Source organism: Aliivibrio sp. S3MY1 (assembly GCF_028765575.1).
GTDB lineage: Bacteria > Pseudomonadota > Gammaproteobacteria > Enterobacterales > Vibrionaceae > Aliivibrio.
This window is the reverse complement of sequence record NZ_JARACO010000018.1, coordinates 1-57,671: the sequence shown is the minus strand read 5'-3', so window position 1 is coordinate 57,671 and position 57,671 is coordinate 1. Positions and strand designations below refer to the sequence as shown.

General features: G+C 40.6%; 53 protein-coding genes and 3 tRNA genes (1 of these 56 running past the window's edge). 27 read left to right on the top strand and 29 right to left on the bottom strand.

Annotated features, from left to right (window positions below):
- Both PVK62_RS12570 and PVK62_RS12565 read left to right on the top strand, forming a co-directional pair.
- Positions 1 to 187, top strand: the 3' portion of a protein-coding gene (locus tag PVK62_RS12570; protein WP_122033826.1) for an HU family DNA-binding protein. 86 nt of this gene lie to the left of the window's left edge; only the last 187 of its 273 coding nucleotides appear in the window; its start codon lies beyond the left edge, outside the window; it ends in the stop codon at positions 185 to 187.
- Between the two features lie 39 nt (positions 188 to 226).
- Entirely contained in the window at positions 227 to 931 is a 705-nt protein-coding gene (locus tag PVK62_RS12565) for a DUF1481 domain-containing protein (RefSeq protein ID WP_274442302.1), read from the top strand.
- Between the two features lie 76 nt (positions 932 to 1,007).
- On the opposite strand, the gene purD is transcribed toward PVK62_RS12565, so the two are convergent.
- Both purD and purH read right to left on the bottom strand, forming a co-directional pair.
- Positions 1,008 to 2,300 (bottom strand): phosphoribosylamine--glycine ligase, encoded by a 1,293-nt coding sequence (gene purD / locus PVK62_RS12560; RefSeq protein WP_274442303.1) that lies wholly within the window; start codon positions 2,298 to 2,300, stop codon positions 1,008 to 1,010.
- Between the two features lie 177 nt (positions 2,301 to 2,477).
- The gene (gene purH, locus PVK62_RS12555; protein WP_274442305.1) at positions 2,478 to 4,070 is read right to left on the bottom strand and encodes a bifunctional phosphoribosylaminoimidazolecarboxamide formyltransferase/IMP cyclohydrolase; all 1,593 of its coding nucleotides are present in this window, start codon (positions 4,068 to 4,070) and stop codon (positions 2,478 to 2,480) included.
- A gap of 284 nt (positions 4,071 to 4,354) precedes the next feature.
- Here purH and zntR point away from each other — a divergent pair, with 284 nt between their 5' ends.
- Together zntR and PVK62_RS12545 are read left to right on the top strand one after the other, a co-directional pair.
- Positions 4,355 to 4,774 (top strand): Zn(2+)-responsive transcriptional regulator, encoded by a 420-nt coding sequence (gene zntR, locus PVK62_RS12550; RefSeq protein ID WP_274442523.1) that lies wholly within the window; start codon positions 4,355 to 4,357, stop codon positions 4,772 to 4,774.
- Between the two features lie 89 nt (positions 4,775 to 4,863).
- Positions 4,864 to 5,172, top strand: a complete 309-nt coding sequence (locus PVK62_RS12545) for a hypothetical protein (protein WP_274442306.1) — start codon at positions 4,864 to 4,866, stop codon at positions 5,170 to 5,172.
- A 152-nt stretch (positions 5,173 to 5,324) separates the two neighbouring features.
- Here the strand turns inward: PVK62_RS12545 and fis are convergent, their stop codons facing one another.
- The 7 genes from fis to acs all read right to left on the bottom strand — a co-directional run bounded on the left by fis (position 5,325) and on the right by acs (position 12,511).
- Positions 5,325 to 5,621: a DNA-binding transcriptional regulator Fis gene (gene fis / locus PVK62_RS12540; RefSeq protein WP_005421285.1), complete on the bottom strand. Its 297-nt coding sequence runs from the start codon at positions 5,619 to 5,621 to the stop codon at positions 5,325 to 5,327.
- 22 nt (positions 5,622 to 5,643) lie between these two features.
- A complete protein-coding gene (gene dusB / locus PVK62_RS12535) occupies positions 5,644 to 6,612 on the bottom strand; it encodes a tRNA dihydrouridine synthase DusB (RefSeq protein WP_274442524.1) in 969 nt (322 codons plus the stop codon).
- Positions 6,613 to 6,807: 195 nt separating this feature from the next.
- Positions 6,808 to 7,692, bottom strand: coding sequence for a 50S ribosomal protein L11 methyltransferase (prmA, locus tag PVK62_RS12530; RefSeq protein ID WP_274442307.1), 885 nt, complete (start codon positions 7,690 to 7,692; stop codon positions 6,808 to 6,810).
- Between the two features lie 117 nt (positions 7,693 to 7,809).
- Complete coding sequence (accC, locus tag PVK62_RS12525) at positions 7,810 to 9,153, bottom strand: acetyl-CoA carboxylase biotin carboxylase subunit (protein WP_274442309.1); 1,344 nt, start codon at positions 9,151 to 9,153, stop codon at positions 7,810 to 7,812.
- Positions 9,154 to 9,164: 11 nt separating this feature from the next.
- Positions 9,165 to 9,620, bottom strand: coding sequence for an acetyl-CoA carboxylase biotin carboxyl carrier protein (gene accB / locus PVK62_RS12520; protein ID WP_274442310.1), 456 nt, complete (start codon positions 9,618 to 9,620; stop codon positions 9,165 to 9,167).
- A gap of 30 nt (positions 9,621 to 9,650) precedes the next feature.
- Positions 9,651 to 10,100: a type II 3-dehydroquinate dehydratase gene (gene aroQ, locus PVK62_RS12515; protein ID WP_274442312.1), complete on the bottom strand. Its 450-nt coding sequence runs from the start codon at positions 10,098 to 10,100 to the stop codon at positions 9,651 to 9,653.
- A 461-nt stretch (positions 10,101 to 10,561) separates the two neighbouring features.
- Positions 10,562 to 12,511, bottom strand: coding sequence for an acetate--CoA ligase (gene acs, locus PVK62_RS12510; RefSeq protein WP_274442313.1), 1,950 nt, complete (start codon positions 12,509 to 12,511; stop codon positions 10,562 to 10,564).
- A gap of 495 nt (positions 12,512 to 13,006) precedes the next feature.
- Between acs and PVK62_RS12505 the strand changes: the two genes are divergently transcribed.
- Positions 13,007 to 14,152, top strand: coding sequence for a 3-phenylpropionate MFS transporter (locus PVK62_RS12505; RefSeq protein WP_274442315.1), 1,146 nt, complete (start codon positions 13,007 to 13,009; stop codon positions 14,150 to 14,152).
- A 127-nt stretch (positions 14,153 to 14,279) separates the two neighbouring features.
- A complete protein-coding gene (locus PVK62_RS12500) occupies positions 14,280 to 17,711 on the top strand; it encodes a PAS domain-containing hybrid sensor histidine kinase/response regulator (RefSeq protein WP_274442317.1) in 3,432 nt (1,143 codons plus the stop codon).
- 113 nt (positions 17,712 to 17,824) lie between these two features.
- On the opposite strand, the gene PVK62_RS12495 is transcribed toward PVK62_RS12500, so the two are convergent.
- From PVK62_RS12495 to PVK62_RS12485, 3 genes are all read right to left on the bottom strand, one after another.
- Positions 17,825 to 19,528, bottom strand: coding sequence for a sodium:solute symporter family protein (locus tag PVK62_RS12495; protein ID WP_274442319.1), 1,704 nt, complete (start codon positions 19,526 to 19,528; stop codon positions 17,825 to 17,827).
- 11 nt (positions 19,529 to 19,539) lie between these two features.
- A complete protein-coding gene (locus tag PVK62_RS12490; protein ID WP_274442321.1) occupies positions 19,540 to 19,806 on the bottom strand; it encodes a DUF4212 domain-containing protein in 267 nt (88 codons plus the stop codon).
- 251 nt (positions 19,807 to 20,057) lie between these two features.
- Positions 20,058 to 20,687 (bottom strand): response regulator, encoded by a 630-nt coding sequence (locus PVK62_RS12485; protein ID WP_274442323.1) that lies wholly within the window; start codon positions 20,685 to 20,687, stop codon positions 20,058 to 20,060.
- 226 nt (positions 20,688 to 20,913) lie between these two features.
- On the opposite strand from PVK62_RS12485, the gene PVK62_RS12480 reads away from it, so the two are divergent.
- Positions 20,914 to 21,678 (top strand): DeoR/GlpR family DNA-binding transcription regulator, encoded by a 765-nt coding sequence (locus tag PVK62_RS12480; protein WP_274442324.1) that lies wholly within the window; start codon positions 20,914 to 20,916, stop codon positions 21,676 to 21,678.
- 120 nt (positions 21,679 to 21,798) lie between these two features.
- Positions 21,799 to 23,631, top strand: a complete 1,833-nt coding sequence (glmS, locus tag PVK62_RS12475) for a glutamine--fructose-6-phosphate transaminase (isomerizing) (RefSeq protein ID WP_274442326.1) — start codon at positions 21,799 to 21,801, stop codon at positions 23,629 to 23,631.
- Positions 23,632 to 23,725: 94 nt separating this feature from the next.
- Here the strand turns inward: glmS and PVK62_RS12470 are convergent, their stop codons facing one another.
- Entirely contained in the window at positions 23,726 to 24,952 is a 1,227-nt protein-coding gene (locus tag PVK62_RS12470; RefSeq protein WP_274442328.1) for an NAD(P)/FAD-dependent oxidoreductase, read from the bottom strand.
- A 284-nt stretch (positions 24,953 to 25,236) separates the two neighbouring features.
- On the opposite strand from PVK62_RS12470, the gene PVK62_RS12465 reads away from it, so the two are divergent.
- The 4 genes from PVK62_RS12465 to arsJ all read left to right on the top strand — a co-directional run bounded on the left by PVK62_RS12465 (position 25,237) and on the right by arsJ (position 28,392).
- Positions 25,237 to 25,566, top strand: coding sequence for a metalloregulator ArsR/SmtB family transcription factor (locus tag PVK62_RS12465; RefSeq protein WP_274442330.1), 330 nt, complete (start codon positions 25,237 to 25,239; stop codon positions 25,564 to 25,566).
- Positions 25,567 to 25,582: 16 nt separating this feature from the next.
- Positions 25,583 to 26,584 carry an ArsJ-associated glyceraldehyde-3-phosphate dehydrogenase gene (locus PVK62_RS12460; RefSeq protein WP_274442332.1) on the top strand — a complete coding sequence of 334 codons (1,002 nt, stop codon included), beginning with the start codon at positions 25,583 to 25,585 and terminating at the stop codon, positions 26,582 to 26,584.
- 30 nt (positions 26,585 to 26,614) lie between these two features.
- Complete coding sequence (locus PVK62_RS12455; protein ID WP_274442333.1) at positions 26,615 to 27,112, top strand: phosphatase domain-containing putative toxin; 498 nt, start codon at positions 26,615 to 26,617, stop codon at positions 27,110 to 27,112.
- Between the two features lie 68 nt (positions 27,113 to 27,180).
- Entirely contained in the window at positions 27,181 to 28,392 is a 1,212-nt protein-coding gene (arsJ, locus tag PVK62_RS12450) for an organoarsenical effux MFS transporter ArsJ (protein WP_274442336.1), read from the top strand.
- 85 nt (positions 28,393 to 28,477) lie between these two features.
- Here the strand turns inward: arsJ and nagB are convergent, their stop codons facing one another.
- Together nagB and PVK62_RS12440 are read right to left on the bottom strand one after the other, a co-directional pair.
- A complete protein-coding gene (nagB, locus tag PVK62_RS12445; RefSeq protein WP_274442338.1) occupies positions 28,478 to 29,278 on the bottom strand; it encodes a glucosamine-6-phosphate deaminase in 801 nt (266 codons plus the stop codon).
- 104 nt (positions 29,279 to 29,382) lie between these two features.
- Positions 29,383 to 31,236, bottom strand: coding sequence for a protein-disulfide reductase DsbD (locus PVK62_RS12440; RefSeq protein WP_274442340.1), 1,854 nt, complete (start codon positions 31,234 to 31,236; stop codon positions 29,383 to 29,385).
- Between the two features lie 228 nt (positions 31,237 to 31,464).
- Here PVK62_RS12440 and PVK62_RS12435 point away from each other — a divergent pair, with 228 nt between their 5' ends.
- Positions 31,465 to 31,890, top strand: coding sequence for a universal stress protein (locus PVK62_RS12435; RefSeq protein WP_274442341.1), 426 nt, complete (start codon positions 31,465 to 31,467; stop codon positions 31,888 to 31,890).
- 68 nt (positions 31,891 to 31,958) lie between these two features.
- Here the strand turns inward: PVK62_RS12435 and PVK62_RS12430 are convergent, their stop codons facing one another.
- A complete protein-coding gene (locus PVK62_RS12430; protein ID WP_274442342.1) occupies positions 31,959 to 33,260 on the bottom strand; it encodes an anaerobic C4-dicarboxylate transporter in 1,302 nt (433 codons plus the stop codon).
- A 167-nt stretch (positions 33,261 to 33,427) separates the two neighbouring features.
- Positions 33,428 to 34,876, bottom strand: a complete 1,449-nt coding sequence (gene aspA, locus PVK62_RS12425) for an aspartate ammonia-lyase (protein WP_274442343.1) — start codon at positions 34,874 to 34,876, stop codon at positions 33,428 to 33,430.
- Positions 34,877 to 35,310: 434 nt separating this feature from the next.
- Between aspA and PVK62_RS12420 the strand changes: the two genes are divergently transcribed.
- Positions 35,311 to 35,844 (top strand): FxsA family protein, encoded by a 534-nt coding sequence (locus PVK62_RS12420; protein ID WP_274442344.1) that lies wholly within the window; start codon positions 35,311 to 35,313, stop codon positions 35,842 to 35,844.
- Between the two features lie 100 nt (positions 35,845 to 35,944).
- On the opposite strand, the gene PVK62_RS12415 is transcribed toward PVK62_RS12420, so the two are convergent.
- The gene (locus PVK62_RS12415; protein ID WP_274442346.1) at positions 35,945 to 37,075 is read right to left on the bottom strand and encodes a murein hydrolase activator EnvC family protein; all 1,131 of its coding nucleotides are present in this window, start codon (positions 37,073 to 37,075) and stop codon (positions 35,945 to 35,947) included.
- A gap of 237 nt (positions 37,076 to 37,312) precedes the next feature.
- Between PVK62_RS12415 and PVK62_RS12410 the strand changes: the two genes are divergently transcribed.
- The 4 genes from PVK62_RS12410 (at position 37,313) to cysE (ending at position 40,367) form a co-directional block, all read left to right on the top strand.
- Positions 37,313 to 37,750 carry a rhodanese-like domain-containing protein gene (locus PVK62_RS12410; RefSeq protein WP_274442347.1) on the top strand — a complete coding sequence of 146 codons (438 nt, stop codon included), beginning with the start codon at positions 37,313 to 37,315 and terminating at the stop codon, positions 37,748 to 37,750.
- Positions 37,751 to 37,880: 130 nt separating this feature from the next.
- Positions 37,881 to 38,351, top strand: a complete 471-nt coding sequence (gene secB / locus PVK62_RS12405) for a protein-export chaperone SecB (RefSeq protein ID WP_274442348.1) — start codon at positions 37,881 to 37,883, stop codon at positions 38,349 to 38,351.
- A 144-nt stretch (positions 38,352 to 38,495) separates the two neighbouring features.
- The gene (gpsA, locus tag PVK62_RS12400; protein WP_274442349.1) at positions 38,496 to 39,527 is read left to right on the top strand and encodes an NAD(P)H-dependent glycerol-3-phosphate dehydrogenase; all 1,032 of its coding nucleotides are present in this window, start codon (positions 38,496 to 38,498) and stop codon (positions 39,525 to 39,527) included.
- Between the two features lie 18 nt (positions 39,528 to 39,545).
- A complete protein-coding gene (gene cysE, locus PVK62_RS12395; RefSeq protein ID WP_274442525.1) occupies positions 39,546 to 40,367 on the top strand; it encodes a serine O-acetyltransferase in 822 nt (273 codons plus the stop codon).
- Positions 40,368 to 40,466: 99 nt separating this feature from the next.
- Here cysE and PVK62_RS12390 read toward each other — a convergent pair whose 3' ends face one another.
- From PVK62_RS12390 to PVK62_RS12380, 3 genes are all read right to left on the bottom strand, one after another.
- The gene (locus PVK62_RS12390) at positions 40,467 to 40,946 is read right to left on the bottom strand and encodes a tRNA (cytidine(34)-2'-O)-methyltransferase (protein WP_274442350.1); all 480 of its coding nucleotides are present in this window, start codon (positions 40,944 to 40,946) and stop codon (positions 40,467 to 40,469) included.
- Between the two features lie 115 nt (positions 40,947 to 41,061).
- Positions 41,062 to 42,438: an envelope stress sensor histidine kinase CpxA gene (cpxA, locus tag PVK62_RS12385; RefSeq protein WP_274442526.1), complete on the bottom strand. Its 1,377-nt coding sequence runs from the start codon at positions 42,436 to 42,438 to the stop codon at positions 41,062 to 41,064.
- An 18-nt stretch (positions 42,439 to 42,456) separates the two neighbouring features.
- On the bottom strand, positions 42,457 to 43,137 hold the full coding sequence (locus PVK62_RS12380; protein WP_274442351.1) for a response regulator: 681 nt from the start codon (positions 43,135 to 43,137) through the stop codon (positions 42,457 to 42,459).
- Positions 43,138 to 43,333: 196 nt separating this feature from the next.
- Between PVK62_RS12380 and PVK62_RS12375 the strand changes: the two genes are divergently transcribed.
- From PVK62_RS12375 to pfkA, 3 genes are all read left to right on the top strand, one after another.
- Positions 43,334 to 43,825 carry a CpxP family protein gene (locus PVK62_RS12375; RefSeq protein ID WP_274442353.1) on the top strand — a complete coding sequence of 164 codons (492 nt, stop codon included), beginning with the start codon at positions 43,334 to 43,336 and terminating at the stop codon, positions 43,823 to 43,825.
- Between the two features lie 159 nt (positions 43,826 to 43,984).
- The gene (fieF, locus tag PVK62_RS12370) at positions 43,985 to 44,890 is read left to right on the top strand and encodes a CDF family cation-efflux transporter FieF (RefSeq protein ID WP_274442355.1); all 906 of its coding nucleotides are present in this window, start codon (positions 43,985 to 43,987) and stop codon (positions 44,888 to 44,890) included.
- Positions 44,891 to 45,107: 217 nt separating this feature from the next.
- Complete coding sequence (pfkA, locus tag PVK62_RS12365; protein ID WP_274442356.1) at positions 45,108 to 46,070, top strand: 6-phosphofructokinase; 963 nt, start codon at positions 45,108 to 45,110, stop codon at positions 46,068 to 46,070.
- A 107-nt stretch (positions 46,071 to 46,177) separates the two neighbouring features.
- Here the strand turns inward: pfkA and epmB are convergent, their stop codons facing one another.
- The gene (gene epmB, locus PVK62_RS12360; RefSeq protein WP_274442358.1) at positions 46,178 to 47,200 is read right to left on the bottom strand and encodes an EF-P beta-lysylation protein EpmB; all 1,023 of its coding nucleotides are present in this window, start codon (positions 47,198 to 47,200) and stop codon (positions 46,178 to 46,180) included.
- Between the two features lie 32 nt (positions 47,201 to 47,232).
- On the opposite strand from epmB, the gene efp reads away from it, so the two are divergent.
- The gene (gene efp, locus PVK62_RS12355) at positions 47,233 to 47,799 is read left to right on the top strand and encodes an elongation factor P (RefSeq protein ID WP_274442360.1); all 567 of its coding nucleotides are present in this window, start codon (positions 47,233 to 47,235) and stop codon (positions 47,797 to 47,799) included.
- 174 nt (positions 47,800 to 47,973) lie between these two features.
- Here the strand turns inward: efp and frdD are convergent, their stop codons facing one another.
- From frdD to frdA, 4 genes are read right to left on the bottom strand one after another with little or no spacing between them, the layout of a single operon-like run.
- Positions 47,974 to 48,336 (bottom strand): fumarate reductase subunit FrdD, encoded by a 363-nt coding sequence (gene frdD, locus PVK62_RS12350; RefSeq protein ID WP_274442361.1) that lies wholly within the window; start codon positions 48,334 to 48,336, stop codon positions 47,974 to 47,976.
- Between the two features lie 11 nt (positions 48,337 to 48,347).
- Positions 48,348 to 48,731: a fumarate reductase subunit FrdC gene (frdC, locus tag PVK62_RS12345; RefSeq protein ID WP_012551226.1), complete on the bottom strand. Its 384-nt coding sequence runs from the start codon at positions 48,729 to 48,731 to the stop codon at positions 48,348 to 48,350.
- 2 nt (positions 48,732 to 48,733) lie between these two features.
- Positions 48,734 to 49,477, bottom strand: a complete 744-nt coding sequence (locus PVK62_RS12340) for a succinate dehydrogenase/fumarate reductase iron-sulfur subunit (protein ID WP_274442362.1) — start codon at positions 49,475 to 49,477, stop codon at positions 48,734 to 48,736.
- Complete coding sequence (gene frdA, locus PVK62_RS12335; protein WP_130043850.1) at positions 49,477 to 51,288, bottom strand: fumarate reductase (quinol) flavoprotein subunit; 1,812 nt, start codon at positions 51,286 to 51,288, stop codon at positions 49,477 to 49,479. Before frdA ends, PVK62_RS12340 begins: the two co-directional genes overlap by 1 nt.
- Positions 51,289 to 51,696: 408 nt before the next feature.
- On the opposite strand from frdA, the gene epmA reads away from it, so the two are divergent.
- Complete coding sequence (epmA, locus tag PVK62_RS12330; RefSeq protein WP_274442363.1) at positions 51,697 to 52,671, top strand: elongation factor P--(R)-beta-lysine ligase; 975 nt, start codon at positions 51,697 to 51,699, stop codon at positions 52,669 to 52,671.
- A gap of 68 nt (positions 52,672 to 52,739) precedes the next feature.
- On the opposite strand, the gene PVK62_RS12325 is transcribed toward epmA, so the two are convergent.
- The 3 genes from PVK62_RS12325 to rsgA all read right to left on the bottom strand — a co-directional run bounded on the left by PVK62_RS12325 (position 52,740) and on the right by rsgA (position 56,463).
- Positions 52,740 to 54,314: a methyl-accepting chemotaxis protein gene (locus PVK62_RS12325; RefSeq protein ID WP_274449411.1), complete on the bottom strand. Its 1,575-nt coding sequence runs from the start codon at positions 54,312 to 54,314 to the stop codon at positions 52,740 to 52,742.
- A 171-nt stretch (positions 54,315 to 54,485) separates the two neighbouring features.
- Positions 54,486 to 55,349, bottom strand: coding sequence for an archaetidylserine decarboxylase (gene asd, locus PVK62_RS12320; protein WP_274442365.1), 864 nt, complete (start codon positions 55,347 to 55,349; stop codon positions 54,486 to 54,488).
- Positions 55,350 to 55,407: 58 nt separating this feature from the next.
- A complete protein-coding gene (rsgA, locus tag PVK62_RS12315) occupies positions 55,408 to 56,463 on the bottom strand; it encodes a small ribosomal subunit biogenesis GTPase RsgA (protein ID WP_274442366.1) in 1,056 nt (351 codons plus the stop codon).
- 98 nt (positions 56,464 to 56,561) lie between these two features.
- Here rsgA and orn point away from each other — a divergent pair, with 98 nt between their 5' ends.
- The 4 genes from orn to PVK62_RS12295 all read left to right on the top strand — a co-directional run bounded on the left by orn (position 56,562) and on the right by PVK62_RS12295 (position 57,589).
- Complete coding sequence (gene orn / locus PVK62_RS12310; RefSeq protein ID WP_274442367.1) at positions 56,562 to 57,107, top strand: oligoribonuclease; 546 nt, start codon at positions 56,562 to 56,564, stop codon at positions 57,105 to 57,107.
- A 143-nt stretch (positions 57,108 to 57,250) separates the two neighbouring features.
- Positions 57,251 to 57,326 (top strand) — tRNA-Gly (locus PVK62_RS12305).
- A 77-nt stretch (positions 57,327 to 57,403) separates the two neighbouring features.
- A tRNA-Met gene (locus tag PVK62_RS12300) sits at positions 57,404 to 57,480 on the top strand.
- A gap of 33 nt (positions 57,481 to 57,513) precedes the next feature.
- A tRNA-Gly gene (locus tag PVK62_RS12295) sits at positions 57,514 to 57,589 on the top strand.
- The last annotated feature ends 82 nt before the right edge of the window (positions 57,590 to 57,671 follow it).

Genomic DNA, 57,671 nt, shown 5'->3' with positions numbered 1-57,671 from the left:
AGAAGGCGTAACTGGCGCACTTAAAGATGGCGAACAGGTTCAACTTATCGGCTTTGGTACTTTTAAAGTTAACCATCGTGCAGCACGCACTGGTCGTAACCCTAAGACTGGTGACGAGATTCAAATTAAAGCGGCTAATGTTCCTGCATTTGTTGCTGGTAAAGCACTGAAAGAATCAGTGAACTAAGATATACTTTGCCGAGTTAACCCTTAACTCGGCATTTTTATGAAGCGCATTCTATCTACCTTACTTCTCTCTGCATTTCTTTTTGGCTGTTCATCAATTCCATCGGATGAGCAACGCATTAAATCAATCACATTAACGGGTGGTCAAATCCAAGGTGATGCAACCAGTTACTATTGGTATACACGTCGACTACAACAGCCCCTTACTGCATCAGATTACGTTACCATGGGTGATTATGGTTGGTATAAAACAACTTATCGCTGGGAAAAGAACGTATTAGTCGAAGCCGTTCGTGAAGGTGAGATGCTAGATAATACTGACGACCTCATTCCTTACATGATGCACGTTCGTTATAATGGCAATGGAGAGGCGGTGTATCAACGCTATCGTAAAGATAGTCGTATATTTCCATTAATGCCAAACCAACTCGCTCAATTTCAAGAGCAATCTAAATATTTAATCACAAATGTAGAAAATTTTGATAAAGAAGGCATCGCTTTATTTCAAGGTGAATGGGATGGTGAAACATTTTACTCTTGTGATGGTAAGCAATACGATCAATTAGAATTTAATAAAATTTTGCCGAATTTTGTCGTCGCGCGATTATCTGGTCTAGACAGTTTTATTTCGTTTTTAGGTGAAGAGAAAAATCGAGATAAGAAAATCTTAAAAATGTCGGAGTTATTGTTATTAACCGATGACAGTTATAAGTGTGTAGAACGCCCAAATCTTATTGAAGATTAATACCAGTTGTCGATTATTGAACAATAAAAAAGGCGCTATCATCAGCGCCTTTTTTCTATTTGTAGCAAAATAATGTTTATTTGCTCTCTAATTCGCGAGCAATGGCACGGTAACCAATGTCATTGCGATGGAACATGCCATTCCAACTAACTTGCTTTGTAAGCTCATATGCACGTTCCTGAGCTTCTAAGACGGTATTACCTAATGCAGTTGCACATAATACACGTCCGCCATTTGTCACTACCTCACCAGCATCGTTGTTTTTTGTACCAGCATGAAATACTTTCTGGCCTTCAACTTCAGTGGTTGGAAGAGAGATGATATCTCCTTTTGCGTAATCTGAAGGGTAACCACCAGCAGCAAGAACCACACCGATAGAAGCGCGAGGATCCCACTTAGATTCAGCGTCATCCAGTTTCTCATCAATCGCCATTAGGCATAGTTCAACAAGATCTGACTTCATACGCATCATGATCGGTTGTGTTTCTGGATCACCAAAGCGACAATTATATTCGATAACATTTGGCGTGCCATCAGCATCAATCATCAAACCTGCATATAAAAATCCAGTGTAAGGCGCGCCTTCAGCATCCATTCCACGTACAGTAGGGTAGATAACTTCTTCTAGAATACGATTATGGATTTCAGGAGTAACAACAGGCGCTGGAGAATATGCACCCATTCCACCGGTATTAGGGCCAGTGTCTTTATTGCCTACACGCTTATGATCTTGGCTTGTTGCCATCGGTAGAACACTTGTGCCATCAACCATAACGATAAAGCTTGCTTCTTCGCCTTCTAAAAACTCTTCAATAACAACGCGGCTACCCGCGTCACCAAAAACGTTACCAGAAAGCATGTCTTTGATTGCGTCTTCTGCTTCTTCAAGCGTCATTGCAACAATAACGCCTTTACCAGCAGCAAGACCATCGGCTTTAACGACAATCGGCGCACCTTGTTCACGAACATAAGCTAATGCAGGCTCAATTTCAGTGAAGTTAGCGTAGTAGCCAGTTGGAATATCATGACGAGCTAAAAAGTCTTTAGTAAACGCTTTAGAGCCTTCTAGTTGTGCTGCCGCTTTCGTAGGGCCAAAGATAGGTAATCCTGCTTCACGGAATGCATCTACCACCCCAATCACTAATGGGCCTTCAGGACCAACGATAGTCAGTTCAATTTCTTTTTCTTTAGCAAACGCAACAAGAGCAGTAATGTCTTCAACATCAATCGCCACGTTTTCTAATTTTGGTTCAAGTGCTGTACCTGCATTACCTGGAGCGATAAATACCGTTTCAACGTTTGGGTTTTGTGCCGCTTTCCAGCCTAAAGCATGCTCTCTACCGCCTGCGCCGATGATCAATACGTTCATGTTTTAATCCTTAATACCATCTTGTAATGGGGCTAAATTATATAAATCGGTGAATACAAAGTTCAGTGTGCGAGAAACTATAAGAGCAATATTAAGCTTACAGAGTGCTCTTTTTTGCTCTTATAGGAGCGCAGCGTTCTAGTTTCTAGAAGCGAAGCGCTCTCGTTACTGTCCTTCCTAGTGACGGAAGTGACGCATACCGGTAAAGATCATCGCCATACCATGTTCGTCTGCTGCCGCAATAACTTCGTCATCACGCATAGAGCCACCGGGTTGAATAACACACTTAATCCCCGCTTCTGCTGCGGCATCAATACCGTCACGGAATGGGAAGAACGCATCCGATGCCATTGCACAGCCTTCAACCACAAGACCTTCGTCTGCGGCTTTAATGCCAGCGATTTTTGCAGAGTAAACACGGCTCATTTGGCCTGCGCCAACACCGATAGTCATGTCACCTTTAGAGTAAACAATCGCGTTAGATTTAACGTATTTTGCTACTTTCCAGCAGAATAGGGCATCTTTTAGCTCTTCAGCTGTTGGTTGGCGTTTCGAAACCACTTTAAGATCATCTTCAGATACCATGCCTTGGTCGCGATCTTGAACTAGTAAACCGCCGTTAACTCGTTTCACGTCAAAGCCAGTTGTTTTCGTCGTCCACTCACCACATTCAAGTAGGCGAAGGTTTTTCTTAGCGGCTACGATTTCAATTGCTTCAGCAGAAACAGAAGGAGCAATGATAACTTCAACGAATTGACGCTCAGTAATTGCTGTTGCTGTTGCTGCATCTAGTTCACGGTTAAATGCGATGATGCCGCCAAATGCAGAGGTTGGATCTGTTTTGAAAGCGCGGTCATAAGCTTCAAGAATATCTTTACCTAGGGCAACACCACATGGATTTGCGTGTTTAACGATAACACATGCAGGTTCGTCGAACTCTTTCACACACTCTAGAGCGGCATCTGTATCTGCAATGTTGTTGTAAGAAAGCGCTTTACCTTGGATCTGACGAGCCGTTGATACTGATGCTTCTTCAGGATTTGCTTCAACATAGAATGCAGCAGCTTGATGACTGTTCTCACCGTAGCGCATGTCTTGTTTTTTCTTGAACTGTTGGTTGAAGGTACGAGGGAATTTAGATTCGTTATCGCCTTCTTTATTCTCACCATAGCTAGGAACCATAGTACCGAAGTAGTTAGCGATCATGCCATCGTAAGAAGCGGTGTGCTCAAATGCTGCAATCGCAAGGTCAAAACGCGTTGCTTGAGTCAATGATTTGTCGTTAGCGTCCATTTCAGAAATTACGCGATCGTAATCGTGAGCATTAACGACAATAGTGACGTCTTTATGGTTTTTAGCCGCAGAGCGAACCATTGTTGGACCACCGATATCGATGTTCTCAACAGCATCAGCTAACGTACAGCCTTCTTTTGCTACGGTTTCAGCGAATGGATAAAGGTTAACAACAACAATATCGATTGGGTTGATACCATGTTGAGTCATGATGTCATCATCTTGACCGCGACGACCAAGAACACCACCATGAACTTTAGGATGAAGAGTTTTAACGCGGCCATCCATCATTTCAGGGAAGCCTGTGTAATCAGAGACTTCTGTTACAGGGATATTTTTTTCTGCCAGCAGGCGAGCTGTGCCGCCAGTAGATAAAATATCAACACCACGTTCAGTCAGTGCTTGAGCAAATTCTACAATACCAGTTTTATCAGATACGCTAATTAGCGCGCGACGGATCGGACGTGGGTTATTCATTGCTACTTTCTTCCTTTAGAATTAAGTTAGGATTTTTGCCAAAAATGAACTTGTTCTGTTTGTCATGCTTAATGATAAAGACAACAAACAGCAATTGGCCAGTTTTGGGAAATACCCTAATAAAGAGTTAAGCGCGAAACATCAGATCAACGTAATGGCACATATTCTAACTAAACTTAAACAAAAAAGCTTCCGCAATCGATTGCATTCTCAAAAAAAGATGCCCTTTTTATTAAAAAAGAATCAAAATAGGCTCTAACAAAGAGGGATTAGAGTTAATGAAAATGTATTTAATTGGTGAATTGGCAAAACACTGTAATGTAACCAGTGATACATTACGTTTTTATGAAAAAAATGGATTACTCATTCCGTCGGGAAGAAGTGCTAGTGGTTATCGTCTTTATAATGAAGAAAACCTAGTACAAATCCGTTTTATTTTAAAAGCAAAGCAATTAGGTCTAACTCTTGATGAGATTAAAGAGTTGCTTGCGATTCGTTTAGAGGCAACCAAACACAGTTGTGCAGAAGTTAAATCCATTACACAAACGAAGTTAACGATTATAGATGAGAAGATTGCACAGCTAACGGATATACGCAGCGCATTAAAAAGCATTAATGATGCATGTTGTGGTCATATTGATGATGATGCCTCGCATTGTTCCATTCTTTCCGCATTGGCTGATTTAGAAGAGAAAAAAGCGTAATTTATTATGACAGTTTATTAAAGATGCTGATAAAATGGTCGATATATAATATATAAGAATACGAGCAAAAATTAGGTGAGAGCCAATTAATGGAAAAACAATACGTAATGAAATTGCTTTCCGCTCTGAAAGTTATCGATAAAAAAATCAGTGAGCAAGGCAAAGCAGTAATGGAGCTTGATGCTCGCATTAAGCGTATTGAAGCTCAAAACGCTAAGATCGCGAAAATGATTGATAGTGGAGGTGCTCAAGGAGCGAGTACAGCAGGAGCCTCAGCTGATTTAAGTGAACTTGATGAGCGTTTGAAAGGAATTGAAGAGAAAACAGCAAAAGCAGTCGAGCTTATTCGCTCTGGTGCTGGCGCTGGTGGTGGTAAGAAAAGAGCTTGGCCGCCATAGTAGGTAAGAGATTTAAAAACCGATATTGCAGAAATGCAGTATCGGCTTTTTTATACCTATTGTCCGTAGAAATGCATGAATGTGTTTATTTTCGGTATAAAAAAAGCAGCGTTAATTGCTTAACACTGCTTTGAATTTTCAATAAGGCTTGATTAGTTCATGCCGTATTTTTTAAGTTTTTTGCGAAGCGTACCACGGTTGATACCCATCATGTTTGCTGCTTTTGTTTGGTTGCCGCGAGTATGCTGCATGATCATGTCTAGTAGAGGTTGCTCTACTTCAGCTAATACTAATTCATATAAGTCGTTAACTTCTTGACCGTTTAATTGGCCTAAGTAGTTTTTCAGCGAAGCCTTAACAGAGTCACGTAGTGGTTTCTGAGTAATTTGGTCTTGTGCTGTAACTGTTGTAACTGTTAATGCTTCTGAAGTCATAGATTGATCGAACATATTCTGTTTAGCTCTTCTGTTATTATGATGCAACGTGGTCGAAATAGCTTTCAAGCTGACGGAGTTGCTGTGAAGCGTCCTCTATCGCGTTAAAGCTGCGGCGGAACTCATTTGCTTGCTCATGCTCTTTTAAGTACCAACCCACATGCTTACGAGCAATGCGAGGGCCTAAAAACTCACCATAAAATAGGTGAAGCGCATGAACATGGCCAAGTAAAGTGGCCTTCACTTCTTCAATTGGAAGAGGTGGCATAAGCTCGCCCGTTTCTAAATAATGTTGGATTTCTTGAAAAATCCATGGCCTACCTTGTGCAGGACGGCCGATCATTAAAGCGTCTGCGCCTGTGTAATCAAGCACAAAGCGAGCCTTCTCCGGTGAGTCGATATCACCGTTCGCTATAACCGGAATAGAAATCGCTTCTTTTACCGCTTTAATGTTGTCGTACTCAGCATCACCTTTGTACATACAAGCTCTAGTTCTCCCATGAAGGGCTAACGCTTGAATGCCACACTGTTCTGCCATTTTTGCAACCTGAACACAGTTTCTATTGTCTGGATCCCAGCCTGTGCGCGTTTTCAGAGTAACAGGAACATCAACAGCATTCACCACAGCCAGTAAGATCTCTTCAATCAAATCTGGTCGTTGTAGAAGCGCTGAGCCTGCAAGCTTCTTATTCACTTTTTTAGCAGGGCATCCCATATTGATATCGATGATTTGCGCACCAGTTTCAACACAGTGTTGCGCTGCTTCCGCCATTAACTTTGGATCTGCCCCTGCAATTTGTACTGAGCGAATACCAGATTCACCTTCATGTACCATGCGATTTTGGGACTTAGATGTTTTCCACAGTTTTGGATTAGAAGACATCATTTCGCTTACAGCCATGCCTGCGCCGTAACGCATACACAACTCACGAAAGGGCCTATCAGTTACACCTGCCATAGGGGCAACGATAAGATTGTTGTTTAATGTATATTTACCTATCTGCAAAACATCCACACACGTTTGTGTCAGCAAGGGCGCGCATTTTACGCATTTTTTGTCCGCCTGAAAAGAGCAAATTTTGAGCATTTACAAATAGTTTATGCAATTTGTTTATATTTCAGTCAATTAGACGGTTTTATGCCTCAAATTTAGTATTGAGGCATTGAATTTTTTTCTAGGAGGAGTAGGTCTGAGGCGATGTTACTTCTTAATTCCTGAGATTCTGCACCATTCTTGTTGCTCTGCAATCGCATCAAGAGTGAAGTTATCAGAATAATATGAAGCGACATTGAGTGCTTGAGTATCAAGTACACCAGACATTGCTAGGGCGCCACCAGGAGCAACATGAGCGGTGATAATGCTTGAAAGTTCACGCAGTGGAGCAGCAAGAATATTGGCAACAACAACGTCAGCTACAAGGTTTTCTGGTTGGTCTTGAGGTAGGAATAACTCAAGTTGGTCGACAACGCCATTACGAGCGGCATTCTCTTTTGAAGCGGTGATCGCTTGAGGATCAATGTCGATCCCAACCACTTTCGCTGCGCCTAGTTTGATCGCCGCGATCGCTAAGATGCCAGAGCCACAACCAAAATCGATAACGGTTTTGCCTGTTAGGTCGATACTCTCTAACCATTCAAGGCAAAGTGCGGTTGTTGCGTGTGTACCTGTACCGAACGCTAGACCAGGGTCAAGCATTACGTTAATGGCATCAGGCTCAGGGATTTCACGCCAGCTCGGGCAAATCCATAAACGCTCACCAAACTTCATAGGGTGGAAGTTGTCCATCCACTCGCGTTCCCAGTCTTTGTCTTCTAATTGCTCTACTTTATAAGCAAAATTTTCATCAAGTACTGAGCTTGCTTTTAACTGTGCAATCACTAAATCCATGTCGGTTTCTGCATCATAAAGTGCAACAATATCCGTTTCGCCCCATAAACGGGTCTCTCCAGGAAGAGGCTCAAAAATAGGTACGTCTTTAGCATCTAAAAAAGTTACTGAAAGAGCACCGGTCTCTTCCATTAGCATGTCACTGATTTGTTCAGCATTTTCAGAGGTTGCGTTTAGTTTTACTTGAATCCAAGGCATGGGGATCACTTTATTTAGTTGAAAATATCGGCGAATTTTATCATAGAAAAAGGCCGTGAGTGTAATCACTCACGGCCTTTATTTATTTCTTTAACTTAAAAGAATAAAATTAGCGTCTTATTGAAGGCCTAATTTTTTCTCAAGGTAATGAATGTTAGCCCCACCGTGTTGGAAGTTCTCATCGTTCATAATTGATAGTTGAAGAGACGTATTTACGTTAATACCTTCAATAATCATTTCACTTAATGCGTTCTTCATACGAGCAATAGCAACATCACGGTTCTCACCGTAAGTAATTAGCTTACCGATCATTGAATCGTAGTGTGGTGGCACTGTGTAGCCTGTATAGATGTGAGACTCCCAACGAACACCCATACCACCTGGAGCATGGAAGCGCGTGATCTTACCTGGAGATGGTAAGAATTTAACTGGGTCTTCAGCATTAATACGACACTCAATAGAGTGGCCACGTAGCTTAATATCATCTTGGGTATAAGATAATGGTTGGCCAGCAGCAATACGCAGTTGCTCTTTTACTAAGTCGATACCCGTTACCATTTCAGTAATCGTGTGCTCAACTTGAATACGTGTATTCATCTCAATGAAGTAGAACTCGCCATTTTCATATAGGAATTCAAACGTACCAGCACCACGGTAACCAATTTCGATACACGCACGAGTACAACGATCACCGATGTATTTACGCATCTCTTCAGTGATGCCAGGAGCCGGAGCTTCTTCAACCACTTTTTGGTGACGACGTTGCATAGAACAGTCACGCTCACCAAGGTGAATAGCATTACCTTGGCCATCAGCAAGAATTTGAACTTCAATGTGACGAGGGTTTTCAAGGAATTTTTCCATGTAAACCATGTCATTATTGAAACATGCTTTTGCTTCTGCGCGAGTCATTGCAATTGCTTCAACAAGATCTTTTTCTGCACGAACAACACGCATACCACGACCACCGCCGCCGCCAGAGGCTTTGATGATTACAGGAAAACCAATACGTTTTGCATGAGCTTTGTTCTTAGCATCATCATCATCTAATGGGCCGTCAGAGCCTGGTACACAAGGTACGCCTGCTTTTTTCATTGAAGTGATTGCTGATACTTTGTCACCCATCATGCGGATAGTTTCCGCTTTTGGACCAACAAAGATAAAGCCAGAACGTTCAACTTGCTCAGCAAAATCTGCATTTTCAGAAAGGAAGCCATAGCCTGGGTGAACGGCAACAGCACCAGTTACTTCAGCTGCACTGATAATGCGAGGAATATTTAGGTAACTGTCGATACCACGAGCTGGACCAATACAAATCGTTTCATCAGCAAGTAGAACGTGTTTCAAGTCACGGTCAGCGGTAGAGTGTACCGCCACGGTTTTGATGCCAAGTTCTTTACATGCACGCAAGATACGTAGTGCAATTTCACCACGGTTTGCGATAACTAATTTATCTAACATAGAGGCCTCTATTATTCGATGATAACAAGAGGTTGATCAAACTCAACCGGGTTACCGTCTTCAACTAGAATCGCGGTAACAACACCAGATTTGTCTGCTTCAATTTGGTTCATCATTTTCATTGCTTCAATGATACATAATGTATCACCAGCAGTTACTTGTTGGCCAACTTTAACAAATGGTTTTGCATCAGGGCTTGAAGCGCCATAGAACGTACCAACCATTGGAGAGCAAACTTTATGACCAGCAACTTCAGCAGGAGCATCAGCAACAGGAGCTGCGATTGGAGCTGCGATTGGAGCCGCTACAGGTGCAGGAGCTGCAACTGCTTGCATTGGTGCTAATTGAGCCATTGGTGCAACAGCACGGCTGATGCGTACTGATTCTTCACCTTCAGAGATCTCAAGTTCAGCAATGCCAGATTCTTCAACTAGTTCAATCAGTTTTTTAATTTTGCGGATATCCATTGTGTAATCTCTTCTGTTTATATTCAGTGATTAATTTGAACGCAGACGTTTTGCTGCTGCATTCAAAGCAAATTCGTAGCCATCAGCGCCTAAACCACAAATCACACCAAGCGCTTTATCTGAAAGATAAGAGTGGTGGCGGAAAGGTTCGCGAGCATGGACATTTGATAAATGTACTTCAATAAAAGGAATATCAACCCCAAGCAATGCATCGCGTAAAGCGACACTAGTATGTGTAAACGCTGCGGGATTGATGATAATGAAATCAATGTTTTGATAAGCATTATGAATTGCTTCAATCAACTCATATTCACGATTTGACTGTAAATGCTCAAGTTCAATATTCAACGCATTGGCTTGAATAGTGAGAGAATTAACAATTTGCTCTAAATTTTGATTGCCATAATGTGCAGGCTCTCGAAGACCTAATAAGTTTAGATTCGGTCCATTGAGAACTAAAATTCGTGATTGAGTCGACATTGTGATGCTAAATTCCTTGTTCTTGCGATTGAAGTAAAAAAAGCATGATTTTTATATTCGATTTAATGCGTTTTTGCAAATATTGCCTTACAAATACTCATAAAAAGCAATTATAGACAATATCACAGCAAATCGCAGCAAAATACTGGTCTTATCAGCTCTAAGTTCTCACTTTGATGAGAAGAGGATAAAACATATTTTGACTCAAATGTGATAATAAGAAGCAAAGAGGGCAGTAAAGTTCCGTAATTTGATTTGTTAGTTAACAAATACTGTCTAATTTGTTGAGCAATTATACAGTTTTTGATTTTGTTTATTAGTAAGTTAGTGAGGAAAGGACTAACAGTTCTGTAAATTTGAGCTAGAAGTCACAAGAAAAAAGTCGCTATTATGACTAATAGCGACCAAATACCTTGTTCAGAGTTTTTACTCTAGAGGTTGGTGTTAGTAAATAGATTTACTTAGGCAATTTTTCTTTGTTCTTCAATCAGCTTATCAACCACTCTTGGATCGGCAAGAGTTGAGGTATCTCCTAGATTTGAAGTGTCACCAGTGGCAATCTTACGAAGAATACGACGCATGATTTTTCCTGAACGTGTTTTTGGTAATGAATCGGTCCAGTGTAGAAAATCAGGGGTTGCGATAGGTCCAATTTCTTTTTTAACCCAATCTTTTACTTCTTTATGCAGTTCTGCGCTTGGTATTTCTCCAGAGTTTAGCGTGATGTAGGCATAAATGGCTTGCCCTTTAATATCATGAGGAACGCCAACAATCGCGGCCTCTGCTATTTTATCAAAAGCGACTAAGGCTGATTCTACTTCAGCGGTTCCCATTCGGTGACCAGAGACATTTAATACGTCATCAACACGACCAGTGATCCAATAATATCCATCATCGTCACGTCTAGCGCCATCGCTGGTAAAATACATACCTTTAAACGTTGAGAAGTAAGTTTGTTCAAAACGCTCATGATCACCGTAGATAGTGCGCATTTGTCCCGGCCAAGAATCAGTAATAACTAAATTACCATCGGCAGCACCTTCAATGAGGTTACCCATGTTATCAACCAGAGCCGGTTGAACACCAAAGAATGGACGAGTTGCTGAACCTGGTTTTAATGCTGTTGCACCAGGTAGTGGAGATATTAATATTCCACCCGTTTCAGTTTGCCACCAGGTATCAACGATTGGACAGCGAGCGTCACCAATAGTGTTGTAATACCACTCCCATGCTTCAGGATTTATAGGTTCACCGACCGATCCCATAACTCGAAGAGAGCTTCTTGATGTGCCTTCTATCGCTTCTTTACCGTGAGCCATTAATGCTCTGATTGCGGTAGGTGCAGTATAAAGAATATTTACGTTGTGTTTATCTACTACTTCACTCATACGGCTGGTGCTTGGGTAGTTAGGTACGCCTTCAAATAAAATGGTTTTCGCCCCATTCGCTAATGGACCATAAATAAGATAAGTGTGCCCTGTGATCCAACCAACATCGGCAGTACACCAGAATACTTCCCCTTCTTGGTAATCAAAAATATATTTGAAAGTCATGGCTGCATAAACAAGATAGCCGCCAGTGGTATGTAATACGCCTTTTGGTTTACCTGTTGAGCCTGAGGTATAAAGAATGAAAAGAGGATCTTCTGCATTCATCGCTTCAGGTTCACAATGCGAAGAAGCCATTGCGGTTGCTTCATGCCACCAAACATCACGACTTTCAGTCCATTCAATGTCATTACCTGTACGTTGGAACACAACAACTTTTTCAATCGTGGTAACTGCAGGGTTATTTAAAGCATCATCCACGTTATTTTTTAGTGGAACTGTGCGTCCGCCACGAACACCTTCATCTGCAGTAATCACGACTTTTGCATCGGAATCAACAATTCGTCCTGCTAGTGCTTCAGGGGAGAAACCGCCAAAAACAACAGTATGAACCGCGCCGATACGAGTACAAGCAAGCATAGCAACAGCAGCTTCAGCCACCATTGGCATATAAATACAAACCACATCGCCTTTACGTACTCCTTGGCTTTTTAGTGCATTTGAAAATTTACATACTTGTTCATGAAGTTCGTTGAAGGTAATTGAGGCGTCATCTTGAGGATCATCGCCTTCCCAGATGATTGCAACGTCGTCACCACGAGTAGCAAGGTGGCGATCAATACAGTTTGCTGAGACATTTAACTCGCCATCTTCAAACCATTTAATATTTACATGACCAGTATCGAAAGAGGTGTTTTTTACTTTGGTATAAGGAGTTATCCAATCCACAATTTGTCCATGTTCACGCCAAAATGCTTCGGGATTAATCACGGATTGCTGATACATTTCACGGTATTTATCTTCATCTGCATGGGCATTGATTGCGATGTCTTGATTGACTGGGTATACGTGAATGTCACTCATGTTGTTTCTCCTTGTGAATACAGCAAATATCCAATTTATGACTGGATTTCATTGCAGCACCATCATTGGCTCTGCTTTTTTATTGGTAGGGTTGATATTACTTTCGGTTAGAAATGGTTTTTCAACAATTAGACTTTAGTCAGAGAAAGAAGGGTTTACTGAATTATCAGGGCAGTGAGTGTTGATTTTTGAGACGCAGATCAGTAACTGTGTGCATTTCTTATTTTAGCTAAAGGGTGAGCAAGTGGCGCAACCAAGCCACTCTTTATATTTTTTTATCATATGTAAGCGATGGCGCAGTAAGTCTCTTCCTATTCTCGCTAGAAATCAGCTAAGAATGAAAGCGGCTTTAGTCTAGCGTTTTCATAAAAGATGTAAAATTTGAAGGCGAAGTCACATTTTAAAAGGTGCAGTTTTCTTTTCTTTTGTTTTCCCTTTTTATAAACCCATACAATGCCATAATGAACGTCTCTTTTATTCCCTTTGGACATTGTCATGTTTCGCGTTTCTCCTTTTGCTTGGATCTCTCAATACTTTGGTGGATTCTTTTTTGCCTATGGTGTCTATTTACCATTTTGGGCACTGTGGTTTGAAGACCAAGGCGTATCTGCTGGAGATATCGGTGTCTTAATTGGTTTAGGTTTTGCGACACGCTGTGTAGCCAACTTGGTGATAACTCCTCGTTTGCATAAAGTGGAATATTTACTGCCCGCGTTACGAATTCTTACTCTCGCCTCATTAATCGCCCTTGGTCTGTTTTTAATTAATGGGGGAAGTTTCTGGTGGATGGCATTTGTTACCGTGCTCTTTAATTTATCTTGTGGTCCTGCCGTTCCATTGTCTGATGCGATGACAAACTATTACGCGAAGAATAATTTATTGGATTATGGGCGAACTCGTTTATGGGGCTCAGTGAGTTTTATTGCGGGCTCTACGGTTGTTGGATATTTAGTGTCAGGGTTCGGTACTGACATGATCGTGTATACTGCGATCGCAGGGATATTAGCGGCGTTATTTTTAGTGATGCGAAACCCAAACCCCATGCCTGTATCGGTATCAGATGAAGATCAAACTCGCCCACCATTACTTGCGCTATTAAGCGAAGCTCCAGTCTTAAAATTCATTATTTTGGTTTCTTTAATTCAAGGCAGTCACGCAGCGTATTACAGTTTTAGTTCTATCTACTGGAAAGAGTCGGGCTATCAAGAAAGTACCATTGGCTATCTATGGAGTTTAGGGGTTGTGGCTGAGGTCATGGTATTTGCTTTTAGTAAGCAATTGTTTGCCGGATGGAAGATATCAACACTATTTAAAGTTGCGGCTGTTGGGGTGATGGTTCGTTGGGGGTTAACCGCAGCAACGACAGAACTGTTTGCTTTAGTGCTTGTTCAGGCTTTACATGGTGTGACTTTTGCGATGGCGCACCTAGCGGCAATTCAATATATTCAGCGATTCCCTCAAAATAAAATGATCCCTCTGCAAGCCTTATATAATGCGATTCCTTTAGGTGCATTTATTGCGCTAATGACGACATTAAGTGGCTGGGGCTATGAAGCATGGGGAGCGAATATTTTCTGGTTAATGGCGGCCATGGGCTCTTTTGCTTTACTGATTAAATTGGATAAAGTGACCGATAAATAGGTATTAATCACATTTGTTAACTTGAGTAAAAAACAAGCGACAATATAACGCTAGAATGGTGCTACAGAGTATTTGTACCCTTCTGGCGTTTTTTATGGCACTAGAGTGGTATCACCAAGGATGAGTGATGACACAAGGATGGATTGTGGTGCCAGTGTCGCTGGCATATTTAGGGTTATTATTTTTAATTGCCTGGTATGGCGATAGGCAAAAAGGGTGGTTAGCTCAGTATCGCCCGTGGATTTATAGTCTTTCTATTGCAGTCTACTGCACCTCATGGACCTTTTATGGCACCGTAGGCCAAGCCACCAGTAATCCGTGGTCTTTCCTTCCCATTTATCTTGCTCCCATTTTTGTGTTTGTATTTGCATGGCGTTTTTTAGCCAGAATTATCTTAATTGCAAAGCGAGAGCACATCACCTCTATTGCTGATTTTATCGCGGCTCGATATGGAAAATCTCAAGGTTTAGCTGGTGTTATTACGATTATCGCGGTGGTCGGGATACTTCCTTATATTGCATTGCAATTAAGAGGGATCACGATGGGACTCGATCTTGTCGCCCCTAATTTGGCTCTGGATTTAGGCTATCAAGATGGGCATGTCTCTTGGTTTGTTGGCGGTGCCCTTGCGGTATTTACGATTCTTTTTGGAACTCGACATATTGATACCACAGAGCATCACCGTGGTTTGATGATGGCGGTCGCGTTTGAATCGATAGTGAAATTGGTCGCCTTTTTTGCGGTTGGCGGTTTCATTCTTTATTTAGCGTATTTTGATGCTAATGTTGATTTAATTTCTATTGCCAAAGAAACCTACCAATCACCTAATATCATCACGCTTTTGTTTCATACTATCTTAACGATGGCGGTGATAATCTGTTTACCGCGCCAATTTCATACGACGGTAGTGGAGAATGAACAGGCGCAAGATCTACGCACGGCGCGTTGGGTATTTCCACTCTACTTGTTTTTGATCGGTCTATTTGTACTGCCTATTTCGTGGGCAGGACAAGCTCTGCTCTCTGGTGGGGTTAGTGATAGTTTTGTTATTAGCGTGCCATTATCGGTCGGTGCTGAGAATATGGCATTACTGGCTTTTGTTGGTGGAACCTCCGCCGCCAGTGGCATGGTTATCGTATCTACTATCGCACTGGCGATTATGGTATCAAATGATTTAGTTTTACCTTTGCTATTACGTCGAGTAAAAACCACAGGACGATCGTTCGGACATTTTTCTAAATTATTAGTAATGATTAGACGCGTGCTTATTCTCTTATTGTTATTAGCCGCGTGGGGATTTTATCAAGCACTTGATTCGATTGATTCACTGTCGGTCATTGGCTTATTAGCTTTTGCGGCCATAGCTCAATTTGCACCGGCGTTAATTGGTGGGCTGTATTGGCGAAATGCCAACAAAAAAGGCGTGTATGCAGGGTTAATTATCGGATTTTTAATTTGGGTTGTTACTCTGATGAGCCAAACTCAAATGTTAGCAGGCAGCGCTGAAAGTAACGTTTTATTATGGTTAATCACTCCTTCTGAATGGCTACAGGTGAAAACCTCAGATTGGGGCATGATGCTCAGTTTAGGGCTTAACACTCTATTATTTATTCTTGTTTCATCAATCTCTCGGGCATCATTAAGCGAGCGTTTACAAGCGGCTGCATTTGTTGGCGCCCCTTTACCTGAAAATGAAGATATCAGTGTTTATCAAACTCGAGTGACGGTTGGTGAGTTGGAAATGTTGGCTTCGCGATTTGTTGGTCGCCGCCGAGCTCAAAAAGCCTTCCGCCAATTCTCTCAACAGCATGATGAATCCTCATTGCCGCAACAACAGGCAAGCTCTGCACTAATTCGCCATACCGAGCGTGTACTGGCTGGCGTATTTGGTGCTTCTTCTTCTCGTTTGGTTCTGACTTCAGCATTACAAGGCAGAAATATGCAGTTGGAAGAGGTGGCAACCATCGTTGATGAAGCCTCTGAGTTGTATGATTTTAGCCGTGGTTTATTGCAAGGGGCGATTGAGCACATTAGCCAAGGGATCGCCGTGGTTGATAAGCAGATGAAATTGGTTGCATGGAATCAACGTTACTTGGAGTTATTTACTTTCCCTTCAGGATTAATTCAAGTGGGTAGACCGATAGCTGATGTGATCCGCCACAATGCAGAGCAAGGTTTGTGTGGACCGGGTGATCCTGAAATACACGTTCAACGACGAGTGGAGCATTTAGAGCGAGGAACTCGTCATGTCTCTTCTCGTATTCGCCCTGATGGCCAGGTTATTGAAGTGCAAGGGAACCCGATGCCCAGTGGTGGATTTGTAATGAGTTTTACGGATATCACTGTATTTCGGCAGGCAGAAAAAGCATTAAAAGAGACTAATGAAACCCTCGAGTCGCGCGTTCACGAACGAACTAAAGAGTTAGAAAAATTAAACCAACGATTGGTTGGTGCAACCCAAAGTGCAGAATTAGCTTCTCAATCAAAAAGTCGTCTACTCGCCGCCGTTAGTCATGATTTAATGCAACCTTTAAATGCAGCGCGTTTGTTTGCTTCTTCATTGAGTGAAGTGGCAAAAGAAGCTGAAACCAAAAAAATATCTGGTCACATTGAGAGTGCATTAGGTGCAGCAGAAGAGCTGATTGGTGACTTATTAGATATCTCTCGTCTAGAAGCTGGTAAGTTAGAGACACACGTTCAAGGTTTTTCATTGAGCAGTCTGTTTTCCAATTTAGAGGCAGAATTTGGCGCATTAGCGAAACAACAAGGAATTGATTTCTCGGTTATTCACTCGAATGTAGTCGTAGAGTCTGATCCAAAATTACTGCGTCGAGTGGTGCAAAACTTTCTAACCAATGCATTTCGATATAATCCACAAGGTAAAGTGGTACTTGGAGCAAGAAGAGTTAAAGGCAAAATCCGTATTGATGTATGGGACAGCGGAATTGGTATTCCAAAAGAGAAACAGCAGGCTATTTTTGATGAGTTTACCCGTGTTGATCAAAATCGAGCAGATCAAGGATTAGGATTGGGACTTGCCATTGCTCGCGGTATTTCTCATGTACTTGGCCATACGATTTCATTACGTTCATGGCTTAATCAAGGCTCGGTATTTTCAGTCACTCTTAATAGAGGTGTACTGCTTGAGAGCAATGAGTCTACGGTAGAGCAAAAGCCTGAATTGCCATTAAGTTTTGTTCGTGTGTTATGCGTGGATAATGAACCAGACATTCTTATTGGTATGGAATCATTGGTGTCTCGTTGGGGTTGCGAAGTGAAAACGGCAACCGATTTAATGAGCAGTTTACAATGTTTGGAAGAAGGCTGGGTTCCTGATGTTATCTTTTCTGATTATCGATTAGATAATGATAGAACCGGTTTAGAAGTCCTACAGCAGTGTCGTTTGCGTTTAGGGAATGCATTTGAAGGGGTGATGATCAGTGCGGATAAAACCGATGATTTATTGGCAAGTATTAAAAGCAATGGCTTTGGGTTTATTGCAAAACCGGTTAAACCTTTAAAGTTAAGAGCGGTGTTGAATAGGCATGTAAAAGCGTAAATCATTAAGTTTAATGCAGTGTAGATAAAAAGGGAGTTAGCATTCACTAACTCCCTTTTTCTAGCCTAGATTATTAATCAATATCTGACGTTATCTATTTAATTAATAAGGTATTAATGGTCGTGAGCTTCGCCTGAGCCTTTAGGGTAACGAATAGACTCAACCAGATCTTGCACATCTTGTGGCACTTCTGCGGTTACTTTGTTCACTACAATCGAGACAATGAAGTTCAGACACATACCTAGCGTACCGATCCCTTCAGGGCTGATACCAAACCACCAGTTATCAGGTGTGCTTGCTGCTGGGTTAATGAACTTAAAGTAAACAATATAAGCGGTAGTGAATGCGACACCTGAAACCATACCGGCAATCGCCCCTTCCTTATTCATCTTCTTATAGAAAATACCCAAGATAATCGCAGGGAAGAAGGAGGCTGCTGCTAAACCGAAGGAGAAGGCAACCACCTGTGCAACAAAGCCTGGTGGATTAATCCCTAAGTAACCAGCACCAATAATAGCAACTACGGCAGCCAATCTCGCGGCGAGCAGTTCTTGTTTATCGGTCATGTTAGGCTTAAAGCCTTTTTTTAATAAATCATGAGAGATAGAGGTCGAGATTACCAGTAGTAGACCGGCAGCCGTTGATAATGCAGCGGCTAAGCCACCCGCAGCTAATAGTGCTACAACCCAGTTTGGTAAACTTGCTAGTTCAGGTGATGCTAGAACGATGATATCTCGGTTGATGTCCATTTCATTACGTTCATCACCAGAGTAAAACATTTTGCCATCACCGTTTTTATCTTCCCAACCAACAAGGCCTGTGTCTTCCCAGTTTTTATACCAGCTTGGTGCATCAGCAGCGGCAACCCCTTGGCTATCTGGACCATTAATGGTTTCAATCATATTTACACGAGCAAATGCGGCTACCGCAGGCGCTGTGGTGTATAGAAATGAAATAAACAGTAACGCCCAACCCGCAGAGATACGTGCATCTTTAACACGAGGTACCGTGAAGAAGCGGATAATTACATGAGGAAGTCCAGCCGTACCCACCATTAGTGCCGCACAGATAAAGAAGACATCAACCATGCTCTTAGATCCGTCAGTATATGGCGTAAAACCAAGTTCAGTCGTTAATCCATCCAACTTATCTAATAAGTAGACTTCAGAGCCAGTAACGGTTGATCCCATACCAATTTGAGGGAATACGTTACCTGTCATCATAATAGAGGTGAAAACCGCAGGAACAAGGAAGGCGAAAATGAGGACACAGAATTGAGCAACCTGCGTATAAGTGATGCCTTTCATGCCACCCAGTACCGCATAGAAAAATACGATACCCATACCAATAATGATACCGATATTAATATCAACCTCTAGGAATCGTGAGAACACCACGCCAACACCACGCATTTGTCCTGCCACATAAGTGAAAGAAACAAAGATGGCACAGAACACGGCAACCATACGAGCGGTTCGAGAGTAGTAACGTTCACCGATAAAATCTGGCACGGTGAATTTACCAAATTTACGTAGATAAGGCGCAAGACAAAGCGCTAATAGTACATAGCCACCGGTCCAACCCATAAGATACACAGCACCATCATAACCAACAAAGGAAATGATACCCGCCATTGAAATAAATGATGCTGCAGACATCCAATCTGCCGCGGTAGCCATGCCATTAGCAACAGGGTGAACCCCGCCACCTGCGACATAGAACTCACTGGTTGATCCGGCGCGAGCCCAAATTGCAATTCCGATATAGAGAGCAAAAGAGATACCGACTAATATAAACGTCCAAGTTTGGATACCCATGATAATTCCTCTTAATCTTCTTGTACGTTGTATTTTTTATCTAGCGCATTCATGCGAGCAACATAGATAAAGATCAGTGCCACAAAGGTATAGATAGACCCTTGTTGTGCAAACCAGAACCCCAATTTGAATCCAGCAAATTGAACGGTATTAAGCGCATCAACAAATAATATCCCTGCGCCGTATGAGACTAAAAACCAGATCGTGAGCAGTCCACCCATGATCCCTAGATTTTCCTTCCAATAGGCTTGTGCTTGTTCTTTTGTTTCGAACGCCATAGCCAGCTCCTTTTTGATGTTAAAGATATGTAACCAAAAAGAGATTAGCAATGAGAAGAGAAGAAAACAGTGCAACTTTAGTCGAGCAGATAAAGATAAACGCCCAAAATATGAGTGTTTTATGTGAGGTGGATAGCTTTTTATTATGTTGATTTTATGTTAATTAATACCAAAGTCTAAGACTTTATAAAGGATTAAAATAATGAGTAGGCACCCTAACTTATTTTAACGGCTAGAGTGTTATATCAAGATTAACTTTCCATTTGTTGCAACAAAATAACCGCTTGAGTACGATTTTTAACGGCCAATTTTCTAAATATTGCCGTCATGTGCGCTTTTATTGTGGCTTCTGATACATCTAAATCATAAGCGATTTGTTTATTGAGTAAGCCATCAGATAACATACCAAGCACCTTGTATTGTTGAGGAGTAAGTGCTGCTATTTTTGTCGCCAAATCATCACAAGCAGCTGAATTTTTTATTGAACCTTTAGGAAAATAGGGATCACCAGCAAGAATTTGATTTAAGGCCGCAATGAGTGATTTCATGTCACTGGATTTAGGAATAAAGCCGAAAGCACCATGGCTTTTGACTTGAGACACAATACTGGCTTCTTCACTAGCAGAGACAACAACAATAGGTAGATCTGGATATTGAGAGCGAAGCTGTATTAATCCAGACATACCGTTACTGCCGGGCATTTTTAAATCCAATAGGAGTAAATCAGGATCGGGCTCTTTTTGTAATGCCGCAAATAACCCTTCAAGCGAATCCGCTTCTATTAAATTAGCACCACTGATTGCCATGTGAATGGATTGAAAAAGCGCATTGCGAAATAAGGGGTGATCGTCCGCGATGATAATGGTGTAGTGGTCGTCCATGGCTACAAAATTCCTTATAAGTGATTAAATAAAATTAACATCCCCTTCGGTTTTGAGCAATTATTAGTCGCTAAAGTCTGCGCTGCCTCTCTAACTCATCTGTTATTTTAAATAAACGGACATTTTTGATGGGATCTTAATATTTAAAACGAATTAAATTCTTGCTATAGACAATTAAATGAAACGAAACTAAACTTCTTTCAAATCGAAACTTATTGAGTTTGTTATGTCAAAAAGAAATACGAAACAACGTCGCCATATGATTCTTTCTTTATTAACGGAACAAGGTGAGGTGAGTGTTGAATCTCTCTCTGGTTTGTTTGATATATCAGAAGTTACCATCAGAAAAGACTTAACCGAATTAGAAAAAAATGGATTACTGATGCGTAAATATGGCGGCGCAGTTTTGATGCCATCAAATATTATACAAGAAGACACTTGTGAAGAAGTTTCGAATCGAAAGTTATCTATTGCTAATGCAGCCGTCGATCTGATTAAAGATCATAACCGGATCATTATTGATAGTGGCAGCACAACGGCGGCATTAATTAACCAATTATCGAAACGAAATGGCCTAGTAGTGATGACCAATTCATTACCCGTTGCTAATGCGCTGCAAGAAATTGAAAACGAACCAACGCTATTAATGACGGGTGGAACATGGGACAGTCATTCTGATTCATTTCAAGGTCAAGTGGCCGAATCGGTTTTAAGATCCTATGATTTTGATCAGTTATTCATTGGTGCTGATGGAATTGATTTGGAACGCGGAACAACCACATTTAATGAATTAGTAGGGTTAAGTCGCGTGATGTCTGAAGTGGCTCGTGAGGTTATTTTAATGGTGGAATCTGAAAAAATTGGTCGAAAAATTCCTAACGTTGAACTGCCATGGGACAGCATTGATGTGTTGATCACCAATAATGATTTAAGCCAAGAGCAACAACAGAAAATTGAATCACATAATGTACGAGTCATCAGAGCTCAGTGATTTAATTTATATGATACCGCTGACATTTTTGCTGCCGATCAGCGGCTATTTATAACTTAAGAAGCAATAAGAGGCTTCTTAAACCTAAAAATTTAAGATTAGAATAATTGGAGTATTGCCATGTGTGGGATTGTAGGTGCTGTTGCACAAAGAGATGTAGCTGAGATTTTAGTGGAAGGACTGCGTCGTTTAGAATACCGCGGCTACGATTCTGCAGGGGTTGCGGTTGTTGATGCTGATAGCAATTACACACGTTTACGTCGTTTGGGTAAAGTTAAAGAATTAGCCAATGCTGTAGAAGGATCACATGTCATTGGTGGTACTGGCATTGCTCATACCCGCTGGGCAACGCATGGTGAACCTTCTGAAATTAATGCGCACCCTCATGTCTCTGGCGATATTACGATTGTTCATAATGGCATTATTGAAAACCACGAAGCACTGCGTTCTTTGTTGCAAGAGCGAGGTTATGTTTTTAAATCTCAAACCGATACTGAAGTGATTGCTCATTTAGTTGAATGGGAGTTACGTACTTCAGATTCATTAATTGAAGCAGTACAAAAAACAGCAAAACAATTAGAAGGAGCTTACGGGACAGTGGTTATGGATCGCCGTGATCCAGAGCGTCTTGTGGTTGCTCGTTCTGGTAGCCCAATAGTGATTGGTCGTGGTGTTGGCGAAAACTTCTTGGCTTCTGATCAGCTTGCCTTACTTAACGTGACTCGTCGCTTTATGTATCTTGAAGAAGGTGATGTTGCAGAGATCACTCGTCGTGATGTAGTGGTTTTCGATGCCAGCGGTGAGCAAGTAGAACGTGAAATAACAGAATCAAATGCTGAGCACGATGCGGGTGATAAAGGGCAATATCGTCACTTTATGCAAAAGGAAGTATTTGAGCAGCCAAAAGCGTTAATTAATACCATGGAAGGTCGCATTACCAATGACTCTGTTGTGACTGAAAGTATTGGTGTTAACGCGGTTGAGATCTTAAATAAAGTAGAACACGTACAAATCATTGCTTGTGGAACCTCTTATAATGCAGGCATGACGGCTCGTTATTGGTTTGAATCATTGGCAGGTGTCAGTTGTGATGTCGAAATCGCCTCTGAATTCCGTTATCGTAAATTTGTAACTCGTCCAAACAGCTTATTGATCACTCTATCTCAATCAGGTGAAACGGCAGATACTTTAGCAGCACTTCGTTTAGCAAAAGAGCGTGGCTACATGGGTGCAATGACAGTATGTAACGTAGCAGGTTCATCTCTGGTTCGTGAGTCAGATTTTGCCTTTATGACACGAGCAGGAACTGAGATTGGCGTTGCATCAACGAAAGCCTTCACCACACAGCTTGCAGCGTTATTGATGTTAGTTACGGCATTAGGTAAGCAGCAAAACCGTATCTCAAAAGAAAAAGAAAAAGAGATCGTAGAAGCCTTGCATGCATTGCCTGCTCAAATAGAACAAGCGTTGTCGTTTGATAAAGAGATTGAAGCGTTAGCGCCAGATTTTGCAGACAAACAACACACGCTATTTTTAGGTCGTGGAGAGTTTTACCCAATTGCCGTTGAAGCCTCTTTGAAGCTTAAAGAAATTTCTTATATTCATGCGGAGGCTTATGCGGCAGGTGAACTTAAACATGGCCCATTAGCGTTGATTGATGCCGATATGCCAGTGGTTGTGGTTGCGCCAACCAATGATTTATTAGAAAAATTAAAATCAAACGTGGAAGAAGTGCGTGCTCGTGGTGGCTTACTGTATGTATTTGCTGACGAGCAAGCAGGTTTTGAAGCGGATGAAAACATGAAAATAATTACGATGCCTCATGTGAGTGATATTACCGCACCAATTTACTATACGATCCCGATGCAGTTACTTTCGTACCATGTAGCGTTAATTAAAGGAACGGATGTCGATCAGCCTCGTAACTTAGCGAAAGCGGTAACGGTGGAGTAGATTTTCAGCTTTAGATAATGAAATAAAAAACGACAGTCTTATGCAGGCTGCCGTTTTTATTTATGCTTTTACAAGGGTAAATTTAAATAGAAAATCAAATTCCCGCAGGTTTAAAGAGAGCTTTTAAACGTTTAGTGATCATTAAGCGAGAGACCGTAAACATCCCTGAAACTGTGCGTTGGTGTAGTCGGAAAATCGTATCGTATAAACGACGAATTAAGCGTCCTTGTAATACCAACTTTCCTTCTAAACGTGTGCCAGGAGCGAAAGTACCAACCGCAAAGTGATGGCCAACAGCAACCACCATTCCACTGTCTTGGAAAACAAAATCAGTCAACTCTTTTCCACGTAAATAACGACCTAAGCTTTTAGCTAAGTGAACTGCTGCACGGTTAGCGGCTTGAGCTTTTGGTGGAACAAAAGAACCATCCTGCTGTGGAATTGCAGCGCAATCACCAATAGCAAAGATACGAGGATCTTCGGTTGAACTCAGATTTTGATTGACGTTAATCTGGTTCATACGGTTGTAGCTTAAGTTCCCAATACCATTTAGCCAATCCGGTGCTTTTACACCCGCAGCCCAAAATTGGATATCAGCATCAAGAAATTTATCAGCATCCGTGCGCATACCATTTTCAGTCACTTCGCTAATGCGAGTTTCTAGTAATACGTTTACACCATTTCTCTCTAGCTCTTTGAATACCTTATCAGACATTTTTTGCGGGCTGTTAGGTAATACACGATGTGCGGCTTCGATAAGATTTATACTTAAAGATGAAGCGTTATAGCGTTTTAATTTTTTACTTACTCGGGCTAATTCGGCCGCTAACTCAACACCTGTTGCCCCAGCTCCTACAATGTTTATTGTGCTGTTTTTACCTTCACGTAAGATTTGGCTAATTTGGTTCCACGCTTGGCGAGCTTGACTTGCTGAATCTAAAAATAAGCAGTGGTCTTGAGCTCCTAGAGTATTAAAGTCATTACTGATGGCACCAATAGCAACCACAAGGTAATCATAGCTTAGGCCTGATTCTGTGCCATCTGGACGACGAACTAATAAGGTTTGGTTTTCACGATCGATACTCGTCATCGCACCTTGATAATGCTGGTAACCGTGATGAGCTCCGTGAGTGAAATAACAAACCGAATCTAAATCACTATCGAATGTGCCAGCTGCGATTTCATGCAGGCGAGGTTTCCAGTAATGGTGCGTTTCAGGTTCAACCAGTATGATTTCATCTTCTTTACGGGTTGATTTGGTTAATAAGGTTGATAGCTCTAAACCAGCAGCACCGCCGCCTACAACAATGATTCGGGACATAGTATTTTTCTCACAATATTTTGGCTTAGAGAGGAGGTAAATCACTCGAAAATAAACCAAAGAATAATCTTCATTACAGAGCGCAACAGTGTGTGCTGAGTTTCAATGCCTCTATTATATTTATTTCTCAATTGATGATAATGGGGGTTAAATGAAAATCACTTTTACAAATAAGTAATAGCTGTAATGTGAATATTTTATGACCCTTAGCTTTCTATCCTTGAGTTTTACCATTTACTATTTATTATATATGGAAATGCATATATCCATATTTAGGGCTTTTTATGTTACCTCATCAATTTTTTAAACTGCTTTCTGATGAAACGCGCATGCGCTGTTTGTTGCTTATCGCTCGTGAAAGTCGTTTATGTGTAAATCAACTGACAGAAGCATTAGATGAAAGCCAACCGAAGATCTCGCGCCATTTAGCCCTGCTACGCCAATCAGGTGTATTGGTTGATACGCGTGAAGGTCAGTGGGTGTATTACCAAATTAGTACCGAATTACCAGGTTGGTTAAACAAAATAATAGAGGGTTTGAAGCAATCGAATTGTTTGCAGGCTGAATATCAAAAAGACACAGATAAATTAAGCGCAATGAAAGCGTGTTGCTAAATTAAGGATTAAGACGATGAAAATTAAAGTAGGTATTAACGGATTTGGCCGCATTGGACGTTTAGCATTAAGAGCGGCATTTGATTGGCCTGAACTGGAGTTTGTGCAAATCAATGACGTCGCGGGTGATGCTCATGCCTTAGCGCATTTACTTGAGTTTGATTCAATTCAAGGGCGCTGGAAGCATGAAGTGACTACCGATGGCAGCACTATGATCATTGGTGGTCAAACGCTTAAAACAACGCAAGAAAAAGACATCGATGCGGTTGATTGGTCTGGTTGTGATGTTGTTATTGAAGCAACTGGCGTGCATCGTTCACGTTCATTTTTAGATAAATACTTAGCGCAAGGTGTTAAGCGTGTTGTTGTTTCGGCTCCGGTGAAAGAAGAAGGGGTAGCGAATATTGTAGTTGGTGTGAACGACGATATTTTTGACCCAGCGGTTCACCAAATCGTCACTGCAGCATCTTGTACCACCAACTGCCTTGCTCCAATTGTTAAGATTATCAATAACGAGCTAGGCATAGAAAACGCGGCATTTACTACTATTCATGATTTGACCAATACACAAACCATTTTAGACGCACCGCATAAAGATCTTCGTCGTGCTCGTGCGTGTGGTATGAGCTTGATCCCAACAACAACGGGCTCTGCTAAAGCGATTGTAGAAATCTTCCCTGAGCTTAAAAATAAAATTGATGGTCATGCGGTACGCGTTCCTTTAGCGAATGCATCACTGACTGACATTATTTTTGAAGTAAAAAGAGATACCACGGTTGAAGAAGTAAATCAGTTATTAAAGGATGCGGCTTATGGTGATCTAAAAGGTATTTTAGGATACGAAGAGCGCCCATTAGTATCGATAGATTACAAAGGCGACCAACGCTCAACGATTATAGATGCACTATCTACAATGCTTGTGGGTAAGCGCATGGTGAAGATTTACGCTTGGTATGACAACGAAATGGGCTATGCAACTCGTACTGCTGAGTTGGTTCGTAATGTTGGTCTAGCTTAATAGTAATGGCATTGGTTTAAGGAATTTAAAATGACACATCCAATTTGGGAACTACCGATTACTGGCACTAATGGCACATTAATTTTGACTCCGTGTCCGGGTACAAAAGGGGTTGAGCTAACGGTTTCATTAGAGCAATTAAAAGAACAAGGTGTTGAAGCGGTAGCAACGGCATTAAGCCAAGATGAATTAACAGAAAAAGGTGTAGGCTCTCTTGGTGAAGAAGTAGAGCGTCTAGGTATGAAATGGTTTTATTTGCCAATAGAGGACGATTGCGCTCCGGGTGATGAGTTTTCAGCGCAATGGAAATCAGCAACGCCAGAGCTGCAACAAGTATTGGAAAATAATGGCAAGGTAGCAATGCACTGTATGGGCGGGTCTGGCCGAACTGGTTTGCTTGCTGGGCATTTGTTATTGGATTTAGGTTGGGATCTAGACGTGATTAAGCAACAAGTACAAGCACTACGTCCGGGCGCATTCACTAAACCTGTCCAAATTGAATACATTGATGCCATTGCTAGCAAATAATCAATTGTAGATAAGGCCTCAGAAAGTGATTATCTTCAGGGGCTTTTTTATTTGAACGGATGATTTTTATGTTTTCACAATTAGGCCACAGTGTACGACAGTACATGATAGTGACGTTCAATTACTGGAACTTCACCATTACTGATGGCGCATTACGCATGTTAGTTGTGTTGTATTTCCATGAGTTAGGTTACAGCACATTAGCCATTGCTTCGCTCTTTTTGTTCTATGAATTTTTTGGTGTGGTGACTAACTTAATTGGTGGTTGGCTTGGTGCGCGTTTGGGGTTAAATAAAACCATGAACGTCGGTTTAGGGATGCAGGTATTTGCATTATTGATGCTTGCTGTGCCAACAGTGTGGCTCACTATCCCTTGGGTGATGGCGGCTCAAGCACTCTCTGGTATCGCAAAAGATCTCAATAAAATGAGCGCTAAAAGTGCGATAAAAACATTAGTGCCAAGTGATCAAGAAGGAGCTCTTTACAAGTGGATTGCTATCTTAACGGGATCTAAAAATGCATTAAAAGGAGCGGGTTTCTTTTTAGGAGGGGTTCTGCTTTCTACCATAGGATTTAAAGCAGCAGTTATTACCATGGCTGTGGTTCTTTTTGTGGTATTGATTGGCAGTTTAGCTTTTCTTGATGGAGAGATGGGTAAAGCCAAATCTAAACCTAAATTTACACAGCTGTTTTCTAAATCGAGTGAGATCAATATTCTTTCCGCTGCACGCTTATTTTTATTCGGTGCGAGAGATGTCTGGTTTGTGATCGCATTACCGATTTACTTAGGCACAACCTTTGGCTGGGATCATTCGTGGGTTGGTGGGTTTCTCGCTTTGTGGGTGATTGGTTATGGATTTGTACAAGGCTTTGCGCCAAAAATTACAGGCAAAGCAGAAGGTAAAGTGCCTGATGGCCGCGCTGCAATGTGGTGGGCTGGCTTATTAACTCTGGTTACTGGGTTTATTGCCTATGGTGTGCAAATAGGGTGGCAAGCTCAATATGTTATCGTCATTGGATTATTAATTTTTGGTGCCGTGTTTGCGATTAATTCATCGCTGCACTCTTATTTAATTGTCAGTTATGCCAAAGGTGATGGGGTGTCGATGGATGTTGGTTTTTATTATATGGCCAATGCAATGGGACGTTTAATAGGAACTATTTTATCGGGATTGGTATTTCAGATAGCAGGGCTGGCTGCCTGTTTATGGGTATCGTTTGGATTCTTACTATTGGCTACGCTGATATCGGTTAAGTTGCCTAAGAGATTAAAGGCTTAAGCTTAAGTGAGTTTCATATATAAAAAAACCACCGTTTAATCGGTGGTTTTTTTTTAGCTTAATTTAAGTGAATGTTCACTATAAATTAAAAGCCTTCCATGTTTTTAGCTTCAAGCTGTTGGAAGTATTTCACTGTTTTCACTTTCAGTTCTTGTGTTGATGGCTCATCACAAACGATTACTGATTTAGGGTGAAGTTGAAGTGCAGATACCGTCCACATGTGGTTTACAGAGCCTTCAACAGCCGCTTGCAGTGCAAGACCTTTGTTGTGGCCAGTAATTAGGATCATGATCTCTTCTGAATCAAGCAGAGTACCAACACCGATAGTTAGTGAGTACTTAGGAACAAGATCCATATCGCCACCGAAGAAACGAGAGTTAGCAATACGCGTATCTTCCGTTAGAGTCTTGATACGAGTACGAGATGCTAAAGAAGACGCTGGCTCGTTGAATGCGATGTGACCGTCGTTACCCACGCCACCCATGAATAAGTTAATGCGACCGTAAGACTTAATTTTGTCTTCGTAACGTTGGCATTCAGCTTCGTGATCATCAGAGTTACCGTTTAACAAGTTGATGTTATCAGCTTGAATATCGATGTGGTTAAAGAAGTTTTCGTGCATGAAAGTACGGTAAGATTCTGGGTGATCAGCGTCTAGGCCAATGTACTCATCCATGTTGAATGTTACTACGTTCTTAAAGCTTACTTCACCAGCTTTATGCAGCTCGATAAGTTTCTTATAGGTGTTTAATGGAGTACCGCCAGTTGGTAAACCAAGAACAAATGGACGATCTGCTGTTGGGTTGAATGCATTAATACGGTTAACGATGTGTTGTGCAGACCATGCACCTACTTGTTCAGCGCGATTTAGCGGAATTAATCTCATTTGTATACCTCAAAAAAACGTAAGTCGTAGAATCAAAAATCATTAATTCGCATTATAAAATAAGTTTCTGTGTATCACCAATGATTTTGCTCAATAAAGAAACGTTATTCTTCAACATTGGTCACGTTTGTACTTAAATGGTTCATAAATGGCCCTGCTTTCATAAATCCTGTTAATCGAGCATCAGATAAATAATCGCCATTTGCATTCCAAAAGTCGATGGTTGGTAAGCCAAGAACTTTTAGTTGCTGTAATAAGGTAATGTCTTCTGAGCTATTCTTAGTTACGTCAGCTTGCAGTAAAACAAACTCACCTAAAAGTGGTTCAACTTTTTCATTATGAAAGGTGTATTTTTCAAATTCTTTACACGCTACACACCAGTCAGCATAAAAGTCGAGCATCACTGGCTTGCCTTGTGCTTTTGCTGTTTCAAGCTCTCGGTTTAAGTCCTCAATCGTGCTTATTTTTTTAAACGTGACAGTTTGAGTGGTGGTATTTACGTCAGTATGTGTTTTACCTGAAATAGCATCAATCACCGGAATTGCTGAGCCAACAATCCCTAAGATCGCAATGATCCCAGCAATGCTTGTTTTCCATGATTGAGGCATAGTTGCTTTGACATGATAGAGCCAACCAAACGCCGCAACCCCAAGTGCAGACCAAATAAATAGTGTAATGCTATGAGAAAGAATGCGTTCTAATAAGAACACAGGAACGGCGAGTAGAATGAAGCCAAATAGTGTTTTTACATGCGTCATCCAAACCCCTGCTTTTGGTAGCAGTTTATTACCAAATACAGCGGCTAAAATTAATGGAATACCCATACCAATAGCCAGAGCATAAAGCGCAACGGCACCTGTTAGCAAGTCACCACTTTTTGCTACATAAAGTAGTGCACCAGATAATGGGGCAGTTGTGCATGGTGAGCAGACTAAACCTGAAATCGCACCCATGGCAAAAACGCCGCCTAAGTTTCCGCCTTTTTGTTGGTTACTAATGTCATTTAATTTAGTTTGTAAGCTGCTTGGCAGTTGAATGGTGTAAGCACCGAACATTGATAGGGCAAGTAGAACAAACATGATGCTCAAACCAATCAATACATAAGGATGCTGTAGTGCCGCTTGAAATTGCATACCCGCCGAAGCAACCACCAACCCAAGTAAGGTGTAAGTTAATGCCATGCCTTGAACATAAACAAAAGAGAGCTTAAAAGCGTTGCCATGAGACAGTTTACCGCCACCTAAAACAATGCCAGTTAAGATAGGATACATAGGCAATACACAAGGCGTAAACGCAAGACCAACACCAAGCGCTAAGAATAAAAATGGTGTCCACCAAGCATCACCTAAGTTGTCAGCCAGCTCTTGTTGTTGAGTTTGAGATACTTCTTTTTTCTCTGAATTCGATGATGTGTTTTTTTCTACGCTAACCGGTGCGCTATCACTTTTTGCTATAACATGTGTATTTGCCGTTTCATCTTGATATGAACTTAATGCAGTTAATTCCGATAATGGGATTTTACGGATCTCTGGTGGGTAACAGAATCCGGCTTTGGCGCAACCTTGGTATCGCACGGTTAACTCTGCATCATCACTAACCGAGATAAGAGGAACTGTGATCGTAAGAGGCTCTGTATATATGTTTACATTACCAAAAAATTCATCGTTATGAGGCGTACCTTCTTCCATGACTAAATTCGCAATTTCAGCGCCATTAGCCGTTACTGAAATTCGTTGTTGATAAAGGTAGTAATCAGGCATTACTTGCCAATCTAAATAAACTCTATCTCCTTGCTGCATGAAATTAAATGGGAAAGCTTCATTTACTGTCACAAAAGAAGAGGTTTGTTCACCTCGAAATTTAGTCAGGTCAAAAGACGCGATAGCTTGAGATGCAAAGGAGCTAAAGAGAATGAAAAATGATAAAAGGGCTGCTCGAAAACGGAGTAAGTTCGTCATGTAAAAGTCTTTATAAAAATAGATATGGATATGACTATCGAAATGGTCAAGAGTTCGACAAGTATAGTATCAATTACGTTAATGATCTGCTCCTTTCTCTTCTGCCCTTGGTGTAATTATTTTTTATTTGTCACGGTTTCGAGATCCCAACGACACTCTTTTGTCAGCTTAGAAACTATGCTTGTTGCGATGATTAATTAATAGAATGAGTCATAAGAGGACTGCGTGATGAAATACAAACATATCCTTGTTGCATTAGATCTTTCCAAAGAGAGTCATGTGTTGATTGATAGAGCCGTTTCAATGGCGGAGTTATTAGATGCAAAAGTTTCTTTTATTCATATTGATGGAACTCATGGTGAGATTTATCCGGATTTAATTGATATACAGGCTGCTCCTGAGCGTAAGCCATTAAATGAACCATCAAATAAATGGTTGACTGACTTTCAACAATATAGCGATTTTCCGATTGAAAGCTTTTGGGTAGGGACGGGGGATCTGAGCCATAAAGTTGAAGCGGCAGTGAAAGCACATGAGATCGACTTATTGATTTGTGGGCATCATCATGATTTTTTAAGTAAGATAATTTCGTATTCTCGACCGCTAATTCATCGTTCTCCTATTGATATATTGGTCGTACCGATCAGTTCATGAGCAAACAGACATAAAAAATGGCCGCTAAATTAGCGGCCATTTTGAGTAGTATATGTTCATTTTCTTAATTAAAGAATAATACCGCCGAATACAAAACCTAGTGCGACAGACGTTGAAATCGTTGCAACACCCGGAATGAAAAATGGGTGGTTAAATACAAGATTACCAATACGTGTTGACCCTGTGTCATCCATTTCAACCGCAGCAAGCAGCGTTGGGTAAGTCGGAAGAACAAACAATGCACTAACAGCAGCAAAAGAAGCAACCGCTGTAATTGGAGCAACACCAATCGCAAGGGCTGCGGGCATTAGAGCCGTTGTTGTTGCACCTTGAGAGTAAAGAAGCATTGAAGCAAAGAATAAAACGATCGCTAGCATCCACGGGTATTGTGCAAGGATCTCAGCCGAGAACTCTTTGATTTCACCAATGTGAGAAGAAACGAAAGTATCACCAAGCCACGCAACACCAAGAACACACACACAAGCACTCATGCCTGATTTGAATGTCGCAGCATTAGCAATTTTAGACGCATCAATTTTAGTGAACGTTACAATAGCAGCAGCAGCGGTTAGCATTAATGCCATAATCGCTTCGTTACGACCAATGGTTGGATGTTCAATCAGGCCAACGCTGCCACTGATCATCGTTGCATAAGCAACAACCGCAACGATAGCGACACAGAAGATGTAAACAGAAGCTTTTGCTGTTGGTAAGATCTCACGCTTACCTTCGCCATTCATCTTAATTAGGCCTTTTGCAAGACGCTCTTGATAAACCGCATCATCTTTCAGCTCACAGCCTAGGAAGTTAGCAACGAATGCACCAACCATACACGCTAGGAACGTTGATGGAATACATACTGCTAATAGCGTTAGATAATCCACACCTAGAGGCTCAAGGATACCAGAGAAGAAAACAACCGCCGCCGAGATTGGAGACGCAGTGATTGCAATTTGAGAAGCAACAACAGCGATAGAAAGTGGGCGAGAAGGACGAACACCTTGTTCTTTCGCGACTTCTGCAATAACAGGAAGTGTAGAGAATGCAGTGTGACCAGTACCTGCTAGCATCGTCATGAAATAAGTCACGATAGGGGCGTAGAAAGTAATGCGTTTTGGATTTTTACGTAAGAATTTTTCTGCTAGGTCAACCAACCAATCCATACCACCAGCCACTTGCATAGCAGCAATCGCAGTAATTACAGACATGATGATTAAAATAACGTCGATAGGAATAGAACCTGCGTCTAGTCCTAAGATCATGGTAAGAACAAGTACGCCCGCACCACCCGCAAAACCGATACCGATACCGCCAATACGTGCCCCTAAATAGATGAACAGTAGTACGACGAGAAGCTGTACAGCAATCATAGATAACTCCAGTGTTTAAATTTAAAATAATTATTCAGATTTTTATTGCACAGCTATATACAGCAAACCAATAAAAGTATGAATTATTACTTATATTTTTATAAATAAATTATTGAGAAGATAAAAAAAGCGAGCTTCAGTGAGCTCGCTATTTGAGGTGTTACGGATTAATCGTAACGTTTTGCTTTGTATTGCGGGTGCATCAGGTTCTCTACAGAGAAGATGTCATCTAATTGCTCTTCTGTTAGAAGGCCACGCTCAAGAACTACATCACGAACGTTTTTGCCTGTTTCAGCACAAATCTTACCAACAATGTCACCTTCGTGGTGGCCAATGAATGGGTTTAGGTAAGTAACGATACCGATAGAGTTAAATACGTGAGCTTCACATACTTCTTTGTTTACAGTAATGCCGTCGATACACTTGTCACGTAGGTTCACACATGCATTTTTCAAGATCTCGATAGATTCGAACAATGCTTGGCCAATAACAGGTTCCATTACGTTTAATTGCAGTTGACCCGCTTCAGCAGCGAACGTCACTGTCGTATCGTTACCAATTACTTTGAAACATACTTGGTTTACAACTTCTGGAATTACTGGGTTTACTTTAGCTGGCATGATTGAAGAACCCGCTTGAAGCTCTGGTAAGTTCAATTCATTAAGGCCAGCACGAGGACCAGAAGAAAGAAGACGTAAGTCATTACAAATCTTAGACATTTTAACCGCAGTACGTTTTAGCGCACCGTGGATCATAACGTAAGCACCACAGTCAGATGTTGCTTCGATTAAGTCTTCAGCAGCAACACATGGCAGGCCTGTTACTTCTGCTAGGTGGCGAACTGCCGCTTCTTGGTAACCCGTCGCAGCGTTTAAGCCAGTGCCGATTGCTGTCGCACCGATGTTTACTTCTAAAAGAAGCTGCGCTGTGTAGTTAAGGTTTTTCACTTCTTCTTGAAGTAGAACACCCCAAGCGTGGAACTCTTGGCCAACTGTCATTGGAACAGCATCTTGAAGTTGAGTACGACCCATCTTCAGAATGTTACGGAATTCTTGATCTTTAAGATCGAATGCCCCTTTTAGATATTCAATTGCTTCAATTAGTTTCATCATGCTGTTGTATACAGCAATACGGAAACCAGTTGGGTATGCACAGTTAGTTGATTGAGAACGGTTAACGTGATCATTAGGGTTAATGATGTCGTATTCACCTTTCTCTTTACCCATCAGTTCAAGAGCAACGTTAGCAATAACTTCGTTAGCATTCATGTTAACTGAAGTACCAGCACCACCTTGGTAAACATCTGATGGGAATTGGTCCATACACTTACCAGTTTCAAGAATTAAATCACATGCTTTGATGATGTACTCACCAACTTGTGAAGGGATAGCCCCTAATTCTTTGTTAGCTAAAGCGGCTGCTTTTTTAGTGTAGATCATGCCACGAACAAACTCAGGAACATCAGAAATAGTTACATTTGAAATGTTGAAGTTTTCCATAGCACGAAGAGTGTGAATACCGTAGTAAGCCTCTGAAGGAACGTGACGTTCACCTAGCAAATCTTCTTCAATACGAGTAGCGGTATTTGTTTTTTCTAAATCAAGCATCTGAGTCATAGTAAGCCTTTAAGGTTCTATATTTTTAATTATGGGATTCTGTCCAAGTGACCATATCTGCGAGTAGAATCCGTTCGTCAGAAGGTGATCAATATCGTACCTGATGCCTTGTTTTAACGTCATCATACACCTCTTTAGGGGTAAAAATGTTAAGTTGATCACTTTTTGAGTCTGGTTTTTGCAGAATATTTCAAATTGAGATTGCGCTCTCACTAGTTGTTAATATATTTACTTTATAGGTTATATAACTGCTACTTGAGTTAATAATATTGATGTCTGTTTACACTCTTTTACAGAGTTCTTTCTTGAAAATTGAACAGAAGTGCCGCATCTATCATAATAGAGAGATAAAAAGTGGCTTGCGGTTAATGCCTGCTACACTAAATAAAGAAATATAAAGCGAAAGATCGTCTTAAATCCAATCGAGGTGTGTTGTGTTTCCTATTCTATTACTGATGTTTATTTTTGTTCCCATTATTGAAATTGCACTATTTGTGCAAGTGGGGGGGATGTTGGGTATGTGGCCGACGCTTGGGTTGGTGCTTATCACTGCTTTTGTTGGAGCATCATTGGTTCGAAGCCAAGGTATTCAAACGTTGATGTCGGTACAATCAAAATTACAACAAGGTGAGTTACCTGCACAACAAATCGTAGAAGGCGTTATGTTGGCAGTTGCTGGCGTGTTATTACTTGTCCCTGGCTTTATGACAGATGCATTAGGCATGTTGGTTTTACTGCCTGCACCAAGAGCATATTTAGCAAAACAATTAATGAGCCGAGTTAAAGTGAATGGCATAGGAGCATCACAAGGTGGATTCCATGCCGGTTTTGGCGGTGGCTTTGACCAAAACGGTCCGTTTAATCAAGGCAACCCATTTGATCAGACAAACTACAATGATCAACAAGGTGATGTATTTGAAGGCGAGTTTCAGCGTAAAGAAGACGATCCAAATAAAACCTTAAAATAATCACAGGTTATATAAATTGAATAAAAAAAGCCGCGATCTCTTTCTATATGAATAGAGAACGCGGCTTTTTTACTGTTTGAACTTACTGACTAAGTAAGGACTAACGTTTTAGCCAAGAGCGAGGATTTTGCGCTTTACTGTTACGGCGTACTTCAAAGTACAGGGAAGGCCTATCTTGACCGCCACTGTCGCCAACAACCGCAATCGTCTCTCCTGCTTGAACCTTATCACCTTCTTTCTTCATTAAGCTTTGGTTGTAGCCATAAAGTGTCATATCACCTTTACCGTGATCGATTAACACCATTAAGCCATAACCACGTAACCAATCAGCAAAAACGACCTTACCTGAATCAACCGCTTTTACTGGTGCGCCGTATTCACTCGCTAACACCATGCCTTTCCAAGTTAATTGCCCCGTTTGTTTAGTACCAAAACTGTGCAGTGTTTTTGGATTACTAATAGGCCAAGGTAGGCGACCTTTTTGATTGGCAATACCATCCATAGGCACGTTGTTTTTTGCCTTTGCTTTTGCGATGGCAACTTTTAAGCGTTTTTCATTTTGTTGTAGTTCATTTAAATAGCCATTTTCATTTGAAATGCGTTTTTTGATATTTGAAACGGTGCTCTTACGTTTGTTTTGTGATGCTTGAAGGGTCGTTTTCTCTTTTTTGTATTGAGCGAGTAACTCACTTTGTCGCTGCTGCTGTTTAAGAAGAGAGGCTTCTTTATCTTTTAGCTGCATGGTTGTGAATTCTAATTGAGAAATAGCGCCAACTCTGGCTTCAGAGAGGCGTTGCGTGTATTGAGTTATGCGATCTATTTTAGTGACATCGTCGCCACTCAATACGTTGGATAATTGATTATTACGGCCAGTAAGATAATAGTTAACCAGTAAATCTTTTAATATCTCTATTTGCCCAATTTGCTGTTGAGCTAATTCAGACTGCTGTTGTTTTAGTTTTAAAATGGATAGTTTTACTTCATCCAGATCTTTTTCAGCACGACGAGCTTTCTTTGAGGCGTTAGCGATTGAGAGCTCATGTTTTTTAAGACTCGACTGCAGGCTGGTTAGTTCTTTTTTTTGTTTGCTTAATACTGAGTTTTGGCGTGATATTTCTTGTTTCATCCCTTTTAACTCTGCGTCGTTAGCATGAGCTGAAATTGGAAGAGTAAGTGTCAGGCACACTAACGCCGTCGTACAAATTTGACGACAAGAAAAAAGCGTATTCATAAGGGATATCTTCATCATTGCATTATTTCAGATAGAGTTGAGTCTGACTAGACTGAGTTGATATTTGGTCTCAATTGTAAAACCAATATCACAGCATTTTCTTTGTGTCGGCCTGTTTTTTTATCCTCGCTAGTCTCGGAACAAACCCTAGGGTATACTTTCGACTTAATTTTAGAGCCCACGGTAACTGAATCGCGTGAACGCATCAGATTATCTAAAACATTAGAGATAAAGAATATGGAAACATCAATCATCGATTTTGTAACCAACAACATGATTTTAGCTGTTGTTTGGGTTGGTATTATTGTTGCGTTAATTCAGAACGTAGTAAAGCAAAAAACAGCAGGCTACCAAGAGGTTGATCCTGCACAAGCAACAACCTTAATAAATCGTGAAGAAGCGATTGTTGTAGATGTTCGCTCTAAAGATGAGTTTAAATCTGGTCACATTACGGATGCGCGTCACATTTTACCAAGCGATATCAAAGCTGGTAACTTATCTGGTCTTGAAAACTCAAAAACAACCCCAATTATTGTGGTATGTAAAACAGGTCAAACCGCTCAAACTGCTGCAAATGATCTGCATGCTGCAGGCTTTGAGCAAGTTAAATTACTTAAGAATGGCCTAATCTCTTGGAATGAAGCTAACCTACCGTTAGTTAAAGGCAAAAAGTAATTGCTGATTTCCTAGGCAACTGATTCATATTGATGTGATATCTGGCTCATTTTTTAGATATCACGAATGCAGAGTAATATTACATCGTTATTCTGCGTTCATACATATTTAAATAGAAAGGACTTTTCCCATGGCTGAAGCAGCACAACAAGAACAACAGAACTTTGCAATTCAACGTATCTTTCTAAAAGACGTTTCTTTTGAAGCACCTAACTCACCAACTATGTTCCAAAAAGAGTGGAATCCAGATGTTAAACTGGATCTTGATACTCAAAGCCGTGAACTAGGCCAAGGTGTTTATGAAGTTATCCTTCGTCTAACGGTTACTGTTAAGAACGAAGAAGAAACCGCATTCTTATGTGAAGTTCAACAAGGTGGTATCTTCACTGCTGGTCAAATGGAAGAAGCTCAACTAGCACATTGCCTAGGTGCATTCTGCCCGAATATCCTTTTCCCATACGCTCGTGAAACTATTTCAAGCTTAGTGGTTAAAGGCACGTTCCCACAACTTAACCTTGCGCCAGTTAACTTTGACGCATTGTTCATGAATTACCTACAAAACCAAGCTCAAGAAAACGCAGAAGCACCAGCTCAAGCGTAATTTTTGAATATAATAAGTTGATAGTATTTGGCTATTAATTAATTTGTAGAGAATAAATGCACTTTTTTATCTAATATGATCCTATATTTTGATAACAAGTGCATTTTGTTTTTATTACCTAGTATCTTTTGATACTTGTTTTGGATGGTCACAATGACAACACAAACTGATTACTCTGATATTTCAATGACTGTACTTGGTGCTGGTTCATACGGAACTTCTCTTGCTATCTCTCTTGCTCGTAATGGCGCAAAAGTCATTTTATGGGGACATGAAGAGACGCACATGGCTCGTTTAGAAGCGGACCGTGCGAATGAAGAGTTTCTACCTGGTGTTGCTTTCCCACCATCGTTAATCATGTCTACTGATCTTGAAAAATCAGTGCAAGCAAGTCGTGATTTACTGGTTGTGGTTCCAAGTCATGTCTTTGGTTTGGTGTTAGGTAATGTGAAACCATTCTTACGTGAAGATTCTCGTGTGTGTTGGGCGACAAAAGGGCTAGAGCCTGAAACAGGTCGTTTATTAAAAGAAGTGGCAGTAGAGGCTTTAGGTGAATCACACTCATTGGCCGTACTTTCTGGACCTACTTTTGCTAAAGAACTTGCTTCTGGTATGCCAACAGCGATTGCCGTTGCATCACCTGATCAGCAATTTGTAAAAGATCTTCAAGAGAAAATTCATTGTTCAAAAACCTTCCGAGTATACGCAAACAATGATTTTACTGGCATGCAACTTGGTGGTGCGGTGAAAAACGTTATTGCTATAGGTGCTGGTATATCTGATGGTATTGGTTTTGGTGCCAATGCTCGTACGGCATTGATCACTCGCGGTTTGGCTGAAATGACGCGCTTAGGCGTAGCGTTAGGGGCTGAAGCTGAAACCTTCATGGGGATGGCGGGTCTTGGAGACCTAGTTCTTACTTGTACCGATAATCAATCACGTAACCGTCGCTTTGGTTTAGCGTTAGGTAAAGGTGCTGATGTTGATAGTGCGCAGGAAGAAATTGGCCAAGTTGTTGAAGGCTATAGAAATACCAAAGAAGTCTTTTTACTTGCAGAACGTATGGGTGTGGAAATGCCTATAGTTGAGCAAATTTATCAAGTATTGTATCAAGGAAAAGATGCAAGAGTTGCTGCGCAGGATTTATTAGCTCGCGACAAAAAATCAGAATCATAATTCAAGGATGGTATGAAAATGAAAGAATGTAAGAAACATAAAGTATGGGAATGTATTGTTCAGGAAGCGCGTGAGCAATCAGAACAAGAACCCATGCTTGCAAGCTTTTATCATGCCACCATTATTAAACATGAAAACCTTGCTGCGGCATTAAGTTATATTCTTGCCAATAAATTAGCCACGGCATCTATGCCTGCTATGGCGGTACGAGAGGTAGTAGAAGAGGCATTTGCTTCAGATCCTAGTTTAACGGATGCCGCTGCTTGTGATATCTGTGCGACGGTAAATCGAGATCCTGCTGTTTCTATGTATTCGATGCCTTTATTGTATTTAAAAGGCTACCACGCTCTGCAAGGTTATCGTGTGTCAAATTGGCTATGGAAGCAAGGACGAGTTGCACTTGCGACGTATCTGCAAAATGAAATCTCAGTCGCTTGTCAGGTGGATGTCCACCCAGCGGCAACCATTGGTAAAGGGATCATGTTTGACCATGCAACGGGCATTGTTATTGGTGAAACCGCCGTGGTTGAAAATGACGTTTCTATTTTGCAAGACGTAACACTTGGTGGTACTGGTAAAGAGTCTGGTGATCGCCATCCTAAGATCCGTGAAGGCGTTATGATTGGTGCTGGTGCGAAGATTTTAGGTAATATTGAAGTGGGTGTTGGCGCTAAGATTGGTTCATGTTCTGTTGTTTTACAGGCGGTGCCTCCTCATACAACAGTGGCCGGAGTTCCTGCAAAAATCGTTGGGCGTCCAAGCTCTGAAATGCCATCTTTAGATATGGATCAGCAATTTAATGGGAAATCTCAGACGTTTATTTCTGGTGATGGTATTTAATATTAGGTCCAGTTAATCCATTTTATTACTTGTTTTTATCGATAAAAATAGCCACTTAATTGTGGCTATTTTTGTCTTTGGACTATGAGAAACGAGAAATTATAACCCGCCTTCAAATCCCATCTGACGCCACGCTTCAAATACAATAATAGCAACGGAGTTAGATAGGTTTAAACTGCGGCTATCTGGCATCATAGGAATACGAACACGTTGTTCCATTGGTAAGCCATCAATCAAATCAGCGGGCAACCCTCGAGTCTCTGGACCGAATAACAACACATCACCTTTCTGGTAGCTTGGGGTTGTGTGATGACCAGTGGTCTTAGTGGTGCAGGCAAAGATACGGTGTTCACCTTCACTTTCATTTTCTAAATAATCAATAAATGCGGCGTAATCTTTATGACGTTTTACATGAGTTAATTCATGATAATCTAACCCTGCACGGCGAAGTTTTTTCTCTTCTAAATCAAATCCTAAGGGTTCAATTAAGTGTAGGTTTGCACCACAATTAGCAGACAGTCGAATGATGTTACCAGTATTTGGTGCGATCTCAGGTTCGTACAACGCAATATCAAACATAGTGAACTCTTGAATAAAAAGAAATTGAAAACAGTATATCGGGGGGAACTTGATATTTCGAGCTGATTTTTATAGATAGTGGCATGACTTATCTGAGATAAACCATGCCATTAGATTATTGCTCGATAGGTAAAGTAATGGTCATGCGTAGTCCACCAAGCGGACTTTTACTCGCAATGATGGTTCCACTGTGTTGATGGATAGCGCTCTCTGTAATCGCAAGGCCTAATCCTGTACCACCACTAATTCTATCTCGTGCGGTTGATACGCGGTAGAAGGGCTTAAAGATATCATTAAGCTCATCCTCAGGGACACCTTCGCCATTATCATCAACATGAATAATTAATGTCTTATCGCATTCAGTAAGATTAACCGTAATCACATCATTGCCGTATTTGATGGCATTGCGAATTACATTTTCTACCGCACTCATCAATAGGTTTGGATTGCCAAATATTGGTGTTTCGATTAAACCTGAATAAGTTAAGGTTTTAGTCATGTGCTCGGCTTCAAATTTGGCGTCTTCTAAAATATCAAACCATAACGAGTAAGCATCGATCTTTTCTCTTTCTTGATGACTGTTTACTTGTATACGAGATAGCTCTAATAGCTCAGATATCATTTGTTCAAGGCGCTCTGCCTCCATATCAATACGAGATAGTTCAGCACTTTCTCCTTGTTTACGAGTAGCAAGAGCGGTGGCCATGCGTAAGCGAGTTAGAGGAGATCGTAATTCATGTGAAATATCTGACAGCAGTCGTTGTTGACCTGAAATCATGGTATTTAATGACCCCACCATTTGGTTAAAGCTTTGTCCTGTTTTTCTAAATTCTCTCGGGCCTTTCTCTAGTGCATCATCTTTTTCAAATTGGCCTTTTGCCACTCGTTCTGCTGCGCGTTGTAAGCGTCTGGCTGGTTGGCTTAATGCCCATGCTAACCATAATAAAAATGGGGTGCTAACGAGCATGGTAACTAAAAGAAGTTGTATTGGTTTGTCTAAAATACGCAGAATAAAAGGAGGCGGTTTTTTCCAATAACGGCCCACGTACATATATACCGTTTCATGAGCGATAACGATATCAAAAGGTCCAGCCATCATGGTTCTTCCATAAAGCTTTTGCTGAGGCAGTTCTGGATTATCAGACAGCGTTAAGAAGTTAAGCAGCGCTTTTTTTCTGCCTCGTAATTCTCTTGGTTTATCTAAAATTTCACCGGTAGGAGTCGTGAAAAATAGGTCTAGATTCTCATCATGCTTATGTGCTTTATGACTGATTTCTCTTAAGGTTATTTTTAGGTTATCTCGTTCAGAGTACTTTCCTGTAATATAAGCAGCAATTTGTGTCATCTTGGTTAGGTGCTCAGCTGCAATATTATGGCGAGATCGAGGGTCAAAATTAGGGCCGATAACAACCCCAATTAAAACCAATAGTAAGGTAAACCAAAATATGGCAAAGATACGACCATATAGGCTCGAAATAAGAGGGAATTTCATTTTCTTGTTAAACAAGGATTATTCCTCTACAAACAGATAGCCACGGCCACGTAAGGTTTTAATACGAGGCTTTCCTTCTGACAAAGGAGGGAGTTTTTTACGTAGATTTGAAACGTGCATATCAATAGCACGATCAAAAGGAGCAAGGCGCTTACCAAGTACTTCTAGGCTGAGTTCTTCTTTAGATATGATCTCTCCTGGTTTTTGAATAAATTGAGATAGTAATCCAAACTCTGTGCCGGTTAAATCGAGTAATTCACCATGGTTATAAGCTTCTTGTCTACCGATGAATATTTCAATGCCTTGATATTTAATACTACTACTGCTCTCTTTGGTTTTGCTTTGTGTGCGACGTAAAATAGCGCGAATACGGGCCAGAAGTTCTCTATCACTGAATGGTTTTGGTAGGTAATCATCAGCACCGAGTTCTAAACCAATGACGCGGTCAATCTCTTCCCCTTTTGCTGTTAGCATTAGTACTGGCGTTTCATTGGTTTCACGCAGCTTTCGTAGCATGTCCATGCCATTCATTTTTGGCATCATGATATCAAGCAGGATCAGATCCAGATCATCGGTAATCGCTTCAAGGCCTTCAATACCATTATTCGCTTCTACAACATGATAGCCCTCTAAGCTTAGGATATCTTTTAATAATGCGGTTAGCTCAACGTCGTCATCAACCAATAAAATTTTTGCCATTCTCATTCACCTGCGTAATATCTTCTGAATATAGTATCGCCAAATAAACGGATGAATACCAATATTGATAATGACCTTTACGTTGCTTTACGCTCAAAATACACACATTTACGTTGACTGGGCTATTCTTATCCCATACCAAGCAGCAACGCGCTGACTTTGATTGAAATAAATTTTCTGTAACGGAGATAACACAATGAATATGATAAAAAAAATGGTTTTAGGCGCAGCGGTTCTACCTCTTTATTTCGCTTCTGCATCAGCGTTTGCTGCTGGTGAAAGCCATCATGAAGGTGGAATGAAGGGCGAAGGCATGCATGGTGGAAAATGTATGATGAAAGCCAATAAAAAAGCGTTTAAAGAGTTAGATCTTACTGATGCACAAGAAGACCAATTTGATGAAATGCGTGATGCTCGTAAAGCTGAAATGAAAGCGAAAAAAGGTCAAAAACGTCAACCAACCACTGAGATGAAAGCGGATCACGAAGCAATGCAAAACTTAATGTTAGCGGATAACTTTGATGAGCAAGCGGTGCGAGATTTGGCTGAGAAAATGTCACAACGTCAAATTGATCGTCGTGTTGAAATGATGAAGAAACGTCATGAAATGATGAATATTTTAACACCAGCTCAAAAAGCAGAATTTAAAGCAAACCAAAATAAATACATCGCAGATTGTGCTAAATAATTAGATTTAATCAAAAATAGATAAAAGCGAGCCTTTATGAAAATAGAGGCTCGTTTTTTTATATTAGAATGTTGTTGAGGATATATTAATAATTGGGATAACGATTATTGAATTAAGGCTTTATACTAAGGATTGATTTTGTAAGTATTGGAAAAAAAGATGACCCAACGATACGCTTCTTTAGTCACCATGGCTGCATGGCTTGCAACCATTGTTGCGACAATTTTAATGTTATTCAAATTAGGAACTTGGTGGGTAACAGGCTCGGTAAGTCTCTTAGCATCTTTAGTTGATTCCTTGCTTGATATGGGGGCATCAATTACCAATCTTTTCGTTGTTCGTTATGCATTGCAACCAGCTGATGAAGAGCACAGCTTTGGTCATGGTAAGGCTGAATCATTAGCGGCACTGGCCCAAGCGATGTTTATCTCTGGTTCTGCCTGTTTCTTATTATTGAATGGTGTAGAGCGCTTTTTCCGTCCTCAAGATGTTATAGCTCCCGAGCTCGGTGTTTATGTCAGTGGTTTTGCTATTGTTTTAACCCTTGGCCTTGTGATGGTCCAACAGTGGGTAGTAAAGCAAACGGGTAGCCAAGCAATTGCCGCGGACTCATTGCATTATAAAACCGATTTATTTATGAATGCAGCAATCATGCTAGCCTTAGTATTAAGCTGGTATGGATGGCATCAAGCCGATGCTATCTTTGCTCTTATTATTGGTGTTTATATTTTAATTAGTGCCTTTAAGATGGCGTATGAAGCAATCCAATTGTTACTCGATAGACAACTGCCAAAGGAAGAATTAGAGCAGATAAGAGAAGCGTGCTGTCGTGTGGAAGGCGTTAAAGGTATTCATGACTTACGAACCCGTTTAGCTGGCCCAACCCGATTTATTCAATTGCATTTAGAGCTGCCAGATCAGATGCCATTAGTTGAAGCGCATCGAATTGCGGATAAAGTCGAAGATGAACTTTTAACAGTATTCCCACATTCTGATATTATAATTCATCAAGACCCACTTTCAGTTGTGCTAGACTCAGACAAAGAGCAAACTCAGTTCCAGTAAGAATTAGTAGTATTATTAGCAATTATTGTTTTTTGGTAACAGAAAAATGAAATAGTCGTGATTGATTCTGATGTGAATCAACGAACTTTTTCAGTAAAATAGTAATACTCTTACATAAGAAAAAAAATTACAGATTATTAATGGCGAGCAGATGAGGGAGTGTGCTTGCTGTATTAGAAATTGAAATTGAAATTCCCAACCATATTAGAGGGTAACCATGGTCAAGAAGATTGGTGTTTTAACAAGTGGTGGCGATGCGCCGGGTATGAATGCAGCAGTTCGTGGTGTTGTTCGTACAGCATTAACGGAAGGCCTAGAAGTATTTGGTATTCATGATGGCTACTTAGGTCTTGTTGAAGATCGTATCGAGAAATTAGAGCGTCATAGCGTATCTGATATGATCAACCGCGGCGGGACATTCTTAGGTTCAGCACGTTTTCCTGAATTTAAAGAAGTCGCTGTTCGTGAAAAAGCGATTGCAAACCTTAAGAAACATGAAATTGATGCGTTAATCGTTATCGGCGGCGATGGTTCTTACATGGGGGCTAAGAAGCTAACTGAAATGGGTTACCCATGTATCGGTCTTCCGGGTACTATCGATAATGATATCGCAGGTACAGACTACACGATCGGTTACTTAACGGCATTAAACACGGTTATTGATGCCATTGACCGTTTACGTGATACATCGTCTTCTCACCAACGTATCTCTATTGTAGAAGTTATGGGCCGCCACTGTGGTGACCTAACATTAATGGCTGCAATTGCAGGTGGTTGTGAGTACGTAATTACTCCAGAGACTGGCTTAAACAAAGAAGCGTTAATTCAAAACATTCAAGATGGCATTGCGAAAGGTAAAAAACACGCAATTATCGCGATCACTGAATTAATGACTGATGTGAATGCATTAGCAAAAGAAATTGAAGCAGATACCGGTCGTGAGACTCGTGCGACGGTACTTGGGCATATTCAACGTGGTGGCCAACCTGGTGCATTTGACCGTATTTTAGCATCTCGTATGGGTAACTACGGCGTTAAGTTATTGATTGATGGACATGGTGGCCGTTGTATTGGTATTCAGAATGAGCAACTTGTTCACCATGATATCATCGATGCAATTGAAAACATGCGTCGTCCTGAGAAGCTAGATCTTTATAAAGTAGCGGAAGAATTATTCTAATGTAGAATAGGTCGATGTTATAAAAGAAAAACCGAAGTTTAGGCTTCGGTTTTTTTATATTTGAAAAATGATGTGTTTAACTATTTTACTCGAATAGGTATAACTTTTTATTCTAAATATAGGTCGAGTGGGGTTTTGCTTTTTCTTCCTCCCACTTCTCGCGCTAAAGTTGGTACTAGATAACCTGAAACGTTTTCAATTAACTCACCCATTAACTGCTTTGCTTTTTCATCAGAAACAAAGAAATGAGCAGCCCCTTGCACCTTGTCTAATACATGAAGGTAATATGGCAAAATACCCGCATCAAACAGTGCCTCACTTAAATCAGTCAATGCCTTTGTTGTATCATTCACATCTTTAAGTAAGACACTTTGATTTAATAGTGTGACGTTTGATTGTTTTAATTGAGTCATTTTATTTACTAACTCAGCGTTAATCTCGTTAGCATGGTTAATGTGATTCACTAGAATGATTTGTAATCGTGTTTGTTTAAATAGTTGACACAACGTATCAGTAATACGGTTTGGTATTACAACCGGTAAACGAGAGTGGATACGAAGGCGCTTGATGTGCGGAATCGCTTCAATATGTTCAATTAACCATTTCAGTTCATGATCTTTTGCCATTAAAGGATCACCACCAGAAAAGATGACTTCATTTACTTCAGGATGGTTTGTAATGTAATCGATGGATTCTTGCCAAATAGTCTTACTGCCTTTGTTATCTTGATATGGAAAATGACGGCGGAAGCAATAACGACAATTTACGGCGCAACCTCCCTTTACAATCAACAGAACTCGATTTTTGTATTTATGCAATAAACCCGGTTGTTCATTGTCTTGCTCATCGAGAGGATCGTTCGAATATCCATCATGTACTTCGAATTCTTGATCTAAAGGCAATACTTGACGTAATAAAGGATCAAAAGGGTTGCCAAACTCCATTCGATCGACAAAACTTGTCGGCACACGTAACGCAAATAACTTTTTCGCTTCTAATCCTTTCTCCCACGGAGAGCTATCAATCCCTAGAGTTGAAAGCAGTTGATGAGGATCTGAGATCGCATTTGAGATCTCTTTGAGCCAGTTTTGCTCAACAGAAGTGTCATTTCGGGTTATTATGTGTGACATTATTTATAACTCAACGATGTTAAGAGGAAATCATGGCGTCAGTAAGTACCAATGAATTCAAAGGCGGTTTGAAATTTATATTTGATAACGAGCCATGCTCAATTATCGACAATGAATATGTTAAACCTGGTAAAGGCCAAGCATTCAACCGTGTAAAACTTCGCAAATTGCTTTCTGGTAAAACACTAGAAAAAACATTTAAATCAGGTGAAAGCTTTGAGCTTGCTGATGTTGTCGACGTAGAACTTGACTATTTGTACAGCGATGGCGAGTTCTTCCATTTCATGAACAGCGTAAGCTTTGAGCAAATCGCTGCTGATGCTAAATCGGTTGGTGACACGGCTAAATGGCTAGTAGAAAACAACACCTGTACTGTGACTCTTTGGAATGATAATCCAATTACAGTGACACCGCCAAACTTTGTTGAGATTGAAGTGACTGAAACAGACCCAGGTCTGAAAGGTGATACTCAAGGTACTGGTGGTAAACCAGCAACACTAGCAACAGGCGCTGTTGTTCGTGTCCCACTATTCATCGCTATCGGTGAAGTCGTTAAAGTTGATACACGTACAGGCGAATACGTAGGTCGTGTGAAGTAATTTCGACTTATATCGAGAATAGCTTTATATAAAAGGTCACTTCGGTGGCCTTTTTTATTGTTTATCTATTTTAAGAAGCTAGTGTGATCCGCTATTCACTACGATTGGTATTACATAGCAGATACAAAAAAGGTTGGCATAAAGAGCCAACCTTTTTTTGTATCTAAATGATGATTAGATCATGAAGATAAACACCACAGATAATACCGTTGCTAGAGCAGCAGTTGCGTAACATGCGATTTTACCCGCAGTACCGGTGTGGAATTTTAGGTCGTGCATACCATGATGTAGACGGTGCATCGCGTGCCACATAGGCATAGAGATAGAACCGATAACAAATAATGCACCAATGATGCTAGTAACAAAACCAGCAACACGTAGGTAGTTCATTGATTCAGGACCAATGACACCTAGTGGAACTAAAATACCAAGAACTAAGATAGTTACTGGTGTTAGCATTGCAAACCAAGTACCACCGGCACCGAATAAGCCCCACCATACTGGTTCGTCAGAACGCTTTGGATTAAGATTTACCACAATAATTCTCCTTAAACGATAACCAATACAAGTAGTGTGATTGCAGCAACGGCTGCCCATTGTGCAAGAACAACGACTTTCTTATCCAGTGTTTTACCACCAAGACGAATAGGCATTACTTGCGGCATCATGCTAAAGAATGTTTGAGCATGGAATAAGCTACCGGCCAAAGCCACAATATTCAGAGCAACCACAATAGGGTTTGCCATGAAATCTAACCAAGAAGCCCAAGCAAGTGGCCCCTTTACTAAACTACCTAAGCCAACAAGCAGACAGATAGTAAAGAAAATTAGCGGTAAAATTGTTGCTTCACGAACCATGTAGAAGCGGTAGAAAGGGTGATCTTTCCACCAAGTACGTGTCATTTCGCGAACGTAAGGTTTACGGTTGCTCATCCTTATGCCTCCTGTGGTTTAAGCATTGCGATAACAAAGTCTTGAGACGATGCGATCTTACCTTGGTTAACTGCTGCTGCAGGGTCAACGTGTTTTGGACATACTTCAGAACAGTAACCTACAAACGTACAGCCCCATGCGCCGTTGTCGCCATTGATTAGCTTCATGCGTTCAGCAGAACCGTTATCACGGCTATCAAGATTGTAACGGTGTGCCAGTGTTAGTGCTGCAGGACCGATGAATTCAGGGTTAAGACCGAATTGAGGACACGCTGCATAACATAGACCACAGTTGATACAACCAGCGAACTGCTTGTATTTTGCCATTTGCTCAGGAGTCTGAGTGTTAGGACCTTGATCTGGAGTACGGTCGTTACCAAGAATATAAGGCTTGATTGCTTCTAGACGTTCGATGAATGGCGTCATATCAACAATTAAGTCTTTCTCGATAGGGAAGTTTGCTAATGGTTCTAGTGTTAAGCCATTTGGGTAATCACGTAAGAACGCTTTACAAGCAAGCTTAGGTACGTTGTTTACCATCATGCCACAAGAGCCACAGATCGCCATACGACAAGACCAACGGTAAGATAGGTTTTTGTCTAGGTTATCTTTGATGTAACCAATTGCATCAAGAACAGAAGTTGTGTCATCACAAGGTACGTCGAACGCTTGTAGATAAGGTTTCTCATCTACCATAGGGTCGTAACGCATAATGCTTACTTTTTGAACTCTCTTACCCGTTGTCATTATGCTTGCTCCTCTGCGATCTTAGCTGCTTCAGCTTCTGCCGCGGCTGCTTTTTCTGCTGCTTCACCGTATAGGCGAGCTTTTGGTTGAGATTTGGTGATAGTTACGTCGCTGTATTTAATTGTCGGCGCTGCATCTTTGTTGTAATACGCTAATGAGTGTTTTAGGAAGTTCACATCATCACGTTCTGTACAACCTTCATCTAGACGTTGGTGTGCACCACGAGACTCTTTACGTAGAATCGCAGAGTGAGCCATTGTTTCAGCAACTTCAAGGCCGTAACCCACTTCGATAGCGTATAATAGGTCAGTGTTGAACACTTTACCTTTATCTTTGATGCTGATGTTTTTATAACGTTTTTTCAGTTCAGCCAGTTTCTCAATCGTATCTTGCATCTCGTGCTCTTTACGATAGATACCACAACCCGCTTCCATTGAATGGCCCATTTCCGTACGGATATCAGACCAGTTTTCATCGCCTTCTTGAGCTAGTAGGGCATCAATGCGGCCTTGCACTTCTTCAATTTGTGCTTTGATAGCATCGTCATTCCAAGTTGTAAATTCAGCTGCTCGCTCAGCGGCTTTTTCACCTGCAAGGCGACCAAATACAACTAACTCAGCAAGTGAGTTTGAACCCAGACGGTTTGCACCGTGAAGGCCAACAGAAGAACATTCACCAACAGCAAATAGACCTTTGATGTTTGTTTCGTTGTTCTTATCCGTTTCAATGCCACCCATGGTGTAGTGAACAGTAGGACGAATTGGAATTGGCTCTTTCGCCGGGTCAACGTTAACGTAGGCTTTTGAAAGCTCACAGATAAACGGTAGACGTTCATTTAGATACTCTTCACCTAGGTGACGAAGATCCAAATGCACTACATCACCAAGAGGGTGTTTGATCGTGTTGCCTTTTTGTTGTTCGTGCCAGAACGCTTGAGAAACTTTGTCACGAGGACCCAGCTCCATGTACTTGTTCTTAGGCTCACCAACAGGAGTCTCAGGCCCCATGCCGTAATCTTGTAGGTAACGGTAACCATTTTTGTTTACGATGATACCGCCTTCACCACGACAACCTTCAGTCATCAGGATGCCTGTGCCAGGTAGGCCCGTTGGGTGGTATTGAACAAATTCCATATCACGCAGTGGAACACCGTGACGGAATGCCATCGCCATACCATCACCAGTAACGATACCGCCATTGGTATTACAGTGGTAAACACGACCTGCGCCACCCGTTGCAAGAACAACAGATTTTGCTTTAATACAAATAAGTTCGCCTTCAGCCATATGAATAGCAATCAGACCTTGAACTTGACCATCTTCAACTAAAATATCAACAACAAAGTACTCATCAAAACGGTTGATTTGAGGGTATTTCATTGACGTTTGGAATAGGGTGTGAAGCATATGGAAGCCAGTCTTATCGGCTGCAAACCATGTACGTTCAACTTTCATACCACCAAAACGACGAACGTTTACTTCACCATTTTCTTTACGGCTCCAAGGACAACCCCACTGTTCTAGTTGAGTCATCTCGCGGTATGCATTTTTTACAAAGTATTCAACAACATCCTGTTCACACAGCCAATCACCACCGCCAACAGTATCGTTGAAGTGATTGTCTAGTGTATCTTCTTCCTTGGTCACGGCTGCTGATCCACCTTCTGCAGCAACAGTGTGCGAACGCATTGGGTAAACTTTTGAGATTAGAGCAATTTCTAGCTCTGGGTTAGCTTCTGCTGCTGCAATGGCAGTACGTAGACCTGCACCGCCTGCGCCGATCACTGCAATATCTGTGGTTATCGTTTTCACAGTTATTCTCCGGGATAAAAGATAAAAAATTAAATTAACCATTCAAATGTGATTAATTATGAGAATCTAGCCTGCTCATGTGACAAATAAAGAGCAAATAAAACTTAAAAAATTCTGATGCCTATTCTATGTGAGCTTTTGTAATAAAAATTGATATGGATAAAGTTTTGTCGTGCAAGTACCACTAATGGGGTGATTTGTTATGAATAATGTGATCCCTGTCAACTAGTTAAAGCTGTTAATATTCACAGGTATTTGTAGTTAAGTTGTTGCTTTATAAGTGATAATGATTCTTATCAGCTACGTATCCCTTTGATGAGTAAGGAGATTTATAAAGTTAAAAAATAGGTAACCTTAAAATGGGTTATCAGGTATCATTTTGGATAAGTTTTTCTAATGTATAAAATTATGACTAGCCAATCTTGGATGCCTAGTGCATCAATTGAACAATTACACCAACGCGCTGATATTCTTGCTTCGATTCGTTTGTTCTTTTCTGAGCGAAAAGTGATGGAAGTCGATACCCCTGCAATGAGCCATGCGACGGTGACGGACGTACATCTTCATACTTTCCAGACGGATTTTGTTGGGCCTGGTTATGCTGATGGTGCTCACTTATATTTTATGACCAGCCCTGAGTTTCATATGAAGCGATTATTGGCGGCAGGAAGTGGTGCAATTTATCAAATTAATAAAGCATTTCGTAATGAAGAAGCAGGGCGTTTCCATAATCCTGAATTTACGATGCTGGAATGGTATCGTCCAATGTTCGATCATCATCAACTGATGGATGAAATGAATGAACTGCTGATGCTAGTACTAAAGTGCAATGATTCAGAGCGTATGACATATCAAGACGCCTTTATTAAGGCGCTTGGAGTTTGTCCTTTAGAATCATCTATGGATGAATTAAGAGCGGTTGCGGCGCCATTAGGCTTATCAGATATTGCGGATATCGAAGAAGATAGAGATACATTACTGCAATTGCTATTTAGCATGGGGGTTGAAGACAAAATAGGTTTAGAGGTTCCTGCTTTTGTTTATGACTTTCCAGCCTCTCAAGCGGCGCTTGCTAAGATCAATCCAATGGATCCGAGAGTAGCTGAACGTTTTGAGGTCTATTTCAAAGGGATTGAGTTAGCGAATGGTTTTCATGAATTGGATAATGCAAAAGAGCAACTTGCTCGTTTTGAAGAAGATAATGCGAAACGTAAATCGATGGGGTTAATTGAACAACCCATTGACTATCATTTGATAGCAGCACTAGAAGCAGGCCTTCCTGATTGCGCTGGTGTTGCTCTAGGTATTGATCGTCTTATTATGCTTGCAATGGGAGAGAAGCACATCGATCAAGTGATGGCTTTTCCTTTTGATAGAGCATAATTTGCAATTATCATAATATAAAAAGCACTAAACCAAAGCGTTTGGTTTAGTGCTAAATTATCATCTAATTAATGATTTTTAATTTTAAAGAAAGATAAATCTTCTTTTAAGTTAATGGTTAAGCTTGAAATATCATTATTCATTTCTGAAACTTTTGTTACTCCAGAAAGGTTGTGTTGAACAATATTATTGATCTCTTGTAAGCGTTCAGACACTTCATGCGTTACGTTTAGTTGTTTGTTTGATTCAACAACAACAATCGAATTAATATCTGAAATTTCAGATACTTTTTGAGAAATAATACGGAATGACTCAAATAATTCATTTGAAATAGTTTGAGATTCTGCTACGAGATCTGAACTCTGCTGCATATATTCATTAGCACGCTTTGAAAGATCTTGAAGCTGTGTAATGGTCTGTTGAATATCGATAGTTGATTGTTGTGTTTTTCCAGCCAAAGCTCGAACTTCATCAGCGACCACGGCAAAACCACGCCCTTGTTCTCCTGCTCTTGCGGCTTCAATTGCAGCATTTAAAGCTAATAAGTTTGTTTGTTCAGAGATAACATCAATAACATCCACAACAGAGCTGATTTTTTCTGCACTTTCACGTAATTCATTTACCACACTCGTCGATTCTGCCATCGTATGGTTTACTTTAGTTGTGATGCCTTCTGAGCGTTGCAACGTATTTGAACTAATCGAAATAATATCCATCGTCGATGCAACAACAGAGCCTGAATCTGTGATTATCTTATTTACATCTGATGCAGCAGAAGATAAAGAAAGAATAGATTCTTCTACTTCTTTTACTTCTAAGAATTCTTTTTGTGCATTATCAGAATTATCTTGAATAATATCGATAATCTGTATTTGATTTTTTGATAATTTATTCATGTGATAATTTGATGATGTTACAATAGATTCGATTTTTTGTTGCAATTCAGAGAGTGAATTTGAAATTCCATCTAATTCATTTCTAGATTTAGGGATTTGAATTGGATTAAATAACCCTTCTCTCATATTACCGATAACATTATTTATTTGAGGAATAATACGAAGTTCTTTCTTTAAAATAACATGCATTACTATAAATAAGATGGCGCAAACAATAAGAATAAAGAAAGCATTATACCAAGCGGAACCCATTAATCGTGTTTTTACATATTCTTCCTGAACACCATTACCTAGATACCATTTCCAGTCTCCAGTTTTTAATGCAACGCTATCAATATTCGCGATGACATCCCCTTTTGACGATTTCCAAGTATAGCTAATTAGTGTATTTGATGATGCGTTATCTAAGTTATTCAATAGTGCAGTTTCAGTATCTTTTCCTACAATATCAATAAATACTTTATCATGAATGCCTGGATCTAGTGGGGCAGATATAAATCGTAAAATTCCTTTTTCATCTTTGCTTGCAACCCAAACATATTCATCGGAAGCATATTTGGTATTACGCAATAAATATATAGCTAAAGCTTGGGCTTGTTCTTTTGTCATCTCCTGTTTTTTTACTTTTTCTTCTAAATTATTAATCATTTGAGCTTGGACTAATAGCAATTGGTCAACTCTTATTTTATTTTCAGTTTTAAGAGCTTTAAACATGGTATTAGTATTAAATAATACAATTAATGACATGCTAGAAAAAAGCAAAATCATAAAAAGAGTGGTTATTTTTTTAATCATGAAAATTATTTTAAATAAATAGTTTGAAATTAATCTCGGATTGTAATCTCAGTTATATAAATACACAATAAAAAAATAGCGAACACAAGGTCCGCTATTTTGGTTTTATTTTAAGTAAATTATTTATTTTGAAATATGTGCAAATGGGGTGCCCATACGAGTTGGAACGCCATTTTCCATGGATACATCAAATTTAATTGAGTTAGGTGCAAATAAGTTAATAACGGTTGAACCTAATTTAAAGCGACCCATCTCTTCACCTTTCTTAAAGCAAATCATATCATCGCCAGAAAGTGGGTAATGCCATGTTTTAACAGCAGGACCTGTCGGTGGTGTTACGGTATCAGCCCATGTCGTCTCAATACTACCAACGATGGTTGCACCAACAAGAACTTGAGCCATTGGGCCAAATTCAGTATCAAAAATACAGACAACACGTTCGTTACGTGCAAATAGATTTGGTACATTCTCAGCGGTTAATGGATTAACCGAGAAAAGATCGCCCGGAACGTAAACCATCTTACGCAATGTCGCATCGCAAGGCATGTGCACACGATGGTAGTCACGAGGTGATAAATATAGAGTTGCGAATTCGCCCCCCATAAATTCGTCAGCTAGCTCTTCATCGCCACCAAGCAGCTCTTGAGCTGAATATACATGACCTTTAGCTTGAACTAATTGACCATCAGTAATCGGGCCAAATTGGCTTACGCATGCATCTGCTGGATGAGAAATAACATTCACATCGTTATCAATTGGGCGAGCGCCATTTTCTAATTCGCGTACAAAGAAGTTGTTGAACGTCGAATATGCTTCAGGATTTGGGTTTTTAGCTTCGTTCATATCAACGTTATATTGTTTGATGAACCACTTAATTACCGCTGTTGTTAACCAACCCATTTTTGCTGATGCTAATTTGCCAGCCAAACGAGTAAGTGCATGCTTTGGGGTTAAATACTGTAACCCAATTTTTAAATTATCTGACACGTTATTTGCCTACTAGTTATCACTTGAAATAGATATTACCACATATTAATGTGGTTTATTAATCCGCTTTTTTACTACGAGAAAATTGGCGATTAGCCTTATTCTCAGACATACTTTCAATAATTCGATGGTAACTCTCAAAGCGAAGTTTAGCTATTTTTCCATTTGATACGGCTTCTTGAAGAATACAGCCCGGATCATCTTTATGTGTACAGTCTCTAAATTTACAACCGCCTAAGAAGTCTTTAAATTCAATAAAAGAGGCTGTAACTTCATCTTTCTCTAAGTGCCACAGACCAAATTCACGAACTCCAGGAGAATCAATAAGATCGCCGCCATGAGGGAAATGATATAAACGTGCTGCGGTTGTAGTGTGTTGTCCAAGTCCGGAGTTTTCAGAAATAAGACCTTCCATTATTTCTAATTCAGGCATTAATGCATTCACTAAACTTGATTTACCCACACCTGATTGACCAACAAAAATATTGATATGGTCTCTTAGTTCAGCTTCAAGCTCTTCTACACCGTAGCCTGACTCTTTACTTACGTATCGAACTTTATAGCCGATGTCTTCATATAAGCTAAGCAGCTGCTTTACATCAGAGAACTCTTTTTCAGAAAGTAAATCCACTTTATTTAAAACGATAAGTGGTTTTATTTTTAGTGTCTCTGAAGCAATAAGGTAGCGGTCAATTATATTTAATGACAACTCAGGAAGGATAGAAGAGACAATGACCATTTGGTCAACGTTGGCTGCAACTGGTTTAATGCCATCGTAATAATCAGGTCGAGTTAACATAGATGTACGTGGTTGAACGGCTTCCACTACACCAGATATACCTGCAAGTACTTCTGTTCCCGGACGCCAAATAACACGATCACCAGACACTAAGCTTTCAATACCTCGACGTAAGTTACAACGATGTATTTCTTTGCTTTCTGGATCTTCGATATCCGCATGTTGACCAAAGCGAGTAATGACTAACCCTTCTTTGGCTGCTTCTAATGAGGATTCATCCCACTCAACGGTGGTCTTTATCTTTTCTATACGTTTATTTTGATTAGAACGTACTCGGCGAACTTGGCCTTTAGTTAACTTTGTCTTTTTTGCCACGAAATGATTTCACTTGTAGGTTGGCTTTCAGTTTTATGTTGAAAGATAAATCGGCCCGAGTATCATACCCTTTTTAGTTACAAAATAGGCAGCTCTCTATGGCAATTAATGATCAAAACCTGATTTGGGTTGATTTGGAGATGACAGGATTGGATCCTGAAACTCATAAAATCATCGAAATCGCATCCATTGTAACTGATGCTCAGCTAAATATTTTAGCAGAAGGGCCAGTTATTGCTATTCATCAGCCAGAGGATGAGTTAGCTAAGATGGATGATTGGTGTACAAATACGCATACCAATAGTGGATTAGTCGCTCGTGTACAAGCAAGTGAATACAATGAAGCTGCTGCGATCGAAGAGACCATCGCTTTTCTTGAAAAGTGGGTACCAAAAGGTATTTCTCCAATTTGCGGTAACAGTATTGGCCAAGATCGCCGCTTCCTATATAAGCATATGCCTAAGCTTGAAGAGTATTTTCATTATCGCTACGTTGATGTCAGTACGATTAAAGAGCTCACTCGTCGTTGGAAACCTGAAGTTCTTGATGGCTTTGAGAAAACAGGAACCCATTTAGCATTGGATGATATTAGAGAATCTATTGCTGAGTTGAAATATTACCGCCAACATATTTTTACAATCTAGTTCTTTTGATGAATTGTTGAGCGAAAGTGGCGGATTTTAAAGATTTTTTAGTTTTTTTTCAAAATCCGCTTGCATCATCACGTTTTACTCGTATAATTCGCAGCCTCTGAACGAGGAGCTACTCCTTATCAGAATATCAGTATGCGACACTAGCTCAGCTGGTAGAGCGCAACCTTGCCAAGGTTGAGGTCACGAGTTCGAGCCTCGTGTGTCGCTCCAATTTCTCTTTAGTATTTAGATACTTCTCGAAAATTGAAATTGGTTAAAGTCTCATTGTCTTAAACAATGCATCCGGACGCGGGATGGAGCAGCTTGGTAGCTCGTCGGGCTCATAACCCGAAGGTCGTAGGTTCAAATCCTGCTCCCGCAACCATATTTAGATTGAATGCTTTATAGCGTTGATCATGCGACACTAGCTCAGCTGGTAGAGCGCAACCTTGCCAAGGTTGAGGTCACGAGTTCGAGCCTCGTGTGTCGCTCCAAATTGAAAGTGAAACATAAGGGTACTCTGGCAGAGTGCAATCCTTGCCAAGGTTGAGGTCACGCCTAAGCCTTGAAGATCGG

Coding starts and splice junctions, on each gene's coding strand:
- efp (WP_274442360.1), top strand. CDS start 47,233: ATGGCGTCAGTAAGTACCAATGAATTCAAAGGCGGTTTGAAATTTATA.
- cpxA (WP_274442526.1), bottom strand. CDS start 42,438: ATGAAATTCCCTCTTATTTCGAGCCTATATGGTCGTATCTTTGCCATA.
- PVK62_RS12470 (WP_274442328.1), bottom strand. CDS start 24,952: ATGTCCCGAATCATTGTTGTAGGCGGCGGTGCTGCTGGTTTAGAGCTA.
- PVK62_RS12390 (WP_274442350.1), bottom strand. CDS start 40,946: ATGTTTGATATTGCGTTGTACGAACCTGAGATCGCACCAAATACTGGT.
- orn (WP_274442367.1), top strand. CDS start 56,562: ATGGCAATTAATGATCAAAACCTGATTTGGGTTGATTTGGAGATGACA.
- PVK62_RS12325 (WP_274449411.1), bottom strand. CDS start 54,314: ATGTCATTAATTGTATTATTTAATACTAATACCATGTTTAAAGCTCTT.
- PVK62_RS12505 (WP_274442315.1), top strand. CDS start 13,007: ATGTTTCGCGTTTCTCCTTTTGCTTGGATCTCTCAATACTTTGGTGGA.
- purD (WP_274442303.1), bottom strand. CDS start 2,300: ATGAACGTATTGATCATCGGCGCAGGCGGTAGAGAGCATGCTTTAGGC.
- epmA (WP_274442363.1), top strand. CDS start 51,697: ATGACTAGCCAATCTTGGATGCCTAGTGCATCAATTGAACAATTACAC.
- secB (WP_274442348.1), top strand. CDS start 37,881: ATGGCTGAAGCAGCACAACAAGAACAACAGAACTTTGCAATTCAACGT.
- PVK62_RS12565 (WP_274442302.1), top strand. CDS start 227: ATGAAGCGCATTCTATCTACCTTACTTCTCTCTGCATTTCTTTTTGGC.
- fieF (WP_274442355.1), top strand. CDS start 43,985: ATGACCCAACGATACGCTTCTTTAGTCACCATGGCTGCATGGCTTGCA.
- nagB (WP_274442338.1), bottom strand. CDS start 29,278: ATGAGATTAATTCCGCTAAATCGCGCTGAACAAGTAGGTGCATGGTCT.
- PVK62_RS12545 (WP_274442306.1), top strand. CDS start 4,864: ATGGAAAAACAATACGTAATGAAATTGCTTTCCGCTCTGAAAGTTATC.
- PVK62_RS12410 (WP_274442347.1), top strand. CDS start 37,313: ATGGAAACATCAATCATCGATTTTGTAACCAACAACATGATTTTAGCT.
- arsJ (WP_274442336.1), top strand. CDS start 27,181: ATGTTTTCACAATTAGGCCACAGTGTACGACAGTACATGATAGTGACG.
- glmS (WP_274442326.1), top strand. CDS start 21,799: ATGTGTGGGATTGTAGGTGCTGTTGCACAAAGAGATGTAGCTGAGATT.
- epmB (WP_274442358.1), bottom strand. CDS start 47,200: ATGTCACACATAATAACCCGAAATGACACTTCTGTTGAGCAAAACTGG.
- PVK62_RS12485 (WP_274442323.1), bottom strand. CDS start 20,687: ATGGACGACCACTACACCATTATCATCGCGGACGATCACCCCTTATTT.
- gpsA (WP_274442349.1), top strand. CDS start 38,496: ATGGTCACAATGACAACACAAACTGATTACTCTGATATTTCAATGACT.
- PVK62_RS12375 (WP_274442353.1), top strand. CDS start 43,334: ATGAATATGATAAAAAAAATGGTTTTAGGCGCAGCGGTTCTACCTCTT.
- aspA (WP_274442343.1), bottom strand. CDS start 34,876: ATGACTCAGATGCTTGATTTAGAAAAAACAAATACCGCTACTCGTATT.
- PVK62_RS12465 (WP_274442330.1), top strand. CDS start 25,237: ATGTTACCTCATCAATTTTTTAAACTGCTTTCTGATGAAACGCGCATG.
- zntR (WP_274442523.1), top strand. CDS start 4,355: ATGTATTTAATTGGTGAATTGGCAAAACACTGTAATGTAACCAGTGAT.
- cysE (WP_274442525.1), top strand. CDS start 39,546: ATGAAAGAATGTAAGAAACATAAAGTATGGGAATGTATTGTTCAGGAA.
- PVK62_RS12460 (WP_274442332.1), top strand. CDS start 25,583: ATGAAAATTAAAGTAGGTATTAACGGATTTGGCCGCATTGGACGTTTA.
- pfkA (WP_274442356.1), top strand. CDS start 45,108: ATGGTCAAGAAGATTGGTGTTTTAACAAGTGGTGGCGATGCGCCGGGT.
- PVK62_RS12500 (WP_274442317.1), top strand. CDS start 14,280: ATGACACAAGGATGGATTGTGGTGCCAGTGTCGCTGGCATATTTAGGG.
- PVK62_RS12480 (WP_274442324.1), top strand. CDS start 20,914: ATGTCAAAAAGAAATACGAAACAACGTCGCCATATGATTCTTTCTTTA.
- PVK62_RS12435 (WP_274442341.1), top strand. CDS start 31,465: ATGAAATACAAACATATCCTTGTTGCATTAGATCTTTCCAAAGAGAGT.
- aroQ (WP_274442312.1), bottom strand. CDS start 10,100: ATGTCGACTCAATCACGAATTTTAGTTCTCAATGGACCGAATCTAAAC.
- PVK62_RS12380 (WP_274442351.1), bottom strand. CDS start 43,137: ATGGCAAAAATTTTATTGGTTGATGACGACGTTGAGCTAACCGCATTA.
- prmA (WP_274442307.1), bottom strand. CDS start 7,692: ATGCCTTGGATTCAAGTAAAACTAAACGCAACCTCTGAAAATGCTGAA.
- accC (WP_274442309.1), bottom strand. CDS start 9,153: ATGTTAGATAAATTAGTTATCGCAAACCGTGGTGAAATTGCACTACGT.
- frdC (WP_012551226.1), bottom strand. CDS start 48,731: ATGAGCAACCGTAAACCTTACGTTCGCGAAATGACACGTACTTGGTGG.
- fis (WP_005421285.1), bottom strand. CDS start 5,621: ATGTTCGATCAATCTATGACTTCAGAAGCATTAACAGTTACAACAGTT.
- purH (WP_274442305.1), bottom strand. CDS start 4,070: ATGAATAACCCACGTCCGATCCGTCGCGCGCTAATTAGCGTATCTGAT.
- PVK62_RS12495 (WP_274442319.1), bottom strand. CDS start 19,528: ATGGGTATCCAAACTTGGACGTTTATATTAGTCGGTATCTCTTTTGCT.
- PVK62_RS12415 (WP_274442346.1), bottom strand. CDS start 37,075: ATGAATACGCTTTTTTCTTGTCGTCAAATTTGTACGACGGCGTTAGTG.
- PVK62_RS12340 (WP_274442362.1), bottom strand. CDS start 49,477: ATGACAACGGGTAAGAGAGTTCAAAAAGTAAGCATTATGCGTTACGAC.
- PVK62_RS12430 (WP_274442342.1), bottom strand. CDS start 33,260: ATGATTGCTGTACAGCTTCTCGTCGTACTACTGTTCATCTATTTAGGG.
- PVK62_RS12440 (WP_274442340.1), bottom strand. CDS start 31,236: ATGACGAACTTACTCCGTTTTCGAGCAGCCCTTTTATCATTTTTCATT.
- accB (WP_274442310.1), bottom strand. CDS start 9,620: ATGGATATCCGCAAAATTAAAAAACTGATTGAACTAGTTGAAGAATCT.
- PVK62_RS12490 (WP_274442321.1), bottom strand. CDS start 19,806: ATGGCGTTCGAAACAAAAGAACAAGCACAAGCCTATTGGAAGGAAAAT.
- PVK62_RS12455 (WP_274442333.1), top strand. CDS start 26,615: ATGACACATCCAATTTGGGAACTACCGATTACTGGCACTAATGGCACA.
- acs (WP_274442313.1), bottom strand. CDS start 12,511: ATGAGTGACATTCACGTATACCCAGTCAATCAAGACATCGCAATCAAT.